A 56,047-nucleotide genomic window follows, 5' to 3' on the forward strand; every position below is an offset into this window, starting at 1 on the left:
CCTGCCGTCGGCCGACAGGCCCACCGCGTAGGCGTTGTAGAGCACCCGCTCGAACACGTCGAGGTACTTCGCGCCGCCCGTGGCCAGGAACATCCGCCAGGCCCACTGCATGACGGCGATCGCCGCGCAGGTCTCGCTGTAGGCGCGCTCGGACGGCAGCTCGTACCGGTCGCCGATCGCCTCGTCGGAGTGGCGGCTGCCGAGCCCGCCCGTGACGTACAGCTTCGTCGCCACCATGTCGTCCCAGAGCCGCTCCAGCGCCTCGAACAGCGACCGGTCGCCCGTCTCCAGGAACACGTCGGCGGCGCCGGCCGCCAGGTACGCCATCCGCACCGCGTGCCCCGTCACCGACGGCAGCTCGCGGAAGGGCACGTGGTCCTGGAAGTAGTCGCCGGCGAAGATGCTGTGCTTGAGCTGCCCCGAGCCGCGCCGGTCCACGAACGCCGCCGCCAGGTCGAGGTAGGCGCGCAGCCCCGTCTCCCGGTACAGCTCGACCAGCGCCATCTCCACCTCGGGATGGCCGCACACCCCCTCGTCCGCGAACCGCTGCACCACCAGGTCCGCGAACCGCTCCGCCACCCGCAGCAACCGCTCGTCGCCCATCCTGCGCGCCGCCGCGACGGCGGCCTGGATGAGGTGCCCCAGGTTGTACAGCTCGTGCCCCCACGCCAGGTCCTCCCACGGCTTCTTGGCCGCCGCCGGGTCCTGGAAGAAGGAGTTGAGGTAGCCGTCCCCGGCCTGGACCCGCTCCAGGAGGCCGACGACCTCCTCGAAGAACTCCCGTACGGGCTCCCCGGCGCGGCCGTCGCCCAGCTCGTAGGCCAGCCCCTCCAGGGTCTTGTACAGGTCGGTGTCCAGGAACGGGTAGCGGCCCCGGTACGGCGCCGGGTCCTGCTCCAGGAGCCGGCTCAGGTTGGCGACGTTGCCCGCCGCGCGCAGCTGCTCGATGGTGTGCGGGATCGTGGCCGTGCCGTTGCGGCGCTGCCAGTGGTGCAGCAGACCACCGGTGATCCGCACCCCGGCCAGCGGCCGCACGGCCCCGGCGGACGTGCGCACGGCCCCGGACAGCGGCTTGACCTGCTTAGACGTCATGAACCTTCCCAGTAATGTGTGGCATTGCACTGAACCATAGGTGTCCGGGAGGTGAGTTGCCAAGGGTTGCGGGGGTGACGAAAAGAGAAAGTAACCCGTCCGGAATCTGGGACGAGCGGTCGCGGCTGGCTACAGTGGCGCGGTGCGACGCGTATCCGTGGTGGGGAACTCGGGCTCCGGAAAGTCCACGCTGGCCGCCGCTCTGGCGGCCCGGCTCGGCGTGCCCTGGCTGGAGCTCGACTCGGTCTTCCACATGGAGGGCTGGACGCCGAGGCCGAAGGAGGAGTTCCGGGCCGAGGTCGACAAGTTCACCGCCGCCGACGGGTGGGTGGTCGACGGCAACTACTCCGCCGCCCGGGACCTGGTGTGGGCGCGGGCCGACACCGTCGTCTGGTTCGACCTGCCCCGGCACACCGTGCTGCGCCGGCTGCTGCCCCGGACGCTGCGGCGGATGGCGACCGGGGCCGAGCTGTGGAACGGCAACAAGGAGTCGTTCCGGTTCCTGTTCTCCAAGGACGAGTCGATCATCCGGTGGGCGTGGACGCAGCACGCCGTCTACCGGGAGCGGTACCGCCGGGCCGCCGCCGATCCGGCGTACGCGCACCTGACGTTCGTCCGCATCGCTTCACAGAGGGACGCCGACGACCTGCTCGGTGGGCTCTAGGACTGCTCTAGGACTGCTCGGGGGCGAGGCCGCTGCGCCGGGCCAGCACCTTGGTGCCCGGGCCGTAGGCGGCGCCGGGGCCGGGGAGCGCCGTCGCGGTCTCGGCGGTCACCGGATCGCCGCAGGACGAGCAGCAGACCCGCGGCGTGAACTCCGTGCCGCAGGAGTCGTGCACCAGGCGCACCGGCGGGCCGCCCGCCGGCGTGGCCCACTTGTCGCCCCAGGCCATCAGCGCCATCAGCACGGGCACCAGCTCGCGGCCGGCCTCGCTGAGGTGGTACTCGTACCGCGGCGGCCGCTCCTGGTACGCCCGGCGCTCCACGATGCCGTCGGCCACCAGCGCCTGGAGGCGGCGGGTGAGCAGGTTGCGGGCGATGCCGAGGTTCTCCGCGATGTCGTCGAAGCGGTGCAGGCCGAGGTAGAGGTCGCGCACGATCAGCGGGGTCCACCACTCGCCGACGCGCTCCAGCGACTGCCCGATCGAGCAGTGCATCTCCGCGAAGCTGGTCCGTTGCATGACCTCAGTGTAGAGGGTTGCTTCATTAAACTCACAGCCGTACGGTGTGATCAGGCAGGTTTAATGAAAGGACTGACTCATGCCGTTCGTGGAACTGTTCGTCCCCAAGGGCTCGCTCGACCAGGAGCACCGCGAGAAGATCGGCGGGCGCCTGGTGTCGGAGGTGATGATCGCCGAGGGCGCCCCCGACAACGAGGCCGCCCGGTCCATCTCCTGGCTCGTGGTCAACGAGATCGACGCCTGGTTCGTGGGCGGCCGGCCACTGCCCGCCGGGGAGAAGCCGAAATACGTGGTGAGAGTCGGGGTGCCGGCCGGGTCGATGAACGACGACAAGCGCCGCGACATCGTCCGGCGGGTCACCCGCGTGCTCGCCGACGCCGACACCGATCCCGAACGGTTCGCCCAGCCCGGCACCGCGTGGGTGCACATCAACGAGATCCCCGAGGGCAACTGGGGCGCGGGCGGGCAGATCGTCCGCATCGAGGACATCGTAACGCTCGTGGCCGGCGCCTAGCCCTCAGCGCTCGATGAGCGTGACCTCCAGGGAGTAGTGCGAGGCCCGGTAGACGTGGGAGCCGTGCTCGACGGCCCGCCCCTGGTCGTCGTAGGTGGTGCGGATCATCGTCAGCAGCGGCGCCCCCGCCGCTCCTCCAGCAGCCGGGCCTCGGCCTGGGTGGCGGCCCTGGCGCCGATGCGCTGGTTGGCGACGCGCATGCGGACCCCGGCGCCCCGCAGCAGCTCGTACAGGCCCCGGCCCTCCAGGTCGGCGGCCGTGAGCTGGGCCAGCCCCAGCGGGAGCCAGTTGTGCAGGACCGCCAGCGGCTCCCCGGCCGCGAAGCGGACGCGCTCCAGGTAGAGGATCTGCGAGCCCGGCTCCACGCCCAGGATGGGCGCGATCTCCTCCTCCACCGGCCGCGGCTCCAGCGCCAGCACCTGCGTGGCCGGCTCCTGGCCCGACCTGCGCAGGTCGTCGTAGAGGCTCGTCAGCTCCACCGAGCGCTTGACCTGCCCGTGCACGACCTGCGTGCCGACGCCGCGCTTGCGCACCAGCAGTCCCTTGTCCACGAGGTACTGGATGGCCTGGCGGATCGTGGGCCGCGACAGGCCCAGCTTGTCGGCCAGCAGGATCTCGTTGTCCAGCCGCGAGCCGGGGGCCAGGTCGCCGCGGCGGATCGCCTCCGCGATCTGCTCGGCCACCTGGAAGTAGAGCGGCACGGGACTGGACCGGTCCAGGTCGATGGCCAGGTTCGCGGTCATGCTGATCAGCTTAACCCAGGTCAGAATGTCCAGACAAACGAGCGTCATTCGGGCCGGGCTCGCGCCGGCCGGGCCCCCGCGTACCCGCCCGCGCGGGTCCGTGGATGATGTCCGGATGACCGACCGAGCACGACTGCCCGCCGGGCTCATCGCGCCGACCCTCGGCAGCTTCGGGATCGGCCTGACCGAGTTCGTGATCGCCGGGCTGCTTCCCTGGGCGCCTGGCTCGGCGGGCTGGCCATCAGCGTCGGCCTCGGCTACACCGCGCCGCTGTACGCCGGCGCCGCCCTCGTCCTGGCCGCGCTCGCCGTGATGGCGGTCAGCGCGCGACGAGCGGCGGCAGCTCCGCCAGCGACGTGATGCGGGGAAAACCGTCGGGCGGCGGCCCCGCGGTGAGGCGGTCCAGCCAGATCGAGCGCATCCCCGTGACGGCGGGCCCGGTCACGTCGTTGTCGAGGTCGTCGCCGACCAGCAGCACCTCCTGCGGCGGCAGGCCCAGCGCGGCGGCGGCGCCGGTGTAGCAGGCGGGGGCCGGTTTGAAGTGGCCGCCCAGGACCTCGCCCGTCAGCACCGGCCCCACCAGCCCGGCCAGCCCGATCGCGCGGACCTTCGCCTCCTGCATCGGCAGCGTGCCGTTGGTCAGCACCCCGATCGTGTATCCGCCCAGCTCGGCCAGCGCCCCCGCCGCGTCGGGGAACGCCGCCCAGTGCTCCCGGTACAGCGTGGCGAAGGCGTCGTAGGCGGCGTCGAGGTCGCCCGGCACGGGCAGGGCCAGCTCGTCGCACAGCGCGGCCAGCCGCAGCCGCCGCTGCTCCTGCACCGAGCACCGCCCCTCCTGCCACATCGCCAGGTACGGGGCCTCCAGCGCCGCCCAGATCGCCGCCGCCTCGCCGAGCCGCGGATGGCCGGGGAACCGCCGTGCCACCCAGGCCGTGATGGCCGCGTCGGCCGCGCCGCGGTGGTCGAACAGGGTGCCGTCGAGGTCGAACAGGATGCCCTTGATCCGGTTCACGGGATGGCTCCGCGCCGATGCGGGCCGCTGATCCGGTTCACGGGGCGGCTTCCGCGCCGATGCGGGCCGCCGTCTCCCGGGGCGGGTAGCCGAGCGTCAGGCCGCGCACCGACAGGGCGGCCTGCGCGAACAGCGCCTCGGCGTTCTCGGTGAGCACGTAGTCGAGCGCGGGGGAGCGGGAGCGGTGCGCGTCGAGCGCCTGCGCCTCACGCTCCGCGACGTCCTTCGGCAGCGCCTCGCGGTAGTCGGCGATCAGCGCGTCGAGGTCGAACAGCTGGCCGTACCGCTCCGACGTGCCCGCCACCACCCGCACCAGCTCGCCGTCCAGTTGCGCCCGGTAGACGAGGTTCGTGCCGCCGCTCTTGGCGAACCAGCGCATCACCTCGTCGGCGGGCAGCGTGAACGCGCCGTACGGCTTGCGGCCGTACAGCAGCGCCTCGGCGATCCACCGGTCGCACCACAGCTCGTCGCGGTAGGGCGCCGGGGCGTGCGGGTCGACGGCCAGGCCCTGCGCCAGCACCGGGTTCCACGCCGACACCATGGGGCTGCTGAAGCGGGGCATGCGCGGGCCGCGCCAGTGGCTCAGCGCGTAGCCGTACCAGACGGTCACGACCTCGACCCTGCGCCTGGGCAGGGGACGCTCGTAGGTGCCGTTCATGATCTGGCCCCCGTCGGGGTGCCGCCATGGGCCGGGAGTGAGGCCGAGGTCTGTGGGGGCCGGAGGGGTCCGGTAGTCGGGATGGAGTATCCACGCGTCCGCCACAGTTTCTCTGCCTTTCGGATTGGCGTATGCATGACGTGTCTGACCACTAGAGTGGCCATCGTGCAACACCCGTCACTCGGTTTCAATAGACCAGGTGTAAACGCTGATATTTGTCATCGATGGTTGTGACAGACGTATGCAGTTAAGCGTTGTCGCGGCCCGGCTCTCCGCTCTGCGCGCCGCGGCCAGGCTGTCGATGAAGTCCGCGGCCGACGCCGCGGGGCTCAACACCTCCACGATCTTCCGCATCGAGCACGGGCTCGTGGCGCCGCGCGAGGCCACCGTGCGCACCCTCCTGGAGCTGTACGGGCAGGGCGAGCACACGGCCCGGCTGCTGTCGCTGCTGCGGGAGGAGCGGGTGCCCGGCTGGTACGACGCTCCCGGCGTGCCGCTGGCGCTGTCGGCGTTCCTGGAGATGGAGGACCAGGCGCAGATCATCTACACCTACTGCCCGCTGCAGATCCCGGCGCTGCTGCAGACCTCGGCCTACGCCCTGTCGGCCGCGCTGGCCGCGCTGCCCGCCGGGGCCACCTACGAGCAGGCCGCCGGCGCCGCCGACCTGGTGGCGGTGCGGCAGCGGGTGCTCGACCGGCACCAGGGGCCGCACCTGTGGGCGGTGCTCGACCGGGCGGCGCTGACCGATCCGCCGCTGGGACGGCCGGAGGACCGGCTCGCCCAGCTCGACGCGCTCGCCAAGGCGGCCAGGCAACCGCATCTGGCCGTGCAGGTGGCCCGGCCGGTCAGCGAGAGCGGCTACCTCTACCAGGGGCCGCCGTTCACGCTGCTGCGCTTCCCCGAGCGGGACCGGCCCGACGCGCTGGTGCTGCACCTGCTGCACGCGCCGGTCGTCATCGAGGACCGGCGGCGGGTCGAGGAGCACCAGCAGGCGTTCGCGCGGCTGTCGTTGTCGGCGCTGCCGGTGGAGTCCACCCCCGACGCGCTGAACGAAATCCGCACCACCCTGCCGTGCTGAGGTGCCACCGTCAGTGCCGCCGTCAGTGCCGCCGGTCAGTGCCGCCGTCGGTGTCGCCGGCGGGTCACCTTGCCCTGCTGACCCCGCCCCCGTCAGTGTTGCTGGCGGAACTCGCCGGCGCGGCGCACGTGGTCGATCATGATGCGTTCGGCCGTGTCGGCGTCGCCCGACTCCAGGGCGGCCAGGATGCCCTCGTGCGCCTCCAGCTGGGCCTTGACCTGCGTCTCGTCGAGCCACAGTGACGCCTCGGCGGGCACGGGGAAGCTGTTGCGCACCGACCTGGCGTGCGCGCCCAGGAAGGCGGGGCCGCCGATGTCGACGATGCGCAGGTGGAAGCGCCTGCTCTGCTCGCCGAGCCGGTCGTGCCTGCCCCGTGCGGCGTCGTCGGCCATGGAGGCGTGCAGCTCGCGCAGCTCGGCCAGCTCGGACGCGGTGATGCGGGCCGCCGCCAGCCGCGCCCCCAGCCCCTCGACGACCGCGCGCACCCCGTAGTACTCGGCCAGCGCCTCGTCGCCCAGGTCCACCACGGTCGCGCCGTGGTGGGCCTCGTAGCTGATCAGCCGGTCCTTCTCCAGCCGGCGCAGCGCCTCGCGCACGGGCGTGACCGACACCCCCAGGCGCTTGGCCACCTCCCCGGCCCGCAACGCCGTCCCGCCGGGGATCCGGCCGGTGCGGATCTCCTCCAGCAGCACGCTGTAGACGTAGTCGGCCTTGCTCATGGGCGGCCGGGGCTCGGTGGATGACATGTGCTCAAGTGTCTCGCAGAACGGGCTCGTCCTTGACCTATGACATATTTCTTATAAGTTACACACTTATGACGAGCCTCGAGGACCTCAAGGTCATCGACGCGGCGACGCTGTTCGCCGGTCCCTCCGCCGCCATGATGCTGGGCGACTTCGGCGCCGACGTGATCAAGATCGAGCACCCCCGCCGGGGCGACCCCTCGCGCGGGCACGGCGCCGCCGGCCTGTGGTGGAAGACACTGTCGCGCAACAAGCGCGCCGCCGCCGTGGACCTGTCGCACGCCGAGGGGCAGGAGATCCTGCGCCGCCTCGCCGAGCGGTCCGACGTGCTGATCGAGAACTTCCGCCCCGGCACCCTCGAACGCTGGAACCTCGACCCGCAGGACCTCCTGAAGCTCAACCCCCGCCTGATCGTGGCCAGGATGACCGGCTTCGGGCAGTTCGGGCCCATGGCCAAGCGGCCCGGCTTCGGCACCCTGGCCGAGGCCATGAGCGGGTTCGCCGCCATGACCGGGCAGCCCGACGGGCCGCCCACGCTGCCGCCGCTCGCCCTGGCCGACGGCATCGCGGGCCTGGCCATGTCGTACGCGATCATGGTCGCCCTGCACGCCCGCGAGCGGACCGGACGCGGCCAGGTCATCGACATGGCGATCATCGAGCCCATCCTCGGCCTGCTCGGCCCGCAGATGAGCGGCTACAAGGCCCTCGGCATCGTCCAGCAGCGCACCGGCAACCGCTCCAGCAGCAACGCGCCGCGCAACACCTACCGCACCCGCGACGGCCGCTGGCTGGCCATCTCCACCAGCGCCCAGCCCATCGCCGAGCGCGTCGTCACCCTCGTCGGGCGGCCCGACCTCGTCGAGCAGCCGTGGTTCGCCAGCGGGCACGGCCGCGTCCAGCACGTGGACGAGCTGGACGAGGCCGTCGCCTCCTGGATCGCCGAACGCGACGCCGACGAGGTCATCGCCAGGTTCGAGGAGGTGCAGGCCGCCGTCGCGCCCATCTACGACGTCACCGACATCGCCGAGGACCCCCAGTACGCGGCCCTGAACACGTTCGTGGAGGTGCCGGACGACGAGTTCGGCACGCTCACCATGCAGAACGTCCTGTTTCGCCTGTCCGAGACGCCCGGCGGGATCCGCTGGACGGGCCGTCCCCTCGGCCGCGACACCGACGACGTGCTCGGCGAGCTCGGCTACCCCGCCGAACGGATCACCGCCCTGCGCGCGGACGGGGTGATCGCGTGACCGCGCTGCCGCCCGTGACCTGGCTGTACGTGCCGGGGGACCGGCCCGAGCGGTTCGGCAAGGCCGTGGCGTCCGGCGCCGACGTGGTCATCATCGACCTGGAGGACGCGGTCGCGCCCGCCAGGAAGGACGCGGCCAGGGAGAACGCGGTCGCCTACCTGCGCGACCGCCAAGCCACCTCTGGTCCTCAGACGCCCGCGCGGGCCGACGCCGCGGCCCCTCACATGCCCGTGCGGGCCGGCGCCCCGGCCCCTCAGGTACACGTGCGGGTCAACGACCCGGCCACCGGGCGCGGGCGGGACGACCTGGCCGCCGTCGGGGAGCTCGCCGACGCCGTACGGCTGCCGAAGGTCGAGTCGGCGGCCGTGCTCGACGCGCTCACCGGCGCGCCCGCGTACGCGCTGCTGGAGTCCGCGGCCGGGATCGTCGCGGCCAGGGAGATCGCCGCCCACCCGCGCGTGGCCGGGGTGGCGCTCGGCGAGCAGGACCTCGCGGCCGAGCTGGCCATCACCGACGAGCAGGCCATGAACCACCTCAGGCTCCAGGTCGTCCTCGCCGCCGCCGCGGCCGGGCTGCCGCCGGTGCCCATGTCCGTCTACCCCGACGTGAAGGACGAGGCGGGGCTGCTGGCCTCGTGCCTGGCCGGGCGCGCGATCGGGCTGTTCGGACGGACCGCGATCCACCCGCGCCAGATCCCCGTCATCAGGCGCGCCTTCCGCCCGACCCAGGAGGAGGCCGCCAGGGCCGCCGAGGTCGTCGCGGCGGCCGAGCGGGCCGAGCGGGCGGGCGTCGGCGCGGTCGCGCTGCCCGACGGCCGGTTTGTGGACGCCCCCATCGTGGCCAGGGCCCGCCGCACGGTGGAGCTGGCCCGCCGCCTCGCCGACCCGCCATCCCAGCCCGCGCCCGGCTCCGCCGACCCGCCATCCCAGCCCGCGCCCGGCTCCGCCGGCCCGCCCTGACCCGCGCCCGGCTCTGCCGGGGCCAAGCCGCACACCCCCAGCACAACCCCCCATTGGAGGTCACTTCGCCATGGGAATCGCCGTATGGGCGCTCATCGCCTACATCGCCATCATCGTCGTCTGGAACGGCGTGCTGAAACGCAACATCGGTGAGGCGATGCTCATCGGTTTCGCCGGAGTGTGCCTCTTCGGCGGCACGAGCTTCTTCGAGCTGGCGTGGGCGGGCATCGCCGACGCCATGGCGGAGGAGGTCGTCTTCGCCGCCCTGGCGTTCGTCTTCATGGGCTACCTGCTCACCAGGCTGGGCCTGATCCAGGAGCAGGTCACCGTACTGAACTCGATCTTCGGCCGGCTGCGCGGCGGCGCCGGCTACGTCTCGACCTCCGCCGCCGCGCTGCTCGGCGGCCCCTCCGGGTCGGGCTCCGGCATCTCCGCGTCCGTCGGCTCCGTCACCATCCCGTGGATGATCCGCTCGAACTGGCGGCCCGACCTGGCCGCCTCGCTGGTGGCGGGCAACGCCGGGCTGGGCATCTCGATCCCGCCCAGCTCGTCGATGTTCCTGCTGCTCGGCTCGGCCGCCGTCGCGCCCGTGCTGAGCGCCGACCAGCTCTTCGTGCCCGCCCTCATCGGCGGGTTGTGGACGGTGGCCTACCGGTTCGTCGTGGTGTTCCTGTGGGTGCGCCGGCACGGCATCGCCGCCACCGACGCGGCCGACCTCGTGCCGCTGCGCGCGGCGCTGCGGGCCGGGTGGACGTCGCTGCTGGTGTACGCGGGCATCCTCGTCCCGGTGCTGATGACGCTGGACTTCGGGGTGGCGCTGATGGAGTCGCGGGTCGGCGAGGCGGCCGGCGACATCAGCATCATCGTGTGGATCCCGGTGCTGACCGTGCTGGCCACGTTCGCCGTGGCGTGGAAGCGGCTGCCGCGCACCGGCCGCGCGTGGAGCGAGCTGCTCGGCGAGATGGCCCCCAGGTACGCCGTCATCGGCGCGACCTTGTTCTTCGCCTTCGCCGCCGCGGCCAGCCTAGGCGAGCTGGGCCTGGTGGACCAGCTCACCGCGATCCTGCGGGGGCTGGACGCGCCCGCCGTCGTCATCGCCACCATCGTCGGCCTGCTGCTGGTGATCATCGCCGCGCCGCTGACCGGCACCGCGACGATCGCCGCCGTCGGCGGGGTGGCCTTCAGCGCGCTGACCGCGGCCGGGGTCGCCCCGGCGGCCGCCGCCACCGCCATCATGATCTTCGCCTCGACCGAGGGGGCGTCACCGCCGGGAGCGGCCCCGATCTACATCGCCAGCGGCATCGCCCAGGTGGACCCGGCCAGGACGTTCGGGCGGCTGATCCTGTGGTTCGTCATCCCGACCCTGGTCATCGGCGTGCTGGTCGCGACCGGCGTGCTGCCGATCTGAGAGGAGATCCCGACATGAAGAGCCTGATCATGGTCCTGTTCAAGATCGGCCTGGTGCTGTTCCTCGCGCTCGGCGTCGCCGTCGTGCTGGTGCAGGCCGCCGGCCTCGTCGCGGGCAGCCCCGGCCTGGTCTCGGGCGCGGTGTCGGCGCTCGGCCTGGCGATGACCGTGTCGGCCGGGGTGACCGGGCTGCTCGGCTTCGTGATGTCGTACCTGTTCCACTGGAAGACGGGCGAGGACTGACCGCGCTTCAGTCTCGCGGTCGCCAGCGGGCGGCGAGCTCCTCGTCGCGTGGCTCGGGGCCGGGCAGGTCACGGCGGGCCGGGGGGACGCGCAGGGCGTCCATCATCAGCGTCAGATAGCGGTGGCGGAGCTGCGCGACCCGTTCCTCGTCGCCCAGCTTGATCGAGGCGAGCTGCTCGAAGAGCAGCGCGATGTCGGCCGTCGTCACGTCGGGCCGCAGCACGCCCGCCGCGATCGCCCGGGCGTGCACCTCGGTGGCCAGGGACGAGGCCCTGGCCGCGAGCTTGCCCAGCTCCTCCGTCGGCGTGAACGTGCCCGCCAGCTTGATCGTCAGCGAGCTGGAGTCGGCGTCCACGATGCCGCGCAGGTAGCTCGCGAACGCCTCCCACGGGTCGCCGTCGTCGGCCAGCGACCGCTCGCTGACCTCGATGTAGAGCCGCAGCCCGTCACCGCACAGCTTCTGCAGCAGCGCCTCCTTGCTGGGGTAGCGCCGGTAGAGCGCGCTGATCCCGACGCCCGCCTTCTCGGCCACGGCCGCGATGGGGGCGCCGGGCTCGGCGGTGAAGACGGCCCGCGCCGCCTGGAGGATCAGCTCGTCGTTGCGTGCGGCCTGTGCCTTGCGGCCGCTCATGGGTGCGCTGCTCATCCTCCCAGTGTAAGGGAACGTAGGGTTCCGTTCTACTGTGCCGTGCCGAATGGCTCTCCTCCATGATCGACGGCTCGATCCCTCCTGCGGTTTCGGACACGCCGTCGCTGGGCAATCGACCGGTCCGCCGCGTACGCTGCGCAGGGTCACGCGCCCTGCCGCCGATCACGCTCGCGGGAGGCGGCACCGCGAGCCCCAGGGAGGGGACATGACGCAGCAGGAAGGGCAGCGCACCGTGCGGGTGCTGCTCTCGCCCGCGAACATCTGGCGGGTGGGCTTCGCCGTCGTCGCGGTCGTCGCCGTGGTGCTCTTCGCGCGGTTCGTGCTGGCCGATGCGGGCGGGCTGATCGTCGTGGTGGTGATGGCCTGGTTCGTCTCGCTGGCCATGGAGCCCGCCGTCGGCCGGTTAGCCAGGCACATGCGGCGCGGCGCGGCGGCGCTGCTGGTGATGGCGGCGTTCCTGATCGTCTCGGGGATCTTCCTGTTCCTGTTCGGGAGCCTGCTGGCGGAGCAGGTCGCCATCCTGGTGCGGGAGCTGCCCGACATCCTCACCGGAGCCGTCGCCTGGGTGAACGGGCGGTTCGGGACCAACTACCACGTCGGCGACATCCTCACCTCGCTCAACCTCACCCCGCAACAAGCCGCCCAGTATGCCCAGGACGTGCTCGGCAACGTCCTCGGCCTGCTCGGCACCCTCACCGGCGCGATCGTCAACCTGTTCACGCTGCTCCTGCTGATCTTCTACCTGTCCGCCGACGGCCCCCGGCTGCGGCTGTGGCTCGCCCGGCTCCTGCCCGCGAACGTCCAGCGCGTCTTCCTCACCGTCTGGGACGTCTCCCTCGTCAAGACCGGCGGGTACGTCTGGGCCCGCCTCATCCTGGCCGCCGTCAACGCCACCGCCTCGGCCGTGGTGTTCCTGGTGATCGGCATGCCGTCCTGGCTCGCGCTCGGCCTGTGGACCGGGCTGATCGCGCAGTTCGTGCCCACCATCGGCACCTACATCTCCGTCGTGCTGCCCGTGGTGGTCGGCCTCGTCTCGCCGCGGCCGTGGATCGGGCTCGTCGCGCTCGGCTGGGGCGTGCTCTACCAGCAGGTGGAGAACCTGACGCTGGAGCCCCGGATCAGCGGCAGGTCGGTGGACATGCATCCCGGGGTGGCGTTCGCGGCGGTGATCCTGGGGGCGTCGCTGTTCGGGGCGGTGGGCGCGCTGCTGGCCGTGCCGGTGGTGGCCATGCTGCTGTCGATGATCGACACGTTCGTCACCCGGCAGGAGCTGGTCGACCCCGTCCCCACCAGCCAGCAGGCCGCCGTCCCGCCACCCGAACCGGCCCCTGAACCCAAGCCTGAACCGGTCCCCGAGCCTGAGGTCGAGCGCGGGCGGGGCGCGCCCGGCTGAGCGCGCGCCCGGGCGCCCGCTTCAACCGCGCCGGAACAGCCCGGACAGCACCCCATCACCTGGCCCGTCCGGTAGAACAGGCGCGGCGGCACGTGCGGCAGCAGCGCCGAGTGCCGCGAGTTGAGCAGCGCGATCATCTCCCTGGGCGGCCGGTCGATGTAGCGCGGGACGTTCTCGTACCATCGCGAGCTGCGCCGCGCCGCCCGCTGGGCGGGCCGGATCGCGGCCATGCGCTCGCGCTCGTACCGGGTCAGGGCCGCCTCCAGGTCCGAGTCGGCGTGCAGCGCGTCCACCAGGTACGCGGCGTCGCCCAGCGCCAGCGCGGTGCCGGCGCCGATCGAGTAGTGGGTGGTGTGCGCCGAGTCGCCCAGCAGGACGAGGTTCCCCCGGTGCCAGGTGCGGTTGGTCAGCGTGCGGAAGTGCAGCCAGTGCGCGGCGCCGCCCGCCTGCGTGCGGCCGATCAGGGGACGCCCGTCCAGCACCTCCGCGAACAGCTTCTCCAGGTGCGCCAGGCCGTCGGCCTCGTTCGCCACGTCGAGCCCCAGCGCGCGCCACGTGCCTGGCGCGCACTCCACGATGAACGTGCTGTGCTCCTCGCTGTACGGGTAGCCGTAGCACCAGATCCAGCCGTGCTCGGTCTCGACGAAGGCGAAGGTGAAGGAGTCGAAGACCTTGGTGGTGCCGAGCCAGACGTACGGGTTGGCCCCGACGGCCATCTCGGAGCCGAAGTGCTCGGCGTGCCGCTCGCGCAGCCGGCTGTTGACGCCGTCGCCGGCCACGACGAGGTCGGCGTCGGCCACCTCCTCCGCGCCGGAGATCTCGTGCTCGTACTCGACGCGCACGCCGAGGGATTCCGCCCGGTCGGACAGGATGCCGAGCAGCCGCCGCCGGCTGATGCCGTACCCCTTGTCGCCGTGCCCGACCGTCACCGTGGCGCGCTCGTGCAGGTGCACGACCCAGCTGTCCCAGCGGGCCGAGGTGGCGCTGATCTCGCGGGCCGACTCGGGGTCGACGTCGTGCAGGTAGCCGAACAGCTCGTCCCAGTACGTCACGCCCCAGCCGTACGTCGAGCCGGCCGGGTTGCGCTCGTACACGGTGATGTCGTGGGCCGGGTCCACCCGTTTCATCAGGATCGAGAAGTACAGGCTGGCGGGCCCGCCGCCGACGCACGCGACCTTCACAAGAGCTCCCCGCTATACGAAAAGTGAGCAATATATAACGGAGAGTAGCAGTCGGTGGTGTTGTGTCGGCGGAGGGTCACCGCCGTGTCGGCTAATGCCGGGCGAGGCGCTGGAGCTGGCCCTGGTGCACGTCGCTCACCCACTCCCAGCCGGGCCTGGCCGACGGGCCGATCCGCGGGTCGTCGGGGGTGCGGCCCTCGCGCAGGGCGAGCACGTACGCGCGGTCCCGGTCGATCCGCGCGCGCACCTCATCGGCGCCGCCGGGCGAGCCGTGACCGGGGACGACGACCTCGACGCCGCCCGCCACGCCCTCCAGCAGCCGCAGCGCGTCGAGGTAGTCCCCGATCGGGTCGGCGGCGCCGTTCAGGTCGAGCATCGGCACCAGGACGTCCGACAACATGTCGCCGGCGACGAGCACCCCGCTTTCCTCGATGAGCAGCGCCGCGTGGCCGGGGGCGTGCGCCCGGTGCTCGATGATCCGGGCGCGCGGGCCGTCCCACGGCACCTGCGCCGCGCCGGCCGGCAGGGCCGTGACGAGGCCGAGCAGGTCCAGCGGGACCTGCCCCGCGATCTCCGTCTCCAGCAGGTGCTCGGCGACGAGGTCCTTCGCCTCCGGGCCGGAGAGCTGATCCCGGACGGTGGCCGCGCAGCTCGCTGTGCCGTAACGCGGGGCCGGGCCGAGGCGGGGGTGCCAGAGCAGGTGATCCCAGTCGGGATGCGTCGAGAATCCCGCCGTCACGCTGTGGCCCGCGCCGGCCAGGTCGTCCGCCAGGCAGGTCAGCTCGTGCTCCTGGATGCCGGGGTCGACGAGCAGCACGCCGGAGCGGCCGTGCACGACGACGGTGTTGCTCTGGACGAACGCGCTCTGGTGGACCAGCACGCCCTCCGCGACCTGCGCCAGCATGGGGTTCCTTCCGCTTGGTGGTGCGTCACCGCTCTGCCGCGACCGTAGTGACCGGCGCCACCGGCCGCAAGGGAGAGGCCGGAGCGCCGGGTCAGGGGGGTCACCCTGGCGCGGACCGGTCGGCACAGGTCGGCGGGCCGCAGCCCGTCCGCGCGCCGCCACAGCGCGGGATCGACGCGGTCCGCCTGCCGGACGTGCTCCACCACGTCCAGCCCGTGCCGCTGCCGCGTGGCCGGATGGTCCACCTCGATCACCCACGCGGGCGGCGGACGCCATGAGCGCGGTCTGGCACTGATGACGGCCATGGGCCGGGGCGGCCGAACCGCCGGGCGGTGGCGTGCGTACCTCAGCACATGCGGACGAAGACGGCGATCGTGGTGCTGCTCGGGCTCGGGATGCTGCTGGCGACCGGCTGTGCCGCGGCGGCCGGGACGGAGAAGGCGTACGCGCAGGCGGACGTCACCTTCAACCAGGAGATGATCACGCATCACCAGCAGACCATCCAGCTCGCCGAGGCCGCCGACGGCCGGGCGGGCAGCTCGTACGTGCGTGACCTGGCCGCCAGGCTCGTCCCGGAGGAGCGGGCGGACATCGCCATGATGGAGTCCTGGCTGCGCTCCTGGAGCGAGCCGGTGCCGATGGAGCCGGACGCCGGCGTCGGGGCCGGCCTGCCCCGCGGGGACGGGTTCGACCGGGCGTGGCTGACGGCCCTGTCGGAGCACCTGCACCACGGCGTGATGATGGCCGAGAGCGTGCGCAAGTCCGGGCGGCACGGGCCCACGCTGGAGCTGGCCGGGAAGATCATCCAGGTGCAGAACGCGGAGCTGAAGGAGATCGGCGAGCGGCTGGCCTGACGGCGGCAGGCGCCGCCCGGGGCGCTCCGTGCCCCGGGCGGCGCGCATGCACGCTCGTGTCGGAACGGGCGGCGCGCATGCAGTCACGTGCCGGAACGGGCGGCGCGCATGCACGCACGTGTCGGATCGGGTGCCTCGCATGCACGCCCGCAGTGGATCAGGCGGGCCGCATGCGAGGCGGTGCGGGGTCCTGAGGCGGTTTCAGCCGGTGGGGCGGTGCACCTCCAGGCGTACCCTGGCCAGCCAGGCGCCCCAGCCGTCCTCGGGGCGGCTGTCCGCGAGGCGGAGGTAGAACGTGCGCCCCTCGCCCAGGTCCACGGTGCGGGGCTGCCGGTTGGACAGGTCGCGGACGTTCGCGTCCTCGCGCAGCACCGTCCGCCAGGTCCGGTTGTCGGGGGAGACCTGGACGAGGAACTGGTTGCCGACGTCCAGCGTCACCGAGGCGCCGCTCGTCCCGGCCGGCAGCTCGAAGCGGTAGATCGCCTGGCGGTCGCCGTCGGTGAAGCGGGCGCGCCCGTCGTGGACCTCGCCGTCGAGCTGCGAGCCGCCCTCGTCGAACAGCCACGGCTCCTCGGCGGGAGTGCCGGGCGTGAACTCCACGACGTCGCCGACCACGGTGACCGTCACCCGCCCGAGCGTCGTGCCCAGGCCGGAGACCGCCGCCAGCCGTACGGGATGGCTGCCGGAAGCCGCCGTCGCCGGCACCGTCACCCGGAACGGCACCACCTGCGACGCGCCCGCCACGAGCGGCCCGAACGCGGCGGAGGCCGGCTCGACGGCCCAGCCCTGCGGCCCGGCCGCCGTGAGCTGCCCCGAGGCCGGGCGGCGTGCGGCGTCGCCGGTCGCGTGGTTGGTCACGGTCACCGGAACCGTCACGGTCTCCCCGGGCGCCGCGAACGCCCCCGCCGCGTCGAGGACCAGCGGCGACGTCTCCGGCGGGGCGGGCGCGAGCAGCTCGATCTCCGCCAGCGACGCCTGTGACGCCGAGGGCCCCGCCGACGCCGAAGACCCCGCCGACGCCGGTGACGCTGACGACCCCGCTGACGCCGAGCCTGGTGACGCCGGCGAGCCGGTGCCCGTGAACGTGAGCCGGTAGTGCGCGTACGCGCCCGGCTTCGCCACCTTGAACGGCCGCGTCTGCAGCCGCCACGCGAAGCTCTCGCCGGCCCGCTCGTCGAGCACCCGCCACGACACGCCGTCAGCGGAGCCCTCCAGCACCCATCCGGCCGGGTCCTGGCCTTCCTGCGCGCCGGACGTGAGCGTGTAGAAGGTCACGCGCCGTTCGGCGGGCAGGTCGTAGCGCACCCATGCGGGCAACGCCGCCCGGGTGGCCGAGGTGTCGTCGAACAGCGCGGCCACGTCGGCGCCGTCCGGCCCGGACGCCGTGCCCCGGCCGGGGCCGGTGACGTCGCGCAGCGGCGCGGGGACGCGGGAGTCGCGGGTGAGGGAGGGCGGCGCGGCGTCCTCGCCGGTGCCCCACCGCGACGGCTTCGGCCCCATCTCGAAGACCAGCTCGCCGCCCTTGGCGAGCAGGTCGTGCGGCAGGTACGTCTTGTCGTACGGCCGCCCATCCACCTTGAGCCCCTGCACGTAGACGTTGCGCGGGCTGTTGCCCGGCGCCCTGATGACGAGCTTCCTGCCGTTCTCCAGCCGCACCGTCACCTTCTCGAACAGCGGCGAGCCGATCGCGTAGTACGGGCTGCCCATCTGCAGCGGGTAGAAGCCGAGCGCGCCGAACACCTGCCAGGCCGACATCTCCCCGTTGTCCTCGTCGCCGGGGTAGCCCTGGCCGATCTCGCTGCCGAGGTACAGCCGCGACAGCGCCTCGCGCACCTTGGCCTGCGTCTTCCACGGCTGTCCCGCGTAGTCGTACATGTAGGCGATGTGGTGGGAGGGCTGGTTGCTGTGCCCGTACTGGCCCATGCGCACGTCCCTGGCCTCGCGCATTTCGTGGATGAGGCCGCCGTACGAGCCCGGGAACCCGGCCGTCTCCTGGTCGGCGAAGAACGCGTCGAGTTTGCCGGCCAGCTTGTCGCGGCCGCCGTACAGGTTGGCCAGGCCGCGCCCGTCGTGCGGGACGTGGAAGGCCATGTTCCAGCCGTTCGTCTCGGTGTAATCGAACCCCCACACCCGCGGGTCGTAGGCGCCGGGTTTGCGGCGGAACGACCCGTCGGCGTTCCTGCCCTGGAAGAAGCCCACGGCCGGGTCGAACAGGTGCACGTAGTTCAGCGCGCGGTCGCGGAAGTACTCGTGCTCCTCCAGGTAGCGGGCCCGGGCCGGGCCGGTGGCGCGGGCGGCCAGGACCTTGGCCAGGTTCGCGATGCCGAAGTCGTTGATGTAGCCGTCCATCGCCCACGACATGGCCTCGCCGGTGGACTGGATGCTCGTGTACCCGAGGAAGGCGGAGGTGGCCAGGCCCTTGCGGCCGACGTTCTGGCTGGGCGGGACGACGGTGGCGTTCTTGAGCGCGGCGGCGTAGGCGGCCTCGGCGTCGAACCCCGTCACGCCCTTCAGGTAGGCGTCGGCGAAGGCCACGTCGGAGCTGGTGCCCACCATGAGGTCGGCGTACCCCGGCGACGACCAGCGCGCGATCCAGCCGCCGTCCCGGTACTGCTGCACGAACCCGGCCGCCAGCTCGCCCGCCGTTTCGGGGGTGAGCAGCGCGTACGCGGGCCACGTCGTCCGGTAGGTGTCCCAGAAGCCGTTGTTGACGTACACCTTGCCGTCCGCCACCCGCGCGCCCGTCTCGGTGGGAGTGCTGGCCGGGGTGCTGGTGGCCGACTGGACGGCGTGCCGGTACACGGGCGCGTCGGCGGTGCCGGTGTTCTCGAAGCCGGAGTTCGGATACAGGAACAGCCGGTACAGGTTGGAGTAGAGCGTGACGAGCTGGTCCTGGCTCGCCCCCTCGACCTCGATGACGCCCAGCTTGGCGTCCCAGGCGCGCCGCGCCCGCTCGCTGACCGACTCCAGCGTGTCGCTGGCGGCGATCTCCAGCTCCAGGTTCTTCCTCGCCTGCGCGACGCTGATCAGCGAGGACGCGATGCGCATGCTCACCGTACGCGTGGGGCCCGCGTCGAAGGCGAGGTAGCCGAGCACGTTGTCGCGGCCCTGCCCGGCCAGCTTGCCGCCGCCGGTGACCGGGCGGTCGAAGACGGCGTAGAAGAACATCCGGGTGGCGCCCGTGGACAGGTCGCTGCGCACGTCGGAGTAGCCGGTGACGACCCCGGCGGCGACGTCGAGCGTCAGGCCGCCACGGTTGTCGACGTTGTCGAAGATCAGCTTCGCCTCGGAGCCGGGGAAGGTGAAGCGGGCCAGCGCCGCGTGGTCCGACGGGGCGATCTCGGTCGTGATCCCGTTGTCGAACGTGACCGCGTACAGGTGCGGGCGCGCCACCTCGCGCTCGTGCCGGAACGGCAGCGCCCGGGCGGTGCGCGACGGGTCCGGGACGCCCTCGGCCGCCGACGGCATGAACTGGAAGGTCTGCCGGTCGCCCATCCACGGGCTCGTCTCGTGGCTGGCGGTGAACGCCTGGATCTCGGGCAGGTTCGCGGCGTTGTTGGCGCGGTGGTACTCGTACAGCCAGCTCGTCGAGCCCGCGTTCGTCATCGGCGTCCAGAAATTGAAGCCGTGTGGGAGCGCGGTGGCCGGGAAGTTGTTGCCCCGGGAGAAACCGCCGGTGGAGTGCGTCCCCCGCGTGGTCACCACGTGGTCGGACGGGTGGCGGCTCTGGTGGTGCGCGGGGCGCGCCTCGTACGGCTGCCGCCTGCGCTCCGAGACGATCCTGATGTCGTCCACCCAGCCCCGGAACCCGGCCATCCCCGCCGGGCTGTCGTAGGCCACCAGGACGCGGACGATCCGCTTGCCCCTGGCGACCCGGCCCAGCTCGGCGCGCTTGAAGTTCCACTGGTCGGCGTACAGGGTCTTGGACTCGCCCTGCTCCCTCGGCGCCAGCCGGACGCCGTGCTGGTCCACGGCCTTCAGGTCGCTGAGGTAGGTGCCGTCGTCGAAGGCGAGGTCCACCGAGACGTACGTGCTGGGGTAGCGCAGGTCGCCGGCGGTGAGCTCGGGGAAGACGAGGTACGACAGCTCCGTGCCGGCCGTCACCGGCACGTCCACCTCGAACACCTTGTTGAGCGAGCGGCCGCCGCCGGCGGAGGTGGTGCCGCCCGCGTACCTCAAGGCGCGCAGCCCGGTGAAGCCGGCGTGCGGCCTGGAGGTGAACCCGCGCGTCGGGCCCGCACCCACCTCGGTGCGCATGGGGATGGGCGGCCTGGGGCCGCTGCTGCCGTCCGACAGCTCCCACTCGGCGAGCTGCAGGGTGGAGCCGCCGCCGATGCGGGTGACGGCCAGCCGGTAGCGGGCGTAGGCCGTGGTGTTGGCGAAGCGGTACTCCTTGCGCTGGTGGCGGGCGGTGAACGTCTCGCCGGTGCGGGTGTCGAGCGTGGTCCACGCCCGGCCGTCCTGGGAGCCCTGCAGCTCCCAGTCGCGCGGGTCGCGCTCGGGCGCGTCGCCGGCGGAGGTCAGCGCGTAGTGCGTGACCGCGACGGGCTCGGACAGGTCGTACTGGGCCCAGCCGGTGGCGGCGAACACCAGCCACTTGGTGGTGGCGTCGGTGTCGGCCAGGTTCTCCGCCACCTCGCCCGCGGCCGCGTACTCGCCGCTGGCCCGCACCTGGACGATCCTGTCGACGATGCCGCCCTCGATGCCGCCGGGCAGGGTGCCGGTGATGTTCCTGGACTTCTCGGCCGTGTTGGTCCACGTCGGCTGCGGGTCGCCGTCCTCGAAGGAGGTGGCGAACGCGGCGCCTTCGGCCCTGGCCAGGCTCTGACCGTCGCGGGCGGCCCGGCGCGCCTCGGCGGCGGGCGGGGCCGGCTCGGCGGCGGCCGGGTCGGGCGGCGGGCTGGAGGACGGGCCGGGGGCGGGGGTGCCCGAAGGGCCTGGGTTCGGAATGGGATCAGGACCTTTCCGTGCGGTGAGCGCGGCGGTGGCGGGCGCCGCCAGCGCGAGGGTGAGGAGGGGAGCTAAGACTGCTGTCAGGACGGATCGCTTCATCGGGGACCTTTCCGCAGGTCAGCACGGCAGTGGGACTTGATCTGACAACGTTGTCAACCCCGATCTGGTACGAAAGTTTCAAACGGGAGCCGCCGTGTCAAGACAGCGCTGTCATGTAGCGCTTCGGCGATTCGCTCCGATATGCGGGTACTCGCCCTGGCCTGCGCAGGGGAGGTCTCATGGCCGATGGCGGGCTGCTGCTGGCCGTGCCCGGTGCCCGCGCCCTCCTGATCGGCACCGGCCGCCACGCGCCCGGCTCCCGCCTGCCCGACCTGCCCGCCGTCGCCGCCACCCTCGCCGACCTGCGCCGCTGCCTCGTCGACCGGGCCGGCCTCGACCCCGCCGCCGTCACGTCCCTCATCGACCCGGCCGGCCCGGCGCAGGTCGCCGAGGCGCTGTTCCGGGCCGCCAGGGACGCCGAGGACGTCCTGCTCGTCCACTACGCCGGGCACGGCGTGGTCGCCGCCGACGGCGAGCTGTACCTGGCCACCGCCGCCACCGCGGACGTCAACGACGGCCCCGCCGAGTACCAGGCGCTGCCCTACAAGACGATCACCAACGCGCTGGCCGCCTGCCGCGCCGCCCGCGTCCTGCTCGTCCTGGACTGCTGCTACTCCGGCCGCGCCGGCGCCGTCTCCCGCGCCATGGACGAGGTCTTCGACACCAGCCGCCACGGCCTCTACATCCTGGCCGCCGCCGGCCGCGACGAGCAGGCGTGGTCGCCGCCCGGCCGCCGCCACACCGCCTTCACCGGCGACCTGATCACGCTGCTGGACGAGGGCGACCCCACCGCCCCCGCCCACCTCACCCTGCGGGACTGCCGCTCCTCCCTCGCCAGGACGCTGACCGCCGCAGGGCTGCCCCGCCCCCGGCACATCGCGGTCGACTTCGACGAGCACGTCCGCCTGTGCCCCAACCCCGCCGCCAAGGCCGGCCCGGCCTCCGACGACTCCTTCAGCCCCTACCGGGGGCTCGCCTCGTTCGGCCCCGACGACGCCGGCTACTTCTTCGGGCGCGCCGACCTCATCCGCACGCTGGTCAACCGGGTCGCCGAGCTCGCCGCCCGGCCGGGACCGCTGATCGTGACGGGCGCGTCGGGGGCCGGCAAGTCGTCCCTGCTGCGCGCCGGCCTCATGCCCGCCCTGGCCACCTCCCGCACCCGCACCAAGCTCCTGCACCCCGGCGCCGACCCGGTCGGGGAGCTGCTCAGGGCGTTCGCCGCACCCGGCTCCCGCCGGTCGCTGGAGGAGGACCCGGCCGCGCTGCGTAGCCTGCTGCCCGGCGACGACGCAGGCGGGTCACCGGTCATCATCGTGGACCAGTTCGAGGAGGTTTTCACCGCCTGCCGCGACGAGACGCAGCGGCGCACGTTCATCAGGGCCCTGCACGCGAGCGGCGCCGTCGTCGTCATCGGCGTCCGGGCCGACTTCTTCGGCCACTGCGCCCGCCACGCGGAGCTGCACGCCGCCCTGGAGCACCCCGTCGTCGTCGGCCCCATGACCCCCGACCAGCTCCGGCAGGCCATCGAGGGCCCGCGGCCGCCGCCGGGCTGGAGCTGGAGCCGGGCCTGGTCCCCCTGCTCCTGCGCGAGCTCGGCTCGGAGATCGCCGTGGTCGAGTCGGCCGGCATCCTGCCGCTGCTCTCCCACGCCCTGCTCGCCACCTGGCAGAACCGGGACGGCCGCCGCCTCACCCTGGCCGGCTACCACGAGACCGGCGGCATCGCCGGCGCGCTCGCCCGCACCGCCGACGCCACCCTGTCCCACATCGTGCTGCCCGGCCAGGACATGGCCCGCCGGCTGCTGCCCCGCCTCGTCCGCCTCGGCGAGGACTCCCTGCACACCCGCCGCAAGGTCCCCGAAGCCGAGCTGCTGCCACCGGCGGACTCGGCGGCCGACCACGCCAGAGCCCGCGAGGTCCTGGACCGGTTCGTCGACGCCCGCCTCGTCACCGTGGACGAGGACGGCGTCCAGCTCGCCCACGAAGCCCTCATCCGCGGCTGGCCGCAGCTCCAGGAATGGGTCGAGGCCGACCGCGCCACCCTGCTGCTGCGCCAGCAGCTCACCGACGACGCCCGCGTCTGGGACGCCCACGGCGGCGACCCCTCCTACCTCTACCAGGGCACCCGCCTGACCGCCGTCGAGCAGGCCAGGGAGACCTGGCGCGCCAACCCCGGCCGCTACCCGCCCCTCGGGGACGTCCCCACCCGCTTCCTGGAGGCCAGCCAGCGCGCCGCCGCCCGCGCCGCCCGGCTGCGGCGGCTGTCACTGGCCTCGCTCGTCGTGATCCTGCTCGTCTCCCTGGCCGGCGGCGTCGCCGCCCTGGTCGCCGCCCGCAACGCGGCCGTCGACCGGGACCGGTCGCTGTCCCGCGAGCTCGCCGCCCAGAGCATCAGCGCGGGCAGCACCGACACGCGGCTGTCCCAGGCACTGGCCGTCAAGGCGTGGCACACGGCGCCGACGGCGGAGGCCGGGCAGAGCGTGCAGAACGCCCTGACCAACCCCCTGCGCACGGTGCTCACCGGTCACGAAGGAGAGGTGCAGGGCCTGCTCGTCAGCGCGGACGGCAGGACGGTCGTGGCGACGACGGAGGACGACTTCAAGAAGCAGCAGGTGTGGCTCTGGCGGGAGGACGCCCCTGGCCAGCCACGCCGGGTGGCGGAGGACCCGCGCGAATCGGCGGACCTGAGCGCCCTCATGAGCGCCGACGGCAGAACCGTCGTGATCTCGTCGATCGTCGACGAGGACCTGGACCGGCCATCGGTCCCGCAGGTGTGGCGGGACACGACGCCGTCCGCGTCCAAGCCGCTGACGGACTGCCCGGGATCCTTCGGGCTCGCACTGAGCGCCGACGGTCAGGTGCTGGTCGCCGGCGTGCAACGGGCCGGGCGCATCAGGGAGCTGTGGCTCTGCCGGACCACATCGTCCGGGCCGCCCCGCAAGCTCACGGGATACCGGGACCTGGCCGGCGAGGTGCACCTGAGCTCGGACGGCGGCACGATCGCGGTCACGACCTCGCAGGACAAGGACTACACCGCTCAGGTGTGGATCTGGAGCGCCGATGAGCCGGATCACCCTCGGCCGCTCATCCCCGGGCACGTGAGTGTGAACGCTCTCGCGATGAGCACGGACGGGAACACCATCGTGACCGTCACCGTCGCCCCGGGACACGACGCCAAGGACTCGAACGACGACGAGCAGACGATCCGGATCTGGGAGGGGGCCGAGAGGCGGCCCCAGCTGCTCGGCACCAGCGTGAGCTCCTGGGGATTGGTCACGATGAGTGACGACGGCGCGACCGTCGCCGACGCGAACTCGTTGCGGGTCTGGACCACCGCGACGCCGGACGAGCCGATCACGTTGCACCAGCCATCGGTGCAGAACGGCGGCTTCGACTCGGTGCAGGTGGCCGGTACCACCTTCCTCGGCGTCACCGAAGGCCAGGCGTGGATCTGGGATCTCACCCGGCCTCGCCTGCTGCCCCGCCGCCTTCCGGACGGCCAGGAACGGGCCGGATACTTGATGATGTCCAGAGACGGCAGGACCCTGGCGGGAGCGCTCGACGACGGGCGCATCGCCCTGTGGAGCCTGGCGGCCCTGTCGTACACCGGACGCGTGCTGACCAGCCCGGCCCAGTTGTCCTCACTGGTCGTGAGCGATGACGGCAGCGCCATGGCCGCCTCCGCGGCCGGCCGCGCGTGGGTGTGGCGCCACGGGGAGTCCCCGTCACCCAGAGAGCTGACCGGCCACCGCGGCTTGATCGTGTCGGTGGCACTGAGCGCCGACGGCATGACGGTCATCGCGGCCACGACGTCCGCGAGGGTGCCACGCTCGACGTTGTGGTCCTGGTCGGCAGCGGCCCCGTCAGCCGCGCGACAGCTGACCGATCTGGCGGGAACCGTCCTACGCATCGCCGCCAGCGCCGACGGCAAGGCGGTGGCCTGCCTCGTGCAAAGGCAGCAGTGGTGGATGTCCGAGCTGAGGGTGTGGAGGGATGGCAGGACCACCGTGAACCTGCGGGTTTCCGGCGCCCTCGGCAGCTCGCGCCTGTACATCAGCGCCGACGGCGCGATCGTGGCGGCGCTCGCCGCCGACACCAGCGGCAACGAGCTGGGCGACGCGTTCCTCGCCTGGGAGGTCGAGGAACCGCGCAAGCCGCGGCGCGTGCGCGGCCCGGTGGATGTGACGCGACCGAGATTCCCGATGACCGCGGACGGCCGGGTGCTGACGTGGGATGCCGATGACCAGGCGATCCTGCTGCGGCCCGTAGCGGGCACGCGGCCACCCGTCCGGTTGACGGGGCACCAGGGGCGGGTGGACCAGCTCGACGTCAGCGCGGACGGCAGGACCGCGGTCGCGACCACGGACAACGGCGCTCACACCTGGCTGTGGAACACCGCCGACCCCGGCCGGCCGCGCCGCCTGACCGGCCAGGCGGGCCATGTGCGGATGCTCCGGCTGAGCGCGGGTGGACGCGGCGTCGAGGCGGTGACCACGGCGGAGGAGTCCGACCGGCAGGTGTGGCACTGGGACGTCGCGGCGCCGGACCGTCCCAGGGCGTTGACCGGCCATCAGGGGCCGATCGGGCTCATCGACGTCAGCACCGGCGGCGACACCGTCATCAGTGCCGGCGTGGCCGCCAACACCGGCAGCGAGGACAGGGCCGTCTGGCTGTGGCGGACCTCCGACCCCGGCCGGCCCGCCAGGCTGTTCGGCGGTTACTACGGGATCATCGGCAACCTGGAGCTGACGTCGGACGGCAGGTTCGCGGTGGGCCGTGGCCAGGAGGGCACCGTCTGGCGGTGGGACGTCACCAGCCCGTCCGAGCCCAGCCGGCCCCTCACCGGCCACCGCCTGCCCATCGGTGACATCGCGATGAGCGCGAACGGCCGGTTGCTGGCCGGCGCCGACGTCAAGGGCACCGTGTGGGCCTGGGACGCCACCTCACTCTCCACCCCCGGCCGGGCCCTGCGCGGCGGGGCGCCGATCGCCGGGGTCGCGGTCAGCGCCGACGGCCGCACCCTGGTCGGCCACGACGCTCACGGCGTCGTCTGGGCGTGGGACGCCCACCGGCTCGACCGGCCCGCAGCCGAGCTCGTCCGGGCCCCCGACAAGATCAGGGACCTGGCGCTCGGCGGGGACGGCAAGGTGCTGGCGGCGGCCACGTACTCGTCGGGCGTGCTGGTGTGGGACCTGGACCGCGGCGGGCCGCCGCGCTCGTTCACCGGACTCAAGGGCGCCATCCGCAGGGTGGCGCTCAGCGCCGACGGGCTGACTCTCGTGGGCGGCGGCTCAGGCGGGGAGGTGTGGACGTGGGACCTGCGGGCCTCCGACCAGCTCGGCCACCTGCTCGCGGGCCACCGCAGCGAGGTGTACGGCGTGGCGCTCAGCGCCGACGGCTCGACGATCGCCAGCATCGACTCGGAGGGATACGCGCGCGTCTGGTCCGCGGCGGCCCAGGGACAGGCCGGCCCCCAGTTGGGCGGCCTCGCCACGGAGGCGTCGGACATCGCCCTCGATGGCCGTGGCAGGACGCTGCTCGCGCTGGACAGCAGCGGCAACGTGCAGGTGTGGCAGTGGGCGGCCCCTCCCGCGCCGGCGCCGGCGTGCGAGCGGCTGGCCGCTCGCCTGCACGGCACCCCGGAATGGGGCCGCCACCTCGGCGGCCTCTCGGTCCGCGAGGCCTGCCGCCTCTGAGCTGAAGGCGACAGGCCCGCATCGGTTTTCCGGAAGGGCGGCTCAGTCCGGGTAGGGGCGGTTGAAGCGGGGCGGGACGAACGGGATGTACCGGGGCGCCGGGTCGGCGCCCAGGGCCGCCGCCCGGGCGTTCATCGCCGGGGCGGACGTCGCCGGCCAGCGGCCCGTGCGCAGCCGGTCGAGCATCGTGTTCAGCGCCGCCTGCTGCTCCGCCGGGGAGAAGTCGCAGTGGCCGACGGTCTCGGTGTACGTCTGGCGCAGCAGGGCGCCCGCCCCGGCCCGGCGCGCCTTGTCCTCGTACGACTGCTGCTGGGCGACCGTGGAGATCTGGTCGCCGGTGCCGGACAGGGTCAGGACGGGGATCCGGAGGCGGCCGTCCAGGACGATGCCGCGCGAGAAGCGTTCGACGGCGGCCGGGTCCGCCGCGATGCGGGGTGCGGCGGCCAGCGTCCGGAGGTCGGCCGCGAGGTGCAGGCCCGCCGCCTCGTACAACTCGCGGACGGCGCGCCGCAGGGCGGGGTCGGCCTGGCGGAGCTGCTCGGCGTAGTCGACGCCGGTGTTCCAGGACGGGTTCCCGCCGGCCACCGCCATGAGCTGGCGGCGGCTGCTCATGGCCTGCCCGACGTAGGGGAGGGGCCCGCCGGCGAGTGCCAGGTAGGCGCCCTGCTCCAGCGCGCCGGCGTCCCGGCCGTCCGGCGGCGGGGGCGCGGACCCGTCCGGGTTGCGGCCCCAGGCGGGCAGCTGGCCGATCGCGGCGGCCAGGGCGATCCGTGCCCGGCCCTCGGGCGTCCGCTGCGCGGCGGCGAGGGCGTCGATCCACGCCTTCCTGGCCCGCTCGACGTCCTGCGGGATGTCGATGACGGGCAGGCCCGGCGCGATCAGGCGTTCGAGCACGAAGAGCGTGTCGAGCTTCTGGTTCCACTGGGCGACGGACCCGCTCAGTCCCCCGCACATCGGGACGGCCGCGTCGAAGGTGCCGGGGTGGACCTGGGCGACGCCCGCGGCGACGAAGCCGCCCATGGAGGTGCCGGACGCGATCGCCGTTCGGGCCCGGCCGTAGGCGTGCTCGAAACGGGCCAGCGCCTCGGCCTGGTTGTCGATGGCGGCGCGGATGTTCCAGCCGGTGACCGCCCGGCTCGTCCCGCCGCGGGCCACGCCGGCGGCCAGCAACCGCGCGGTCAGGGCCTCGTCCCGGCCCTGGCCGGCGAAGTCGAGGGCGACCACGACGGTGCCGTTCCACGCGGCGGGCACGACGAACTCGTACGGCGTGCCGTCGTCGAGGGTGCCGCTGACGCAGGTGGGGCGGGCGGGGGAGTCCGGCAGGCACGGCGTACCCCCGGACGGCGGCACGGCGGCGGCGGATGCGCCTCCCGCGGCGGTGGCCACCGCGAGGGCCAGGCACGCGATCACGGCGTGGCGGATCACAGGGACAGTCCCTTCGACTCGACCGTCCAGCCGTCCTCGCCGCACAGCCCGCAGTCCGGGCCGACGAAGCGCGCCCCGGCGGCCCGGTCCCCGCGCAGGACGTAGTCGAACCAGTCCGCGGCCACCTGCCAGCCCTCGATGGCCTCGAGACCCGCGATCAGGCCGACGTGACCGGCCGCCGCGTCGGAGGCCAGGACGGCGGGGACGCCCAGCAGGGCGTAGTTCTCCATGCTGTTCTGGTAGGCGACGTCGTCGGGGCCGCCGTTGACCAGCAGCGTCGGCGTGTGCAGGGCGGCGAGGCGGTCGCGGCCGTAGCCGCCGAAGCTCGGCTCGGGGAAGTACCCGGTGTTGAAGCCGGCGACCGCGTCCACGATCGGGTCGGTCCCGGCGGCCAGGGCCTCGATCCCGCCGCAGCTGTGGCCGAGCACGCCGACGCGCGTCGGGTCCACCCGCCCGTCGAACTGCTTGCGGGCCTGCTTCGACCCGGTGGCCCAGCGGGCCGCCGCCAGAAGCGCCTCGGGGTGCGCCGTCGTCCGGTCAGGGGTGCTGGGGACGGGGAAGTCGGCGACGCCGCCGTTGGCGATGACGATGTACCCCTGGGAGGCCAGGCCGGTGAGGAACGCGATCCCTTCGAGGTTGCTCGTCGCGCAGGCGCCGTTCCCGTGGACGATCACCGGCAGGCTGCCCTTGCGCAGCGCCTTGAGGTCGGCCGGGCGGTAGACGGTGTGCCCGGGCAGCCCGTCGGCGGCCTCCCTGACCGTGGCCAGCACGGTACGGGCCGGGGCGCCGGTCGCGGCCGGCCCTAAGGGTGCGGCGGTCGCGGTCCCGGAGGCCGTGAGGACGACCGCTGCCACGGTCGCCGCGAGCAGGGCCCGCAGGGTCTTGAAGCGGGTGGACATGGGGTTCTGCCTCCACGTTGTCGGGTGGTTTCAGGAACGGGGGACGAGGCGCAGCGGTGCCGAGCGGGGCCCGAATTCGAGCCAGTTGAACATCTCCACCTCCCCGCCCGGCTCGACGCGGGAGGTGCCGGCGAGCAGCTCGCCCAGCGCGGCCGCCAGCTCCAGCCGCGCCATCGCCGCGCCGGGGCAGCGGTGCGCGCCCCGGCCGAACGCGAGGTGCCGGTTGGGCCGCCGCTCCAGGTCGAGCCGGTCGGCGTCGGCGAACACGGCCTCGTCCCTGTTCGCCGACGGGAAGATCATCGTGATGGCCTCGCCGGCCCGCACCGTCCGGCCGCCGAGCTCGACGTCGCGGGTGGCGGTGCGGGCGAACACCCGGTAAGGGGCGTACAGCCGGAGCAGCTCCTCGACCGCGGCCGGCAGCAGCGCGGGGTCGGCGCGCAGCCGGTTTTGGAGATCGGGGTCGCGCGAGAGGTGGACGGCGGCGCTGCCCAGCACGGCGTGCGGCGCGCCGATCCCGGCCACGACGGTCTGCCGGACGGTGGCCACGACCAGCTCGTACGGGATCGGCCGGGCCGGGTCGCGCGACGCCCGCAGCAGGCTGGACACCAGGTCCTCGTCCGGGTCGCGAGGGCGGGCCCGGCGCTCCTCGACGATGGCCAGGGCGATCGCGTACAGCTCGTCGCTGGCCTTCATGACCCGCGCCCGGTCCATCTCCTGAATGGCGAAGCTGTACTCGACGCCGATCCTGCGGATCTCCAGCACCTGCTCGACCGGCAGGCCGAGGAAGAGCGCGAAGCACTGCGCCGCGTACGGCAGCGCGAACTCCCGCGCGTAGTCGCCGCCGCCGCGCGCCAGCAGCGGCTCCAGCAGCTCGCGCGCCGCCGCCGCGAAGGCCGGTTCGAGGCGGCGCACCACGGCGCGGCGCAGCACCCGGTCCATGGGGGCGCGGTAGACGCCGTGCTCGGGCGGGTCGAAGTGCAGCGGCGGCCGGCGCTGGGCGCGCGGCACGTGCGGGACGACGTTCTGCACGGCCGTGCTGAACGTGCCGCTGTCGCGGGCCACCCGCACCACGTCGGCGTAGCGGGTGGCGGCCCAGAAGCCGCCGAAGGCGTCGCTCCACGGCACCGGGCAGCGCCGCCGCAGGTCGGCGTAGACCTCGTGGGAGCTGTCGAAGGTCTCGGGCGCGGTGGGGTCCCAGTCGGAGGCGCGTCCGGTCTCGGAGGAGGTCATGATGCGGTCCCTTCGTCACAGCAGGTGCCGGCGGGCGATCCGGGCGAGCGTCTCGATGGCGTACACGACGACGGCGATGGCGATGACGATCGCGGCGGTGGTGTCGTACCGGAGCGTGGCGATCGACTCCTGCATGAGGTAGCCGACGCCGCCCGCGCCGGCGATGCCGAGCACGACCGACTCGCGCAGCGCCAGGTCGGCCACGAACAGGCCGTTGCCGGTGAACGACGGCACGAACCGCGGCCACGTCCCGGCGGTGAACGCCTGCCACGGGCGGGCGCCGGCCGCGGTCAGCGCCTTGTACGGGAGCGGGTCGAGCTGTTCGAGCGAGTCGGCGAACAGCTTGGCGGCCAGCGCCGTGGAGGAGATCCACAGCGCCAGGAAGCCGGCGAACGGCCCGAGGCCCAGCGCGGCCACGAACAGCAGCGCGTACACCAGGTCGGGGACGCCCCGCACGACCACCAGCAGCACCCGGACCACGGCGGACAAGGGCCGCCAGGGGGTGGTGCCGGCGGCGGTGAGCAGGGCGAGGGCCAGCCCGCACGCGGCGCCCGCCGCGGCGGCGCCCAGCGCCATGAGCAGGCTCTCCAGCACCGCCATGAGCAGGTCGCCGGTGAACGCGGGCGGCCACAGGCCGGCGAGGAGGTCCCGCAGGTTCGGCCAGGCGCCGGCCAGCCGGCCCGGGTCGGGGCTCAGCGCCGCCAGCGACACCAGGAAGACCGCCGTGACGGTGACCGCGCCGGCCGCCCGCAGCACCCGCCGTCGGTCCCAGCCGACGTCGTACGGGGTACGCCCGGCGGGCAGCGCGGCCGTGCCCGTCGCGCCGCCCGCCCGGGTGCGGCGGCGGAGCGTGCCCCCGGCGGCGCGGCCGGCTCGGGTGCGGCGGCGAGGCGTGTCCCGGCGGCGCGGCCGGCGCCGGTGCGGCGGCGCAGCGCCACCGACAGCAGCTCCAGCAGCAGCACCAGGACGACGATCACGCAGATGATCCCGGCAGCCCGGTGGTAGTTGAGGCTGCCCAGCGCCGTCTGCAACGCCACGCCGATGCCGCCCGCACCGACGACGCCGAGCACGGCCGACGCCCGGATGTTGATGTCCAGGCGGTACAGCACGATGGCGGTCAGCGCGGGGAGCACGCGCGGCAGGACGGCGGAGACGGCCACCTGCGCCTCGCCGGCCCCGCAGGCGCGGGCCGCCTCGGCGGGGGCGGGGTCGGCCTCCTCGACGGCGTCGGCCAGCAGCTTGGCGATCATGCCGACGGAGTGCACGGCGACGGCCAGCGCACCGGCCGGCGGGCCCAGGCCGAAGATCCGGACGAACAGGATGGCGAACGCCAGCGTCGGCACGGCCCTGGTCAGCACGACGACCGTCCGTGCGACCGGCCGCAGCCAGCGGGGGCCGCGGTGGGTGCGGGCGGCGACGAAGGCCAGCGGCACCGACGCCAGCGCCGCCAGGCCGGTGCCGGCCACCGCGATGAGCAGCGTCTCGGCGACCATCCTGGCCACGTCGGCGGCGCCGGGCAGGTCCGGCGGCCACATGCGGGCCAGCAGCCGCGCGGTGTCGTCCAGCCCGGCCGCCAGGGAGGCGGCGGACAGGCCGATCCACCAGAACGCCAGCCACGTGACGGCCACGGCCGCGACCAGCAGCGCCGCCGCGACGACGGCACGGCTGCTCACCGGCGGCCGCGCCGAGACCGGCGCCGCCGCGCGCCTGACGGGGGCGGCGCTAACCATCGCGAGCCTCCACCTGACCGTCACGGGCCTCCGCGTGGCCAACGCAGGCCCCTGCCTGGCCGTCACGGACGTCCGCCTGGCCATCGCGGTCCTCCGCCTGGCCGGCGCGGGTCTCCCCAGGGTCGTAGATGGCCCGCAGCCGGTCGGCGGTGAGGTCGGCGGCGGGCTCGTCGAGCACCAGCCGGCCGCCGCGCAGCGCCACGACCCGGTCGGCGGTGGCGAGGGCGAGCTCGATCTGGTGCAGGCTGCACACGACGGAGATGCCGTCCTCGGCGCTGATGCGTTTGAGCGTGTCGAGCACCAGCACGCTCGCGGCCGGGTCGAGCGAGGCGACCGGCTCGTCGGCGAGGATCAGCTCGGGGCCCTGCAGCAGGGTACGGGCCACCGCGACCCGCTGCTGCTGCCCGCCGGACAGCGTGTCGCAGCGCTGGAACCGCAGCTCCGCCAGCCCGACCCGGTCGAGCTGCTCCACGGCGCGGGCGCGCACTGCGCGCGGGTAGCTCATCACGCCGTACCGGGGCAGCCGCAGGCTCGCCAGCGACCCCATGAGCACGTTCTCCAGCGCGGTCAGCCGCCCGACGAGCCCGAACTGCTGGAAGACGAAGCCGACCCTGGCGCGCAGGGCGCGCAGCCGGCCGCGGGAGCAGGCGGCGGGGTTCTCGCCGAGCGTGCGGACGGTGCCGCTGTCGGGCAGGTGCATGCCGTTGACGAGCCGCAGCAGCGTGGACTTGCCGGCGCCGGAGGGCCCGGCCAGGGCGACGAACTGCCCCTGCGGGACGTCCAGGGAGATGCCGTCGAGCACGGTGGTGCCGTGGAAGCCCTTGCCGACCTCCGACAGGCTCAGCACGGGTTCGCCGTCGATTCGCTCAGCCACCGGACGTGCACACCTCGGCCTTGGTGACCTCGCAGATGCGCGCGATCGGCTGGTAGGTGGCGTCGGTGGCCTTGACGAACGTCCAGGCGGTGGAGGTGCCGAGGGTGCAGGCCGGGGCGCCGGCGTACTGGCCCCAGGTCTTCGGGCCCTTGATCTCGCTGCCCTTGCACAACCCCGCGGAGGCGGCGCCGGCGGCGGTCAGGCCGGTCACGGCTTTGGAGATCTTGTCGCGGACGTCCTGCGGCAGCCACGTGCCGACGACGATCGGCGGGCCGGGGATGAGCGGCGAGGTCCACACCTTGTCGACCTGCCCCGGCTTGAGCAGGCCGCGGGCGGGCAGCAGCTGGTCGACGAACACGTCGCCGACGAAGGCGAGGTCGCAGTCGCCGGCCAGCAGCGAGGCCACCGCCGTGTCGTGCCCGTGGGTGAAGACCGTCTTGACGTCCTTGTCCACGTCGACGCCGGCCTCCCGGAGGGAGGCGAGGGGCTGCAGGTAGCCGGTGGTGGAGCCGGGGTCGGTGAAGCAGACGTCCTTGCCGGCGGCGTCCTTGAGCGAGGTGATGCTGCGGTCGTCGCCGCGGGTCACCCCGTAGGCGTACGCGCCGGGCTCGCCTCCGGGGGCGGCCAGCGGGACGGCGACGGGCTCGACGGCGGCGCGGGTGCGGGCCAGGTAGTAGCTGAAGGCCCCGTAGACGGCGATGTCCACCCGCTTGGCGACCTGCGCCTCGACGACGGCGGCGTTGCTGGTGACGGCCTGGAACCGGACGGGGACGCCGAGCTCCTTGGTCAGTGCGGAGACGATCGGGGCGAACGACGCCTCCAGGTTGTCGCTCTGCTCCGACGGGATGGCGGCGAAGACCAGCTCGCCGGGCCGGCCACCGCCGGCGGCCGCGCCGCGGGCGCTTCCCGGGCCGGCACCGCAGGCGGTCAGAAGTGCGAGCGCGGCACCCGCCGCGACGACGCCCAGAGCTGATTGTCGGAACATCGGGGCTCCTCACATGCAGGTGGTCGGGCCAAGGTAAACAGGCCCGCGAGCATTGTCAACAGTTCTGTGACGACCGTAGGATTAGTGTCTAGCGTTAAGGACGGCCCCTGGAGGCGGACATCAACCACCGTTCAGTGATCAAACGGGCGGCCCGGGGCGTAGTGGCGCTCTCGACCGCGGCCCTCACCCTCACCCCCACCCCGGCTCTGGGTGAGGACGGCCCCATCAGCGTCACGGGCGTGCACCCGAGCGGCGCCACCTACGCGATCGAGGTGCCGCGCGGCTGGAACGGCACCGTCCTGTCGTTCAGCCCCGGCTACGGTCAGGGCGCCGGCCCGCAGCACCTGCCCGCCGACCTCGGCGGCGACGCCACCGCGCGGAGCTGGCTGCTGGCCCACGGGTACGCCCTGGCCGGCACCCGCCCCTACGGTGACGGCTGGGCCGTAGAGGAGACCCTGCGGGACTCCGCCGACACGCTCGCCGCGTTCGCCAAGGTCGCCGGGAAACCCGCCGTCACCCTGGCCTGGGGCGGCTCGATGGGCGGGGCCATCGCGGCCGGCCTGGCCGAGCGCCGGCCCGACCTGATCGACGGCGCGCTGCCGTACTGCGCGTCGGTCGCCGGGCCCGTGGCGATGCTCAACCAGTCGCTCGACGCGGCCTTCGCGTTCAAGACGCTGCTCGCCCCCGGCGACGACGCGGTGAAGCTGGTGCGGCTGGGCTCGGCCGAGGAGGAGGCGCGCAGCGTCGCGGCCGCCCGCGCCGTCCTCGACGCCGCCCAGCGCGACCCGGCAGGTCAGGCGCGCATCGCGCTGGCGGCCTCCTTCGCCCAGGTCTCCACCTGGTCGGTGCCCGGCACGCCCGAGCCGGGGGCGCGCGACTGGGCGGGGCAGCAGGCGCAGGAGTACGCGGCGTTCATGGCGACCGTCTTCTCTCCCCGCTACCCCCTGGAGCGGCGGGCGGGCGGCAACTTCTCCTGGAACACGGGCGTGGACTACCGCCGCGAGCTGCGCGAGTCCGGCCGGTTGCAGCAGGTGCGCGCCCTCTACGACCGTGCCGGGCTGGATCTCGACGCCGACCTCGCGGCCCTGGCGGCGGCCCCGCGGGTCTCCGCCGACCCCGGCGCGGTCGCGTACATGGAGAGCTACTTCACCCCGCGCGGCGCGCTCGGCGTGCCCGTCCTGACGGTGCACGAGCGCGGCGACAACTACCCCACCGTCACCCAGGCCCGCGCCTACGCCGACGTGGTCCGGCGCGCGGGCAACGGCGCGCTGCTGCGCCAGGCGTTCGTCGACCGGCCCGGCCACTGCCGCTACACCGCGGCCGAGCTGGTCGCCGCGGTGCGGACGTTGAGGAGCCGGGTGCTCACCGGCCACTGGACGGGCACGGACGCCCACCGGCTCAACGAGCTGGCCGCGCGGGACCCGGCCCTGGGCACCGCCGAGTTCGTCCCTTACACCCCCGGCCGTTTCCTGCGCCCGCACGTGCCTCGGTGAAGCGGGCCGTAGGATGCACGCACGGTGATCCGGAAGGGCCGAGCCGGCTGAGGAGTCTGACGATGAGGGACGCCACGTGACCGCGTCACCCGAGCCCGGCTCGCTGCCCAGGGCCAGGCAGGGGGCCGAGCCGCAGCGGCTGCTGACCACGCTCCTGGGCGACTACTGGTTCTGGCGGCAGGAGCACATCCCGTCGGCGGCGCTGGTGCGGCTGCTGGAGGAGTTCGGCATCACCGAGGTCAGCGCCCGCGCCGCCCTGCGGCGGCTCACCTCGCGGGGGCTGCTGACCAGCTCCCGCAACGGCCGCACCACGGCGTACGGGCTGCCGCCGCGCGCGAACGACGTGATCGTGGCGCACATGCGCCGGCTGCTGACGTTCGGCGCCGTCACCCCGAGCTGGGACGGTGAGTGGACGGTCGTCATGTTCTCCGTGCCCGAGGAGCAGCGCGAGACCCGGCGGGCGCTGCGCGACGGGCTGCGCCTGCTGCACTTCGGCATGATCTTCGACGCGGTGTGGGTGTCCCCGCACGACCGGACGGACGACGTCGTCGAGCTGGCGCGCAGGGTGGGCGTGCGCGGGGTGGCGGTGTTCCGCGCCCGCAAGGTCGCCGACGACGACCTGGAGCCGGTGCTCGACCGCGCCTTCGACCTCGACACCCTGCGCGAACGCTACGAGCGGTTCATCGACACCCACCGGCCGGTCGCCGAGCGGCTGGCGACGGCCGCCCCGAGCCCGGGGGAGGCGCTGCGGCTGCGTACGGCGATCATGACGGACTGGCGGGTGTTCCCCACGCTCGACCCCGGCCTGCCCGCCGAGCTGCTGCCCGACGGCTGGCCGCGCGACGAGGCCAGGCGGTTGTGCGTGCGGATCTACGACTCGCTCGGGAAACCGGCGGAGCGGCGGTTCAGGGAGATCCTCGCCGCGTTCGACCCCGAGCTGGCCCGGCTGGCCGCGCACCACACGTTCGCGCAGGTGTCCGCCCTGGAGTCGCCGGCGACGCGGCGGCACACGAGCTTCGACGAGACGACCGACCGCGACCGCCTCGACGTCCTCGACCGCAGCACCGGGAGCCGCCGGCACGGTGGATAGGAGCCATCGCAAAGCATGACATCTTGATGGCGAGCGCAACCGTAAGCGTTGTCAATATACTCGGGTTGTGAATGATCGCGAGCTGTTCGAAGCAGGGGACGTCGACTTTCCGCGCTTCCAGGTGGGCGCGCCCCCGCAGCACCTGATTACCACGCTGCTCGGGGACTACTGGATCAGCCGGCCCGAGCAGCTCCCGTCCGCGGCCCTGGTGCGGCTGGCCGAGGAGTTCGGGGTCTCCGCCGTGGCGGCCCGGGCCGCGCTCAGCCGCCTGACCAGGCGAGAGCTGCTGGTCTCCTCCAAGGCGGGGCGGCGCACCTACTACCGGCTCACGGACCGGGCCGCCGCCGTGCTGCAGGAGGGGCGGCAGCGGATCATGTCCTTCGGCCTGGAGCCGGGCGCGTGGGACGGGCGGTGGGTGATGGCCGCGTTCTCCATCTCCGAGGAGCAGCGCGACCTGCGGCACGCGCTGCGCGCGCGGCTGCGCTGGCTCGGCTTCGCCCCGCTCTACGACGGGCTGTGGGTCTCGCCGCGGGCCGACGCCGACGGCGCGGCGGCGGTGCTCACCGAGCTGGAGATCCCCATGGCCACGGTCTTCCGCGCCGAGGCCCTGGACCTGGCGGGCATGCGCGCCCCGCAGGAGGCGTGGGACTTCGACCAGCTCCGGCGCACCTATGAAGGGTTCGCCGCGCAGTACGCGCCGCTCCTGGAACGGGTGCGCAGGGGGGTGGTCGGCGCGTCGGAGGCGCTGGTGGCCCGCACGGGGATCATGGACACCTGGCGGACGTTCCCCAACCACGACCCCGACCTGCCGGCGGAGCTGCTGCCCGCCGACTGGCCGCGCGCCGCCGCCCGGGACCTGTTCGTGGAGATCTACGACACCCTCGGGCCGCTCGCGGAGTTCCGCGTCAAGCAGATCGTCGCCGCGTTCGACCCCGCGCTGGCCGAGCTGGTCGCCCACCACCGGACCAGCTCCATCCTCGCCCTCACCTGACCCTCCTTCCGCCCGCCCGCGCCGCACAGCCGCCTCTTGACAGGTGTGCACCCTTAGGTGTGACACTTACTCCAACGACCGCAAAACTAACTGCAGTATGAGCCGGTCGTGGAAGGATCACCATGAGACTGCCCAGGACCATCCTCGCGGGCACGGCGGCCTTGACTCTCCTCAGCGCCGCGGCTTGCGGCGGAGGCGGCGGTGACGCGCAGCGGCCGGCCGGTGCGACGGCTCTGTACGACGCCCTACCCGACAGCATCAAGGAGACGGGCGTCATCCGATTTGCCGGGGATTCCCACCCGCCCTACCGGATCGTCGCCAACGACGGCAAGACCGTCACGGGCATCGACAAGGAGCTGCAGGACGCCCTCGGCAAGGTGCTGGGAGTCCGCACCGAGATCTCCATCGTCAACGGCCTGCCCGCCGCGCTGTCCGGCATGCTCGCCTCCCGCTACGACGCCTTCAACGGGCCGGTCAAGGACAGCGCCGAGCGCGAGAAGCAGTTCGACGCGATCGTCTGGATGGTCACCCGGACCTCGTACCTCATCCCCAAGGCCGGGTCGGCAGCCATCAAGAGCTCCGGCGACCTGTGCGGCAAGCGCGTCGCCGGCACCGCCGGCAGCATCGTGGAGGACCAGGCCAAGCGCCTGACCGAATGGTGCACCAAACACGGCAAGCCCGGCATCGACTTCATGGGCCTGGCCGACACGAACGGCACCATCCTCGCCGCCAAGTCCGGCCGCGCCGACGCCGCCGGCATGACCGAGAGCGCCGCCCTCGACGTGCTGGGCAAGGAGAAGGACGCCTTCACCTACGTCACCCAGACCGACGAGCAGGGCGCCGGCGTCGACCAGCTCGCGATGCTCGTGCCCAAGTCCAGCGGCCTCGGCCCGGTCATGCTCGACGCGTTCAAGAAGATCTTCGAGAACGGCGAGTACAAGAAGATCATGGACAAGTACGGGCTCCAGAACGTGGCGGTCCCGGAGCCCAAGATGAACACCGCGGCGACACCATGAGCACGGCGTCCCAAGCCGTCGACGTCGCCACCGCCCGGCCCCGCGTCCGCCCCCTGCGATGGGTGGCCGGAGCCGTGCTGCTCGTGCTCGCCGCGCAGTTCGCCTGGTTCCTCGTCACCAACCCGCGCTTCGCCTGGCCGGTGGTCGGCACGTACCTGTTCGACCCGAACATCCTGCGCGGCCTCGGCATGTCGCTGCTGCTCACCGTCATCGGGATGGTGCTCGGCAGCGTCCTCGGGGTGCTGCTCGCGGCGGGCCGGCTGAGCGGCTTCACGCCGGTGGCCTGGGCCTGCGGCGTCTACGTCGCGGTCTTCCGCGGCGTGCCGCCCCTCGTCCAGCTCATCTTCTGGTTCAACCTCGGGTACCTGCTGCCGCGGATCTCGCTCGGCGTGCCCTTCGGGCCGACCTTCGTCTCCTGGCCGACGAACTCCGTGATCAGCTCCCTGACCGCCGCGATCATCGGGCTCACCCTGCACGAGGCCGCGTACATGGCCGAGATCGTCAGGGCCGGCATCCTCGCCGTGGACGGCGGGCAGCGCGACGCGGCCCGCGCCATGGGGTTCACGGCCGGGCAGAGCTTCGTCAAGGTCGTGCTCCCGCAGGCGATGCGGGTGATCGTCCCGCCCACCGGCAGCCAGTTCATCAGCCTGCTCAAGGGCACCTCGCTGGTCAGCGTGATCGCGATGGCCGACCTGCTCTACTCCGTGCAGGTCATCTACAACAGGACCTACGAGATCGTGCCGCTGCTGATCGTCGCCTGCGCCTGGTACCTGGCGGTGGTCACCGTCCTGTCGCTCGGGCAGCGGCGCCTGGAGCGGCACTTCGGGAAGGGGCAGCGGTGAGCGGCACGCCGGTCCTGCGGATCCAGGACGTGCGCAAGCGGTTCGGCGACCACCAGGCGCTCGACGGGGTGAGCCTCGACGTGCACGAGGGCGAGGTCGTCACCGTCATCGGGCCGTCCGGGTCGGGCAAGTCCACCCTGGTCCGCTGCGTCCACCAGCTCGAGAGCATCGACGGCGGGGCCATGTACCTCGACGGGGAGCTGCTCGGCTACGAGCTGCGCGGCGGCCACCTCCGTCCCCTGCCGGACCGGCGCGTGGCCGCCCAGCGCGGCCGCATGGGCATGGTCTTCCAGCAGTTCAACCTGTTCCCGCACTGGAACGTGCTGCGCAACGTCGTCGAGGCGCAGGTCGCGGTGCACGGCCGCAAACCGGAGGAGGCGCGCGAGCAGGCGCTGCGGCTGCTGGAGCGGGTGGGCCTCGCCGGACGGGCGGACGCCCACCCCCGGATGCTCTCCGGCGGCCAACAGCAGCGCGTCGCCATCGCCAGAGCGCTGGCCACGCACCCGAGGATCATGCTGTTCGACGAGCCCACCAGCGCCCTGGACCCCGAGCTGGTGGACGAGGTGCTGCGCGTCGTGCTCGACCTGGCGCGCGGCGGCATGACCATGATCATCGTGACGCACGAGATGAGCTTCGCCCGCGAGGTGGCCGATCGCTGCGTCTTCATGGAGGCGGGCCGCGTCGTCGAGACCGGCACCCCCGAGGAGATCTTCGACAACCCCGTCTCGCCCCGCCTGCGCGCCTTCCTGTCCCGCTTCTCGGGGCGCGCTGCTTCTGACGAGCATGCGCCCGGATCCGGGCGCATGGCACAGACCCCCGACGAGCGTGTGCTCGAGGAGGAGACCACCTCTTGAGTTCCACGGTGATGGCCGTCGGCGACCTCGTCGTCGACGAGCCCGACCCCGCGTCCTTCTTCGACCCGGCCCGCGAGACGCTGAGCAGGGGCGATGTGGTGATCGGCCACATCGAGGTGCCCCACAGCACGTCCACCGCCCAGGTCAGCACCGACGTCCCCGCGCCGCCCGCCGACCCCGCCGCGCTCACCGCGGTCGCCGCCGCCGGCTTCCACGTGGTGACGCTCGCGGGCAACCACGTCTACGACGCCGGCGACCAGGGGGTGGCCGACACGATCAGGTACGCCTCCGAGGCCGGCCTGGTCACCGCGGGCGCCGGCCTGACGCTCGGCGAGGCCCGCCGCCCCGCCGTCGTGGAGCACGACGGGCTGCGGATCGGCGTGCTCAGCTACAACTGCGTCGGCCCGCGCGAGTCGTGGGCGACCAGCCGCAAGCCGGGCTGCGCCTACATCAAGGTGCTCACCCACTACGAGCTCGACCACGCCAGCCCCGGCGGGCCGCCCGCCGTCTACACCTTCGCCGACCCCGCCTCCCTGGAGCGGATGGCCGCCGACGTGGCCGCCCTGGCCGCCGAGGCCGACGTCGTGCTGGTGTCGCTGCACAAGGGCGTCGGGCACACACCCGCCGCGCTGGCCATGTACGAGCGGCCCGTCGCCCACGCCGCCGTGGACGCGGGCGCGCACGCCGTGTTCGCCCACCACGCCCACATCATGCGCGGCATCGAGATGTACCGCGGCAGGCCCATCTACCACGGGCTGGGCAACTTCGTGACCGTCACCCACGCCCTGACGCCCGCGACGGGCGACGAGGGAGAGCGGGCCGCGTGGGCGCGCCGAAGAGTCGAGCTGTACGGCTTCGCCCCCGACCCCGGCATGCCGCACTACCCCTTCCACCCCGAGAGCAGGAACACCGCGATCGCGCTCTGCCGCTTCGACTGCGACGGCTTGGTCTCGGCCGGCCTCGTGCCTTGCTGGATCGACGGCGCCGGCCGCCCGGTCCCCCTCGGGAACGACGACGAGGGGCGGCGGGTCGTGGCGTACATCGAGGACATCACGCGGCGGGCGGGCCTGACGACGGAGTTCCGCTGGGAAGGGGACGAGGTGGTGCTGCGTGGCTGAACGCCCGCTCGCCGGCCGTACGGTGATCGATCTGACCACCGCGCTGTCCGGCCCGTACGCGACCCTGCTGCTGGCCGGGCTCGGCGCCCGCGTCATCAAGGTGGAGAACCCGCTGACCGGCGGCGACAGCTCCCGCAACAACGCCCCCTACCTCGGCGCGAACGGCCTGACCCTGGCCCGCGACGGGGACGACGACATGTCCGTGTCGATGCTCCTGCGAGGCCGCAACAAGCAGAGCGTCACGCTCAACCTCAAGCACCCCAAGGCCCGCGACCTCCTCGCCGGGCTGGTCCGGGTGTCGGACGTGATGATCGACAACTACAGCGCCGGCGTCATGGCCCGGCTCGGCATCGGCCACGACTGGGCGAGCGCCATCAACCCGCGCATCGTGTGCACGTCGATCAGCGGGTTCGGCGCGCAGGGCGGCCCCGGCTCCGGCAAGGCCATGGACACCATCATCCAGGCGCTCAGCGGCGTGATGATGACCGCGGGCGCGCCCGGCGAGCCGCCCGTCCGCTTCGGGCTCCCGGTGGGCGACCTGGTCGCGCCGCTGTACGCGGTGATCGGCACGCTCGCCGCCGTCCTGCGGGCCGACGCGACCGGCCACGGCCAGCACGTGGACGTGTCCATGCTGGGGGCGCTCACCTCACTGGTCGCGTGCGAGCCGTTCGACGCCTACGAGAAGCTGGGCCTGCCCATGCGCACGGGGACGACCGTGCCCAGGCTGGCGCCGTTCGGCACGTTCCCCGCTGCCGACGGCTGGTTCGCGCTGTGCGGTCCCACCGACGCCTTCGCCCGCGGCCTGTTCGAGGCGATGGGACGCGGCGACCTGGCCGCCGACCCGCGCTTCGCCACCCGGGACGCGCGCGTGGCCAACGCCGGGGAGCTGCACGAGCTCCTGGGCGCCTGGGCCGCCGACCGGCCGCTCGCCGCGATCCTCGACCTGCTCGCCCGGCACGGCGTGCCCGCCGCCGAGGTGCGCGGGCCGGGCGACGCCGTCCGCGACCCGCTCGTCCTGGAACGCGAGGAGGTCGTCCCCCTGGAGCACCCGCGCCACGGCCGCCCCGCCGACCTGTACGGGACCGGCGTGCCGATCCGCTTCTCCGACTCCGAGGCGGCGCTCGACCGGCCGGCGCCCGGCCTCGGCGAGCACAACGCCGAGATCTACGGCGGGCTGCTCGGCCACTCCGACGACGAGCTCAAGGCCCTGGCCGCCGAAGGGGTGATCTGACATGCCCGAGGCGCTGGCCGCGCTGTCGGCGCTTGAGGAGGCGTACGCGCAGCGTGGCGCACCTGCTCAAGCTCCGGCTCAAGGCCCGGCTCAAGGCCCGGCTCGAGCCCCGGCCGGTGACACGGCGGTCGGTCATGTTCCGGTCGTCGGCTACGTCGGGGCGGACGTGCCGGTCGAGCTGCTGACCGCCGCCGGAGCCCGCGCGTTCCGCCTCACGGGCGACCCGGACGCCGGCTCCGGGACCGGCGACCGGTACCTCGGGCTCGGGGTGGACCCGGCGGCCCGTTCGGTGCTGACCAGGCTGCTCGCCGGGTCCTACGGCCACCTGGACCGCGTCGTGGTCTCGCACGACTGCGAGGCGTCGCTGCGGCTGTTCTACGCGCTGCGCGAGCTGCGCCGGGTGGAGCCCGGCACGGCGCTGCCGGAGGCGTACCTGGTGGACCTCCTGCACCTGCCGCACCGCACCACCGCCCGCTACAACCGGCGCAGGATCGGCGAGTTCGCCGCCAGGCTCGAAGCCTGGACCGGCCGCCCCCTCGACCTTCCCCGGGCGGTGGCGGCGCACGACGAGCGGCGCCGGCTGCTGGCCGCCGCCGCCGAGCTGCGCAGGGCCGTGCCCGCCCGCCTCACGGGCCGGCAGTTCCTCGCCGTCCTCAACGCGCCCCTGCCGGTGGACGAGCACGTCGCGCTGCTGCGCCGGCTGCTGGACGAGGCCGACCGCCTCCAGGAGCACCCCGGCCGGCGCGTCTTCCTGAGCGGCAGCGACCACGACACGCCGCACGTGTACGAGGCCGTCGAGTCGGAGGGCTACGTGATCGTCGGCGAGGACCACTCGTTCGGCGACCTGTCCGTGACCGACCCGATCGGCACAGGCGGCCCCGGCGCGAGCGGCCTCGGCACGGGCAGCCTCGGAGCCGGCCTCGATGTGCTGGCCGAGCACTACCACCGCAGCGGCCCGACCGCCCACCGCGCGACGGCGGGGGAGCGCGCAGCGCACGCCGCCGCGGCCGTGAAGCGCTGCCGGGCCGAGCTGTTCGTCGCGTATTCCAGGGCCGGTGACGAGGCCCCGGCCTGGGACTTCCCCGCGCAGCGCGCGGCGCTGGACGTCCCGGCTGTGCTGCTGGAGCGCCAGGAGTACGGGCGCGCCGACCTGACCGCACTGAAGGACCTGACATGCGCAGTGTGAAGTCGCTCGCCACCGCCGCCGAGGCGGGCCGCCACCAGCGGGAGTGGTTCGCCGACCTGCGCGCGCGGGTCGCCGCAGGCGAGCCGTTCGCGCTGCTGAACGCGGACGTCCCGCACGAGATCTTCCGCACCATGGACATCCCGTACGCCGTGAGCCAGTGGTGGGCGTCCCTGGTCACCGCCAAGCAGCGCTCGGGCCACTACCTGGGGCTGGTACGGCAGCGCGGCTACCCGGACTACTCGGAGCAGTACAACTCGGTCACCCTGGGCTCCGCGTTCGACCCGGAGCCGGAGGCGGGCCCGTGGGGCGGCCTGCCCCGGCCGGACATCATCGTCGGCGACGCCTCCGGCGACGTCACCCGCAAGATCTTCGACATCTGGGGCCAGGAGCCCGGCGTCACCTTCTACCCGCTGGAGAGCGGCGCGGAGAACGAGGTGCCCGCCAACTGGTGGGAGCTCATGCCGCACCGCTGGGAGGAGGCCGTCGGCCCGGCCCGGCTGGACCTGCTCACCGCGGAGCTGGAGAACCTCGTCAGGTTCCTGGAGACGACCACCGGCAGGCGGTTCAGTGAGTCCCGCTTCCGGGAGGTGATGGCGCTGGTCAACGAGCAGGAGGAGTGGAACAGGAAGACGCGCGACCTCATCGCCCGCACCCGGCCCGCGCCGCTGAGCGTCGTCGACAGCATCCCCAGCGTCATGCTGCCGCAGTGGCACCGCGGCACCGAGTGGGCCAGGGACCTCGCCCGGCGCTTCTACGAGGAGGTGCGCGACCGCGTGGACGCGGGTCACGCCGCGTGCCCGGGGGAGCGGGCCCGGCTGATGTGGATCGGCCGCGGCCTCTGGTACGACATGGGCTTCTACCAGCGCTTCCAGGAGGAGTACGGCGCGGTGTTCGTCTGGTCGATGTACCTGGCCATCGCCGCCGACGGGTACGTCCGCTACGGCGACGACCCCATGAGGGCGCTGGCCGCGCGCTTCGCCGCCTTCAGCGACCAGCTCTACACGCCGCCGTGGTCGAGCGAGTGGTACGTGAAGGAGGCCCGCCTGCACGGCATCGACGGCGTCGTCCACCTCGTCTCGGACGACCCCCGGGGCAGCTACTTCACGGCCAGGGCGCTGGAGTCGGCCGGGTTCCCGGTGATCGAGATCCACGCCGACAACGTCGACACCCGCACGTTCGACGACGACATCACCGGACGGGTCGGCCGGTGGCTGGAGGACGTCGTGCTGCCCCGCCGCGCCTCTTCAGGGTCGCCGTCAGCCTGAAGAGGGCATCGCGCGGCGGACGGCCTTGCCGGGCAGGGCGTCATGCGGCGGGCGGGAGGACGACGACCTTGCCGGAAAGGGTGCCGGCGGCGGCCCTGGCGTGGACGGCCGGCAGGTCGGCCAGCGGCACCCGCTCGGCGACGTCGACGCGCAGCTCGCCGCCGTCGACCAGCGCCACCAGCCGCGCCAGCTGCTCGGCGTCGCTGCGGACGTACAGGTCGATGCCGCGCACGCCGCGCTCCTCGTCGGCGGGCGCGGGCATCCACACGGTCGTGTTGACGAGGACCCCGCCGGAACGGACGAGGGTGACCAGCCCGGCCAGCTCGGCGGGGTCGATCGGGGCGAGGTTGAGCACGACGTCGACCGGCTCGCTGACGGCCTCGATCACGCGGGTGGTGGTGTGGTCGACGACCTCGTCGGCGCCGGCGGACTTGACCGCGTCGCCGCTGCGCGGCCCCGCCGTGGCGATCACGTGGGCGCCGGCGCGCCGGGCGAGCTGCACGGCGTAGCGGCCGACCGCCCCGCCCGCGCCGTTGATCAGCACGCGCTGCCCGGCGGTGAGCCGGGCGTGGTCGAACAGCGCCTGCCACGCGGTCAGGCCCACCACGGGCAGCGCGGCGCTGTCGGGCAGGGGGATGCTGGTGGGCGCCGCCGCCAGGATCCCGGCCGGCGCGAGGACGTACTCCGCCGCCGCGCCCGTCCCGTTCATCGGCAGGAAGCCGATCACCCGGTCACCGGCCTCGAAGCCGGTCACGCCCGCGCCGAGCGCGTCGACCGTGCCGGCGACGTCGAGGCCGGGGGTGTGCGGCAGCGTCACCGGGATGGGGCCGCGCATGAAGCCGCCGCGGATGTTGCCGTCGACGCCGTTGAACGACGTGCCCGCGACGCGGATCCGGACCTGACCGGCGCCGGGGACGGGCTGCTCCACGTCCTCGTAACGCAGGACGTCGGGGGCGCCGTACTCGTGGAAACGCACTGCCTTCATGGGGGAGCTCGCTCTCGCTCGGAGCCATTTGCTTCGAATCCGAAGCAACTGACAGCCACGCTAGCACCGCTTCGAATTCGAAGCAAACTATTCGGAGGCGGTCCGATCGTGGGCGGCCTGGGCGGCCAGGATGTCGCCCGCGTGATCGCGCACCCAGTCGAACAGCGGCTGGAGCGACCTGGTGACGCCCTCGCCGAGGCCGGTCAGGGCGTAGCTGACCTGCGGCGGCCTCGACGGCTTGACCGTCCGGCGGACGAAACCGTCCCGGACGAGCGTGCGCAGCGTCTGCGACAACATCTTCTCGCTGACACCCTCGACCCTCGCCCGCAACTCGTGGAAACGCTGGGGGCCGTCACCGAGGGCCGTCAGCACGAGCACCGCCCAGCGCCCCGAGACGTGATCGAGCACCATGCGTGCCGGGCAGTCCTTGTGAAACGCGTCACTCACCCGCCGCCCACCTCTTCCACGACCTGACCGCCGACCCGGCGGTAGGGGACTAACCCAGAGGTACGTCCTTACTTTTCGTTAGCTCCGACCCTAGTGTCGGCGCCCATGGAACGCATCGCCCTCATCACCGGCGCCGGCCGCGGCATCGGCGCCGCGACGGCCCGGGAGCTGGCCCGCCGCGGCTTCCACGCCATCGTCAACTACCGCACCGACACCGCGGCCGCCGCCTCCGTCGTCAAGAGCATCGAGGCCGCCGGCGGCACGGCGCGGGCCGTACGCGCCGACGTGCGCGACCCCGGCGACGTGGCCGGCCTCGTCGGCGCCTGCCCCCGGGTGGACGCCCTCGTCTGCAACGCCAACATCAGCCCGCCGTTCGCCCCGCTCGCCGAGCTGTCCTGGACGGACTTCGCCGGCAAGGTCACCGGCGAGCTGGCCGCCGTCTTCCACGTCACCCAGCGCGTCCTCCCGCTCCTGCGCGAGCGGCGGGGCGGCCGGATCGTGTACGTCTCCAGCGTCAGCGCCGGCCTCGCCCGCCCCGTCGCGATCGCGCACGGCACCGCCAAGGCCGCGCTCGACTCCTTCGCCCGGCACGTCGCCGCCGAGGCGGGCGCGTGGGGCACCACCGTGAACGTCGTGGCGCCCGGCGCCGTCCGCACCGAGGGCAGCGCGGCGATGCGCACCCCCGAGGCGGAGCGCTCGCTGGCAGAACGCTCGGTGCTCGGCCGGATGACCGAGCCCGAGGACGTGGCCGCGGTGATCGGCGCGCTCGTGGACGGCGGCTTCGGCGCGGTGACCGGCGCCCACATCCCGGTCGACGCCGGCGCCCGGCTCATCCCGTGAGGCATCTGCGGATGCCGCTGAGTGACGGTCGGCGCCCTCACGCTCCGTTCTTGCGGCGGCGAGGCGCCGCCGAGCGCGGCGGCGCCGAGCGCATGTGCGTCCGCACCGGCTCCAGCAGGCCGGCGAGAGCCACGACGTCGTCGTGCGACAGCGGCTCGAAGAGCAGGCCGCTGACCACCTCGATGTGGCCGGGCAACACCTTCTCCAGCAGCGCGCGCCCCGCCTCGGTGATGGTGACCGTGACGCTCCGCTCGTCGTCCGCGGAGGGGGCGCGCGTGACCAGGCCCGCCTTCTCCAGCAGACCCGCCTGGTACGTCAGCCCGCTGCGGCTGTAGACGACACCGTCGGCCAGATCGGTCATGCGGTGGCTGCCCGTCGGCGAGTCGCCGAGCCGGGCGAGGAGCTGAAACTGGACGTAGCTGAGATCACCGGCCTCGCGCAGCTGCTGCTCCACCGCGTGCCGCAGCAGGCTCGTCACCTCGATGAGCGAGAAGTAGGCGCCGAGCTGCACCGGATCGAGCGACGGCGGTGAATCAGACATGGCAGGAGTCTAGGCCGGTGCCGCCTCGCTGGGCGCCCGGGCGGTCGGCGTGGATCACACATTCGTGCGATGTACGGTAGATCGTCACCCGGCAGGGTGGGCCCCCACGCGACAAGCACAGGACGGACCATGGACGAACAGCAGATCCTCCAGCGCATCCACGCCCTCGTGGACGAGGAGCACGACCTGCTCTCCCGGCGCGAGTCCGCCGGCCCCGAGCAGCACGCCCGCATCACCCACCTGGAGGAGACCCTCGACCAGTGCTGGGACCTGCTGCGCCGCCGCCGCGCCCGCCGGTCGGCCGGGCTGGACCCCGACGACGCCCAGGTCGCGCCGGTCTCCCAGGTCGAGGGCTACCTGCAGTGACCACCCCGCGCTGAGGAGGAGCAGAACGATGCCGCGCACCTGGTTGACCGACCGGTTCGGGCTGGACGTGCCGCTGGTCGGGGCGCCGATGGCGGGCGTCGCCGACGGGCGGCTGGCCGCCGCCGTGTCCGCGGCGGGCGCGCTCGGCATGTTCGGCGTGCCCGCCGCCGCGCCGGCCCCGTGGATCACCGAGCAGGCCGCCGTCGCCGCCGCGGGCGGGCGCCCGTACGGCATCGGGCTCATGGCGTGGGCGCTGGCCGGCAACCCCGCCCAGCTCGACGCCGTCCTCGAAGCCCGGCCCGCGCTCGTCTCGGTGAGCTTCGGAGACTTCGCCCCGTACGTCGAGCCGCTGCGGCGCGCCGGCATCACCGTCGCCGTGCAGGCGGGCACCACCCGCGAGGCCAAGGAGGCCGAGCGGGCCGGCGCCGACGTGGTGGTGGCCAGGGGCGGCGAGGGCGGCGGTCACGGCCGCGACGAGGTGGCCACGCTGCCGCTGCTGCAGAGCGTGCTGGAGGAGGTGCGGGTGCCGGTCCTTGCCGCCGGCGGCATCGCCACGGCCAGGGGCCTGGCCGCCGTGCTGGCCGCCGGCGCGCAGGGCGGCTGGGCCGGCACCGCGTTCCTCGGCTGCGCCGAGACCACGCTGCCCGCGGCCGCCCGGGCGCGGGTGCTGGCCGCCGACGAGACTGGCACCGCCTACGGGCGCGTCTTCGACGTCGCGCAGCGGCTCGCGTGGCCGCCGGAGTTCGGCGGGCGCGGCCTGCGGAACGCGTTCTTCGAGCGGTGGCACGGGCGGGAGGACGAACTGGCCGGCGACGAGACGGCGCAGGCGGAGCTGGAGACGGCCCGCGCCTCCGGCGACTTCGACACCGCGTACGTCTACGCGGGTCAGGCGGTGGGCATGGTGCGGGGCGCGGTGACGGACGCGGTGACCGGCGCGGTGACCGGCGCGGGGGAGCGGTTGCCCACGGCCGCCGACGTGGTGCAGGGTTTCGCCGCCGCCGACGCGCTGCTCCGCCGCTTCTCCGACGACCGCTGACCCCGGCCGACCCACCGCGCCGACCCACCGCGCCGACCCACCGCGCCGACCCACCGCGCCGACCCACCGCGCCGACCCACCGCGCCGACCCACCGCGCCGACCCACCGCGCCGACCCACCGCGCCGACCCACCGCGCCGGCGCGAGGCCGGGGGCGGGCCGGACCCGTGGCGGGCGCGTCGTTAGGATCCGGGTGTGTCGCGTTTCGAGGTGACGACGCTCGTCCCGGCGCCGCCGCCGGTCGTCTTCGACGTGTCCCTGTCGGTGGACGTGCACACGACCTCGTTCGGTCACACGGGCGAGCGGGCGGTGGCGGGCGTCACGTCCGGGATGCTCGCCCTGGGCGACCGGGTGACGTGGCGGGCCCGCCACTTCGGCATCACCTGGCACCTGACCTCGGTCATCAGCGTCTGCGAACGCCCCTCGTTCTTCGTGGACGAGCAGGTGACGGGCCCGTTCCGGCGGTGGCACCACGCGCACACGTTCGAGGCGGCGCACGACGGCGCCGCCACGCTGATGACGGACGTCGTCGACTTCGCCGCCCCCGTGCCCCCGCTGGGCACGCTCGCCGACCTCCTGGTGCTGAAGCGCTACCTGAGGAGGCTCATCCTCCTGCGCAACGCCCACATCCAGGCGGTCGCCGCCGCGCCGGACCAGCGCTGAGGCGCCGGCCCCCGCAACTTCATTCGGCGGGACAGACGGTGCCCGGCGCGGGCAGCCGCAGCTCGGTCAGGTACGTGGTGGCGTGCGCGATGGGGCACTTCCTGCCCGACAGGTAGAGCACGTGCCCCGGCCCGTCGTACCCGACGGTGACCGACCCCGGCACCATGCGGATGAACCGTTCGGTCCAGGAGAAGTCGCCTTCGAGGGCGCCGGCCCCGAGCATCGGCGGCAGCCCGCGCACCTCCAGCGGGCGCGGCGGGTTGGCGACCGGCTCGGTCCAGCCGATGCAGCCCACCTGGTCGAACGCGGCCCCGGGGAAGCTCGGCGCGGCCTCGCGGATGTCGCGGCGGTACTGCCGAAGCTGCGCCCAGCCGGTGTAGCCGCGCCCGTCGCCGCAGCTCATCGCCAGTATCGCCGGGGTGGCCCACGCCCGAGTGTTGCCCAGGGCGAAGTCGGCGAACCCCGACCCGTCGCCCTGCCGCGCCCTGTCCGTCCATTCGGCCAGCGTCAGCCAGCGCGCATGATCGGGGCCGGGGTCGGGGACGAAGCCGAAGTTGCGCAGGTGCCAGCCGGTCAGCTCGCCCTCGCCGAACTGCTGCGACGTGACCGGGATGGGCTCGCGGTCGGCGGCGCGGGTGAGCCGGCGCCAGACGTCGGCGGCGTCCTCGCCGTGCAGCGCGCACGCGGGCGTCGCCGCGCACCAGCGGCCGAACCGCTCCAGCGCCTGCTCCGAGCCCACGCGCGTCACGAGGTTCACCATGGGCCAGCCCTCGGTCTGGTTGACCACCCCGTCCAGGTACATGGCCCTGATCCGCTGCGGGAACAGCCTGATGTACGCGGCGGCGACGACCCCGCCGTAGGAGTTGGCCATGAGGCTCAGCCGCTCCTCGCCGAGCGCCCGGCGGACGGCCTCCATGTCCCTGGCGATGGACAGCCCGTCCAGGTGGGCGAACAGGCCGGTCGTGTCGTCGGCGCGGCACGCCGCGAACGCCTTCGCCATGGCCGCCGCCACGGCCTCGTAGTCGCGGCGGTCGCGCGGGTCGCGCAGCGCCACGCCGGGCTCCCAGCAGGACGGGGCGGCGGTCTTCCCCCAGACGTTGCTGCGCGGCCGGTAGGCGACGAGGTCGAAGCGCCGGCGCAGCTCGGTCAGGTGGGGAGCGGCCAGCTTGAGGTCCTCGATGCCGTCGCTGCCGGGGCCGCCGGGGACGCCGAGCACGCTGCCCACGCGGGCGGCCGGCTCGCTCGCCCGCAGCCTGGCCAGCTCCAGCCTGACCTGCTTGCCGCGCGGCCTCGACCAGTCCACCGGCACGTCGATCGCCCCGCACTCCATGCCGGCGGGCACCCCCTCCCCGCCGCACGCCCGCCACACGACCCCCGCCGCGCCCTGAGCCGCGAGCGTCTGGGAACCGAGCCCTTGAGCCGCCCCCGCCGGAGCCGCCCCCGCCCGTGGCTCTTGAGCCGCCGCCGGAGCCGCCCACGCCCCGGCTCTTGAGCCGCCGCAGGGGCCGGGCTCAGCCCCATCAGGGCCGCCATCACCAGCGCGCCCGCCAAGCTCACCGACCTTCGTAACATGTCGTGACTCCTCTCCTCGGAAGCGATCACCAGAGCCACCCTCACCCGCGCCACCGCCGCCGCACCACGCGGAGAACCGCCGTACCGGAGGGGGACAACCCCGGGGGGTTCACCGGGTGGTCCTCCCCGAGTCGGTGCGTCAGCCTGGACCGTGAGGAGAGGGGAGCGGACAGGTGCGGATCTGGCGCGAGCTCGGCTACACGGTGACGGTGCCCTTGATGGCCGCACTCGGCCTGGCCCATCTGCTGGTCGTGCTGGTGGGCGTGCTGGCCTCGACGTACGTGGTGGGCCTGCCGCTGCTGGCGGGGTGCGTGGTGGCCGCCAGGAGGCTCAGCGCGGCCAACCGGGCGCTGGCGCGGACGCTGGCGGGCACGGACGTGCCGGCCCCCGCCCCGTACCGGCCGGGCAGGGGCCTGCTGGGCCGGCTCGGCGCGGCGCTGGGCGACGTGGCCGGCTGGCGGGCGATCATCCACGCCGTGGTCCGCCTGCCCGCGGCGGCGCTGGCGTTCGCGGCGGCGGCCGGGACGTGGGGGCTCGGCCTGGTGCTGCTGGCGTGCCCGCTGTGGTGGCAGGTCCCCGGCGTGCCGGGCCCGAGCGGCTGGGCGGGCGCGCTGCTGCTGGCGGTGACGGGCGCGGGGCTGCTGTTCCTGGCGCCGTGGGCGGTGCACGCCGCGTTGCTGCCGGAGCGGATGCTGGTGCGCACGCTGCTCGGCCCGGCCCCCTCCCAGGCGCGCATCCGTACGCTGGAGGAGACCAGAGCGCTGGCCGTGGAGGACGCCGCCGCCGCGCTGCGCCGGGTGGAGCGGGACCTGCACGACGGCACGGCCGCCCGGCTGACCGCGCTGGCCATGGCGCTCAGCATGGCGAAGGAGGAGCTCGACGCGGCGGCGGGCGGCGACCTGGAGCGGCTGGATCACGCCCGCGCCCTGGTCGACGGCGCCCACCGCGGCGCGAAGGAGACCCTGTCGGAGCTGACGGACCTGATCCGCGGCATCCACCCGCCCGCCCTCGACAAGGGCCTGGAGGTGGCCCTGGCCACGCTCGCCGCCCGCAGCCCGCTGCCGGTGGACCTCGACGCGGAGCTGTCCGCCCGCCCGTCGCCGGCCGTCGAGACCATCGCGTTCTTCTGCACCGCCGAGCTGCTCGCGAACGTGGCCAAGCACAGCGGCGCCAGGCAGGCCGCGATCAGGCTGCGCGCGGAGGACGGGCGGCTGCGCCTGCGGGTGTGGGACGACGGCGAGGGCGGCGCCGTGGTGGCGGACGGCGCCCCGGTCGGCGGCGGGCCGGTGGGTCGGGGCTGCGCGGCCTGGTCGACCGCGTCCGGGTGGTGGACGGGGAGCTCGCCGTCCACAGCCCCGCCGGAGGCCCTACGGTGGTCTGTGTCGATCTGCCCCTGCGTGCGTGAACGGACGGCCCATGCGCATCGTGATCGCCGAGGACGCCGTGGTGCTCCGCGACGGCCTGTGCCTGCTGCTCGGCTCGCGCGGCCACGAGGTGGCGGCCGCCGTGGGCGACGGTGACGCGCTGGTGGCGGCCGTGGCCGAGCATCGTCCCGACGTGGCGGTGGTGGACGTGCGCATGCCGCCCTCCCGTACCGACGAGGGGCTGCGCGCGGCGATCAGGATCCGCCGCGACCATCCGGACCTGGGGCTGCTGGTGTTCTCGCAGTACATCGAGACCCACTACGCCGCACGGCTGCTCGCCGGCGGCGCCCGGGGGATCGGCTACCTGCTCAAGGAGCGCGTGACCGACGTCAAGGACTTCCTGGCGGCCATCGAGCGGATCGCGGCGGGGGAGACCGTGCTCGACCCCGAGGTCGTCACGCAGATCATGGGGGCGAGCCGGCGCGGCGACGCGCTGGCGCTGCTGACGCCGCGCGAGCGCGAGGTGCTGGCGATGATGGCGCAGGGCCGCTCCAACAGCGCGATCGCCGAGACCCTGTTCCTGTCGTACGGGTCGGTGGAGAAGCACGTCACGCAGATCTTCACCAAGCTCGGCCTGGCCCCGTCCGACAACGACCACCGCCGCGTCCTGGCCGTCCTGCGCTACCTCCAGGGCTGACCGCGCGAGCTCGACCGCGAGCTCACGACAGGGCGGCGGCGACGCGCTCGCGCAGTGTGTCCTCCTGCTCGGCGCCGGTGCACAGCGTCACCGTCAGCCCGTCGTGGGCGGCGTCGGCGAGCACGGTCAGCAGCGTGGCCAGCTGCTCGGGCGGCTCGCCGGCCAGCAGCTCCTCGGCGTGCTCGACGACGAGCGTGACGGCTCCGATGTCGCGCAGGCAGTCGGTGAGCGCGTCCCAGTTGCGGCCGAAGTAGCCGGGGAAGCTCAGGGCCCGCGCCACCTCGTCGAAGAAGGCGGCGCGGGTCCGGCACGCCCGCCCGTCCACGACCCGGCCGGTGGTCACGGTGAGCCACGAGGGCAGCGAACGCGGGGCAGACATCATGAACGTTTCCCTCAGAGGCGGTAGAAGTCGGTGTAGTGGTTGGGCGAGAACCAGGCGGCGCCGGTGCTGCGGTTGACGACGATCCGGTACGCGTCGCGCGCGGCTCCCTGGGCGCGGGAGTACACGTCGTACTCGTAGTAGGTCGCGTTGACCGGCAGCTGCCCCTCGCGGTTGTAGTGGCGTCCGCCGGTGTAGTTGTAGCGGCCGTCGGGCCATGAGTACCAGCCGGCGGTGGTCGGGTAGCCCTTGGAGGCCCAGATCTGGCGGGCCGAGCGGGCGTCGGCGCAGCGGGAGATGGTGCACGAGCTGTAGACGGCGGCGTCGGCGGGGGCGACTCCGGCCAGCCCGACGAGGGAGGCGAGGGCGGACAGGACGACGGCGAGCCGTACCGGCCAGGACGGGCGGGGGCGCGGTGGTGCGGGCACGGTGCCTCCTTGCGGAAGGGGGGTGACGAACATGGTCATGATCTCCGCTCGTGTCCTGTCAGGAAAGGCGGCGTCCCCCAAGAGAGGGTGAACAGTTCGTGGAGGGATGCTCGCGTGTTGACCATGTGGGCGTGTGCCCACTATGGTGGGCGTATGCCCACTACACCTGCTCAGCAACCGCATCAGGCCAGGAAGATGGCGGAGTCGTTCGGCGTCGACTCCGAGCGTTACGACCGCACCCGGCCCACGTACCCCCAGGCGATGGTGGACCGGATCCTGGCCGCCAGCCCCGGCCGCGACCTGCTCGACGTCGGGTCCGGCACCGGCATCGCCGCCCGGCAGTTCCAGCAGGCCGGCTGCACGGTCCTCGCGGTCGAGCCCGACGAGCGCATGGCCGCCTTCGCCCGGCGCACCGGCGTCGAGACGGAGGTCGCCAGGTTCGAGGAGTGGGACGCGGCCGGCCGCACGTTCGACGCCGCCGTCGCCGCGACCGCCTGGCACTGGATCGACCCCGACAAGGGAGCCGCGAAGGCGGCCGAGGTGCTGCGCCCCCGCGGCCTGCTGGCGGCCTGCTGGCACGTCTTCGAGACCCCGCCCAGCCTGATGCGGGCGCACAACGACGCGCTCAAGCGGGTGCTGCCCGACTCGCCGTTCGCCGACCGCCCGGCCACCATGTCCGCCATGGACGGCTACCGGCCGATGTTCACCAGCGCCGCCGACGGGATCCGCCGGTCGGGCCGGTTCGGCGAGCCCGAGGAGTGGACGTTCGCCTGGGAGCGCGTCTACACCCGCGACGAATGGCTCGACCAGCTCCCCACCTCGGGCGTCCTCACCCAGCTCGCCCCCGACCAGCTCCAGGAGGTGCTCGCGGCGGCCGGCGCCGCCGTCGATGCGATCGGCGGCTCGTTCACGATGAGCTACACGACGGTCGTGGTCGCCGCCGTCCGTACCGCCTGATCACGACAGCACGACCGGCAGCGCGCGATGCCCGTTCGAGATGAACGACTCCAGCGGCAGCAGGTCGTCGGGCCGCGCCGCCAGCGTCAGGCCGGGGAAGCGGCCGAAGAGCGCGGGCAGCGCGATCGTGGCCTCCAGCGTGGCCAGCGGGGCGCCGAGGCAGCGGTGCACGCCGTACCCGAAGGCCAGGTGCTCCTTGGAGGGGCGGGTGACGTCGAACGTGCCCGCGTCGCGGCCGTGCACCAGCGGGTCGCGTCCGGCGGCGCCGTAGCAGCCGAGGATCGGCTCGCCAGCGGGCAGCACGAGGCCGCCGCCGAGGTCGATGTCCTCGACGGTGAAGCGCAGCGGCAGGTTCGCGATCGGCCCCTGGTTGCGCAGCGTCTCCTCGACGACGTCCTCCCAGCTCACCCGCCCCGCCTGGACGAGCGCGAGCTGGCCGGGATGGGTGAGCAGCGCGAAGATCGCGTTGTCGATGAGGTTGACCGTGGTCTCGTGCCCCGCGCTCAGGAACAGGATCAGCGTGTCGACCAGCTCGTGCTCCTCCAGCGGCGCGTCGTGCTCGTCGCGGGCGGCGATCAGGGCCGACGACAGGTCGTCGCCCGGGTGCGCCCGCTTGTCGGCGACGAGCCCGCGCAGCACCTCTTGCAGGTGCGCCAGCACCTCGGCCGTCTCCGCGGCGGGCCGCCCGACCTGGAAGAAGGAGTCGGCGCAGCGGCGCACCTCCTCGCGGGTGGCCTCGTCGGCGACGCCGAACAGCTCGCAGATCACCTGGATCGGCAGCGGGTACGCGTAGCGCTCGCGCAGGTCCGTCACCGTCGCCGGCGGCACGTCGGCCAGCTCGTCGAGCAGCTCCGCGGTGATCGCCTCGATGCGCGGCCGCAGCGCCGCGGTGCGGCGGACGGTGAACGCGCTGGAGACCAGGCCGCGCAGCCGCCGGTG

At 73.7% G+C, this 56,047-nt stretch carries 50 protein-coding genes and 3 pseudogenes (2 of these 53 only partly in view); 29 read left to right on the top strand and 24 right to left on the bottom strand.

Annotated elements, in window-relative coordinates; all coding sequences use genetic code 11:
* A protein-coding gene (locus tag KIS93_RS51730) for a glycoside hydrolase family 127 protein (RefSeq protein WP_080037289.1) crosses the window boundary here: on the bottom strand, positions 1-1,092 show its 5' portion. Its footprint begins 831 nt before the window's first position; 1,092 of the gene's 1,923 nt are visible here — the first part of the coding sequence; it begins with the start codon at positions 1,090-1,092; its stop codon lies off the left edge, out of view.
* A gap of 142 nt (positions 1,093-1,234) precedes the next feature.
* Between KIS93_RS51730 and KIS93_RS51735 the strand changes: the two genes are divergently transcribed.
* The gene (locus KIS93_RS51735) at positions 1,235-1,756 is read left to right on the top strand and encodes a P-loop NTPase family protein (RefSeq protein ID WP_186404939.1); all 522 of its coding nucleotides are present in this window, start codon (positions 1,235-1,237) and stop codon (positions 1,754-1,756) included.
* Positions 1,757-1,763: 7 nt separating this feature from the next.
* Here the strand turns inward: KIS93_RS51735 and KIS93_RS51740 are convergent, their stop codons facing one another.
* Entirely contained in the window at positions 1,764-2,273 is a 510-nt protein-coding gene (locus tag KIS93_RS51740) for a winged helix-turn-helix transcriptional regulator (RefSeq protein ID WP_186404940.1), read from the bottom strand.
* 79 nt (positions 2,274-2,352) lie between these two features.
* Between KIS93_RS51740 and KIS93_RS51745 the strand changes: the two genes are divergently transcribed.
* Positions 2,353-2,787 carry a tautomerase family protein gene (locus tag KIS93_RS51745; protein ID WP_080037292.1) on the top strand — a complete coding sequence of 145 codons (435 nt, stop codon included), beginning with the start codon at positions 2,353-2,355 and terminating at the stop codon, positions 2,785-2,787.
* A 3-nt stretch (positions 2,788-2,790) separates the two neighbouring features.
* Here KIS93_RS51745 and KIS93_RS51750 read toward each other — a convergent pair.
* Positions 2,791-3,530, bottom strand: a pseudogene (locus tag KIS93_RS51750) (GntR family transcriptional regulator).
* Between the two features lie 115 nt (positions 3,531-3,645).
* Here KIS93_RS51750 and KIS93_RS51755 point away from each other — a divergent pair.
* On the top strand, positions 3,646-3,843 hold the full coding sequence (locus KIS93_RS51755; protein WP_155126634.1) for a hypothetical protein: 198 nt from the start codon (positions 3,646-3,648) through the stop codon (positions 3,841-3,843).
* 6 nt (positions 3,844-3,849) lie between these two features.
* Here KIS93_RS51755 and KIS93_RS51760 read toward each other — a convergent pair whose 3' ends face one another.
* Positions 3,850-4,542 carry an HAD family hydrolase gene (locus KIS93_RS51760; protein ID WP_080037302.1) on the bottom strand — a complete coding sequence of 231 codons (693 nt, stop codon included), beginning with the start codon at positions 4,540-4,542 and terminating at the stop codon, positions 3,850-3,852.
* 37 nt (positions 4,543-4,579) lie between these two features.
* A complete protein-coding gene (locus tag KIS93_RS51765) occupies positions 4,580-5,200 on the bottom strand; it encodes a hypothetical protein (RefSeq protein WP_080037303.1) in 621 nt (206 codons plus the stop codon).
* Between the two features lie 241 nt (positions 5,201-5,441).
* Here KIS93_RS51765 and KIS93_RS51770 point away from each other — a divergent pair, with 241 nt between their 5' ends.
* Positions 5,442-6,278: a DUF5753 domain-containing protein gene (locus KIS93_RS51770; RefSeq protein ID WP_080037308.1), complete on the top strand. Its 837-nt coding sequence runs from the start codon at positions 5,442-5,444 to the stop codon at positions 6,276-6,278.
* Between the two features lie 92 nt (positions 6,279-6,370).
* Here the strand turns inward: KIS93_RS51770 and KIS93_RS51775 are convergent, their stop codons facing one another.
* Complete coding sequence (locus KIS93_RS51775; protein WP_230466029.1) at positions 6,371-7,024, bottom strand: GntR family transcriptional regulator; 654 nt, start codon at positions 7,022-7,024, stop codon at positions 6,371-6,373.
* Positions 7,025-7,092: 68 nt separating this feature from the next.
* Between KIS93_RS51775 and KIS93_RS51780 the strand changes: the two genes are divergently transcribed.
* The 4 genes from KIS93_RS51780 to KIS93_RS51795 all read left to right on the top strand — a co-directional run bounded on the left by KIS93_RS51780 (position 7,093) and on the right by KIS93_RS51795 (position 10,877).
* On the top strand, positions 7,093-8,268 hold the full coding sequence (locus KIS93_RS51780) for a CaiB/BaiF CoA transferase family protein (protein ID WP_080037312.1): 1,176 nt from the start codon (positions 7,093-7,095) through the stop codon (positions 8,266-8,268).
* Positions 8,265-9,227 (top strand): HpcH/HpaI aldolase/citrate lyase family protein, encoded by a 963-nt coding sequence (locus tag KIS93_RS51785; RefSeq protein ID WP_080037313.1) that lies wholly within the window; start codon positions 8,265-8,267, stop codon positions 9,225-9,227. Before KIS93_RS51780 ends, KIS93_RS51785 begins: the two co-directional genes overlap by 4 nt.
* Before the next feature lie 70 nt (positions 9,228-9,297).
* Positions 9,298-10,635 (top strand): TRAP transporter large permease subunit, encoded by a 1,338-nt coding sequence (locus KIS93_RS51790; protein ID WP_080037314.1) that lies wholly within the window; start codon positions 9,298-9,300, stop codon positions 10,633-10,635.
* Between the two features lie 14 nt (positions 10,636-10,649).
* Positions 10,650-10,877, top strand: coding sequence for a hypothetical protein (locus KIS93_RS51795; protein ID WP_080037316.1), 228 nt, complete (start codon positions 10,650-10,652; stop codon positions 10,875-10,877).
* Between the two features lie 7 nt (positions 10,878-10,884).
* Here KIS93_RS51795 and KIS93_RS51800 read toward each other — a convergent pair whose 3' ends face one another.
* Positions 10,885-11,523 (bottom strand): TetR/AcrR family transcriptional regulator, encoded by a 639-nt coding sequence (locus tag KIS93_RS51800; protein WP_230466030.1) that lies wholly within the window; start codon positions 11,521-11,523, stop codon positions 10,885-10,887.
* A 208-nt stretch (positions 11,524-11,731) separates the two neighbouring features.
* On the opposite strand from KIS93_RS51800, the gene KIS93_RS51805 reads away from it, so the two are divergent.
* Positions 11,732-12,919, top strand: coding sequence for an AI-2E family transporter (locus KIS93_RS51805; protein WP_230466031.1), 1,188 nt, complete (start codon positions 11,732-11,734; stop codon positions 12,917-12,919).
* 275 nt (positions 12,920-13,194) lie between these two features.
* Here KIS93_RS51805 and KIS93_RS51810 read toward each other — a convergent pair.
* Together KIS93_RS51810 and KIS93_RS51815 are read right to left on the bottom strand one after the other, a co-directional pair.
* Positions 13,195-14,046 (bottom strand): annotated as a pseudogene (locus KIS93_RS51810) (FAD-dependent monooxygenase); the annotation flags it as partial.
* Between the two features lie 145 nt (positions 14,047-14,191).
* Complete coding sequence (locus KIS93_RS51815) at positions 14,192-15,004, bottom strand: MBL fold metallo-hydrolase (RefSeq protein ID WP_080037319.1); 813 nt, start codon at positions 15,002-15,004, stop codon at positions 14,192-14,194.
* A 353-nt stretch (positions 15,005-15,357) separates the two neighbouring features.
* Between KIS93_RS51815 and KIS93_RS51820 the strand changes: the two genes are divergently transcribed.
* Positions 15,358-15,858, top strand: a complete 501-nt coding sequence (locus KIS93_RS51820; protein ID WP_080037320.1) for a DUF305 domain-containing protein — start codon at positions 15,358-15,360, stop codon at positions 15,856-15,858.
* A gap of 201 nt (positions 15,859-16,059) precedes the next feature.
* Here the strand turns inward: KIS93_RS51820 and KIS93_RS51825 are convergent, their stop codons facing one another.
* Entirely contained in the window at positions 16,060-20,910 is a 4,851-nt protein-coding gene (locus tag KIS93_RS51825) for a GH92 family glycosyl hydrolase (RefSeq protein ID WP_155126639.1), read from the bottom strand.
* Between the two features lie 179 nt (positions 20,911-21,089).
* Between KIS93_RS51825 and KIS93_RS51830 the strand changes: the two are divergent.
* Positions 21,090-22,954: pseudogene (locus KIS93_RS51830) on the top strand (caspase, EACC1-associated type); the annotation flags it as partial.
* Between the two features lie 2,829 nt (positions 22,955-25,783).
* Positions 25,784-26,605 carry a WD40 repeat domain-containing protein gene (locus KIS93_RS68560; protein ID WP_335673939.1) on the top strand — a complete coding sequence of 274 codons (822 nt, stop codon included), beginning with the start codon at positions 25,784-25,786 and terminating at the stop codon, positions 26,603-26,605.
* A gap of 42 nt (positions 26,606-26,647) precedes the next feature.
* Here the strand turns inward: KIS93_RS68560 and KIS93_RS51835 are convergent, their stop codons facing one another.
* Genes KIS93_RS51835 through KIS93_RS51865 form a run of 7 tightly spaced genes read right to left on the bottom strand, consistent with a single transcriptional unit; the run spans position 26,648 to position 33,748 of the window.
* Entirely contained in the window at positions 26,648-28,030 is a 1,383-nt protein-coding gene (locus tag KIS93_RS51835) for an alpha/beta hydrolase family protein (RefSeq protein ID WP_222107965.1), read from the bottom strand.
* Positions 28,027-28,929 carry an alpha/beta hydrolase family protein gene (locus tag KIS93_RS51840; RefSeq protein WP_080037323.1) on the bottom strand — a complete coding sequence of 301 codons (903 nt, stop codon included), beginning with the start codon at positions 28,927-28,929 and terminating at the stop codon, positions 28,027-28,029. The genes KIS93_RS51835 and KIS93_RS51840 overlap by 4 nt, the downstream gene beginning before the upstream one ends.
* A gap of 30 nt (positions 28,930-28,959) precedes the next feature.
* Positions 28,960-30,159, bottom strand: a complete 1,200-nt coding sequence (locus tag KIS93_RS51845) for a cytochrome P450 (RefSeq protein WP_080037324.1) — start codon at positions 30,157-30,159, stop codon at positions 28,960-28,962.
* Between the two features lie 15 nt (positions 30,160-30,174).
* On the bottom strand, positions 30,175-30,915 hold the full coding sequence (locus tag KIS93_RS51850; RefSeq protein ID WP_186404942.1) for a PhnE/PtxC family ABC transporter permease: 741 nt from the start codon (positions 30,913-30,915) through the stop codon (positions 30,175-30,177).
* Positions 30,852-31,889, bottom strand: a complete 1,038-nt coding sequence (gene phnE, locus KIS93_RS51855) for a phosphonate ABC transporter, permease protein PhnE (RefSeq protein WP_186404943.1) — start codon at positions 31,887-31,889, stop codon at positions 30,852-30,854. The genes KIS93_RS51850 and phnE overlap by 64 nt, the downstream gene beginning before the upstream one ends.
* Positions 31,882-32,763 carry a phosphonate ABC transporter ATP-binding protein gene (locus tag KIS93_RS51860; protein ID WP_155126642.1) on the bottom strand — a complete coding sequence of 294 codons (882 nt, stop codon included), beginning with the start codon at positions 32,761-32,763 and terminating at the stop codon, positions 31,882-31,884. Before KIS93_RS51860 ends, phnE begins: the two co-directional genes overlap by 8 nt.
* Positions 32,756-33,748, bottom strand: coding sequence for a phosphate/phosphite/phosphonate ABC transporter substrate-binding protein (locus KIS93_RS51865; protein ID WP_080037328.1), 993 nt, complete (start codon positions 33,746-33,748; stop codon positions 32,756-32,758). Before KIS93_RS51865 ends, KIS93_RS51860 begins: the two co-directional genes overlap by 8 nt.
* A 134-nt stretch (positions 33,749-33,882) precedes the next feature.
* Between KIS93_RS51865 and KIS93_RS51870 the strand changes: the two genes are divergently transcribed.
* The 10 genes from KIS93_RS51870 to KIS93_RS51915 all read left to right on the top strand — a co-directional run bounded on the left by KIS93_RS51870 (position 33,883) and on the right by KIS93_RS51915 (position 44,834).
* A complete protein-coding gene (locus KIS93_RS51870; protein ID WP_155126645.1) occupies positions 33,883-35,241 on the top strand; it encodes an alpha/beta fold hydrolase in 1,359 nt (452 codons plus the stop codon).
* A 76-nt stretch (positions 35,242-35,317) separates the two neighbouring features.
* The gene (locus tag KIS93_RS51875; RefSeq protein ID WP_080037334.1) at positions 35,318-36,331 is read left to right on the top strand and encodes a PaaX family transcriptional regulator; all 1,014 of its coding nucleotides are present in this window, start codon (positions 35,318-35,320) and stop codon (positions 36,329-36,331) included.
* Between the two features lie 67 nt (positions 36,332-36,398).
* Positions 36,399-37,322, top strand: coding sequence for a PaaX family transcriptional regulator (locus KIS93_RS51880; protein ID WP_230466032.1), 924 nt, complete (start codon positions 36,399-36,401; stop codon positions 37,320-37,322).
* Between the two features lie 122 nt (positions 37,323-37,444).
* Complete coding sequence (locus tag KIS93_RS51885) at positions 37,445-38,338, top strand: transporter substrate-binding domain-containing protein (RefSeq protein ID WP_186404944.1); 894 nt, start codon at positions 37,445-37,447, stop codon at positions 38,336-38,338.
* Positions 38,335-39,180: an amino acid ABC transporter permease gene (locus tag KIS93_RS51890; protein WP_080037336.1), complete on the top strand. Its 846-nt coding sequence runs from the start codon at positions 38,335-38,337 to the stop codon at positions 39,178-39,180. Before KIS93_RS51885 ends, KIS93_RS51890 begins: the two co-directional genes overlap by 4 nt.
* Positions 39,177-40,034 (top strand): amino acid ABC transporter ATP-binding protein, encoded by an 858-nt coding sequence (locus KIS93_RS51895; RefSeq protein ID WP_080037338.1) that lies wholly within the window; start codon positions 39,177-39,179, stop codon positions 40,032-40,034. Before KIS93_RS51890 ends, KIS93_RS51895 begins: the two co-directional genes overlap by 4 nt.
* The gene (locus KIS93_RS51900; RefSeq protein WP_230466033.1) at positions 40,031-41,152 is read left to right on the top strand and encodes a CapA family protein; all 1,122 of its coding nucleotides are present in this window, start codon (positions 40,031-40,033) and stop codon (positions 41,150-41,152) included. Before KIS93_RS51895 ends, KIS93_RS51900 begins: the two co-directional genes overlap by 4 nt.
* Entirely contained in the window at positions 41,145-42,383 is a 1,239-nt protein-coding gene (locus KIS93_RS51905) for a CaiB/BaiF CoA transferase family protein (protein WP_080037342.1), read from the top strand. The genes KIS93_RS51900 and KIS93_RS51905 overlap by 8 nt, the downstream gene beginning before the upstream one ends.
* 1 nt (position 42,384) lies before the next feature.
* Positions 42,385-43,569 carry a 2-hydroxyacyl-CoA dehydratase family protein gene (locus KIS93_RS51910; protein WP_080037343.1) on the top strand — a complete coding sequence of 395 codons (1,185 nt, stop codon included), beginning with the start codon at positions 42,385-42,387 and terminating at the stop codon, positions 43,567-43,569.
* Positions 43,557-44,834 carry a 2-hydroxyacyl-CoA dehydratase family protein gene (locus tag KIS93_RS51915; RefSeq protein ID WP_080037345.1) on the top strand — a complete coding sequence of 426 codons (1,278 nt, stop codon included), beginning with the start codon at positions 43,557-43,559 and terminating at the stop codon, positions 44,832-44,834. The genes KIS93_RS51910 and KIS93_RS51915 overlap by 13 nt, the downstream gene beginning before the upstream one ends.
* 40 nt (positions 44,835-44,874) lie before the next feature.
* Here the strand turns inward: KIS93_RS51915 and KIS93_RS51920 are convergent, their stop codons facing one another.
* Together KIS93_RS51920 and KIS93_RS51925 are read right to left on the bottom strand one after the other, a co-directional pair.
* Positions 44,875-45,819: an NADP-dependent oxidoreductase gene (locus KIS93_RS51920; RefSeq protein ID WP_080037347.1), complete on the bottom strand. Its 945-nt coding sequence runs from the start codon at positions 45,817-45,819 to the stop codon at positions 44,875-44,877.
* Positions 45,820-45,906: 87 nt separating this feature from the next.
* On the bottom strand, positions 45,907-46,266 hold the full coding sequence (locus KIS93_RS51925) for a winged helix-turn-helix transcriptional regulator (protein ID WP_230466034.1): 360 nt from the start codon (positions 46,264-46,266) through the stop codon (positions 45,907-45,909).
* 105 nt (positions 46,267-46,371) lie between these two features.
* On the opposite strand from KIS93_RS51925, the gene KIS93_RS51930 reads away from it, so the two are divergent.
* The gene (locus tag KIS93_RS51930; protein WP_080037350.1) at positions 46,372-47,106 is read left to right on the top strand and encodes an SDR family oxidoreductase; all 735 of its coding nucleotides are present in this window, start codon (positions 46,372-46,374) and stop codon (positions 47,104-47,106) included.
* Positions 47,107-47,143: 37 nt separating this feature from the next.
* Here the strand turns inward: KIS93_RS51930 and KIS93_RS51935 are convergent, their stop codons facing one another.
* Complete coding sequence (locus KIS93_RS51935) at positions 47,144-47,647, bottom strand: MarR family winged helix-turn-helix transcriptional regulator (RefSeq protein WP_080037352.1); 504 nt, start codon at positions 47,645-47,647, stop codon at positions 47,144-47,146.
* A gap of 129 nt (positions 47,648-47,776) precedes the next feature.
* Between KIS93_RS51935 and KIS93_RS51940 the strand changes: the two genes are divergently transcribed.
* From KIS93_RS51940 to KIS93_RS51950, 3 genes are all read left to right on the top strand, one after another.
* The gene (locus KIS93_RS51940) at positions 47,777-48,013 is read left to right on the top strand and encodes a DUF2630 family protein (RefSeq protein ID WP_080037354.1); all 237 of its coding nucleotides are present in this window, start codon (positions 47,777-47,779) and stop codon (positions 48,011-48,013) included.
* A 28-nt stretch (positions 48,014-48,041) separates the two neighbouring features.
* A complete protein-coding gene (locus tag KIS93_RS51945) occupies positions 48,042-49,049 on the top strand; it encodes an NAD(P)H-dependent flavin oxidoreductase (protein WP_080037355.1) in 1,008 nt (335 codons plus the stop codon).
* 194 nt (positions 49,050-49,243) lie between these two features.
* Positions 49,244-49,711: an SRPBCC family protein gene (locus tag KIS93_RS51950; RefSeq protein WP_080037356.1), complete on the top strand. Its 468-nt coding sequence runs from the start codon at positions 49,244-49,246 to the stop codon at positions 49,709-49,711.
* A 19-nt stretch (positions 49,712-49,730) separates the two neighbouring features.
* On the opposite strand, the gene KIS93_RS51955 is transcribed toward KIS93_RS51950, so the two are convergent.
* Complete coding sequence (locus tag KIS93_RS51955) at positions 49,731-51,053, bottom strand: alpha/beta fold hydrolase (protein ID WP_080037358.1); 1,323 nt, start codon at positions 51,051-51,053, stop codon at positions 49,731-49,733.
* Positions 51,054-51,456: 403 nt separating this feature from the next.
* Between KIS93_RS51955 and KIS93_RS51960 the strand changes: the two genes are divergently transcribed.
* Positions 51,457-52,803: a sensor histidine kinase gene (locus KIS93_RS51960; RefSeq protein ID WP_186404945.1), complete on the top strand. Its 1,347-nt coding sequence runs from the start codon at positions 51,457-51,459 to the stop codon at positions 52,801-52,803.
* On the top strand, positions 52,700-53,344 hold the full coding sequence (locus KIS93_RS51965) for a LuxR C-terminal-related transcriptional regulator (RefSeq protein ID WP_080037360.1): 645 nt from the start codon (positions 52,700-52,702) through the stop codon (positions 53,342-53,344). Before KIS93_RS51960 ends, KIS93_RS51965 begins: the two co-directional genes overlap by 104 nt.
* Positions 53,345-53,366: 22 nt before the next feature.
* Here KIS93_RS51965 and KIS93_RS51970 read toward each other — a convergent pair whose 3' ends face one another.
* Both KIS93_RS51970 and KIS93_RS51975 read right to left on the bottom strand, forming a co-directional pair.
* Positions 53,367-53,726 (bottom strand): barstar family protein, encoded by a 360-nt coding sequence (locus KIS93_RS51970; RefSeq protein ID WP_080037362.1) that lies wholly within the window; start codon positions 53,724-53,726, stop codon positions 53,367-53,369.
* Positions 53,727-53,737: 11 nt separating this feature from the next.
* Positions 53,738-54,151, bottom strand: coding sequence for a ribonuclease domain-containing protein (locus KIS93_RS51975; protein ID WP_222107966.1), 414 nt, complete (start codon positions 54,149-54,151; stop codon positions 53,738-53,740).
* A 153-nt stretch (positions 54,152-54,304) separates the two neighbouring features.
* On the opposite strand from KIS93_RS51975, the gene KIS93_RS51980 reads away from it, so the two are divergent.
* Complete coding sequence (locus KIS93_RS51980; RefSeq protein WP_080037369.1) at positions 54,305-55,108, top strand: class I SAM-dependent methyltransferase; 804 nt, start codon at positions 54,305-54,307, stop codon at positions 55,106-55,108.
* On the opposite strand, the gene KIS93_RS51985 is transcribed toward KIS93_RS51980, so the two are convergent.
* On the bottom strand, positions 55,109-56,047 hold the 3' portion of the coding sequence (locus tag KIS93_RS51985; RefSeq protein ID WP_080037370.1) for a cytochrome P450 family protein. The gene runs 294 nt beyond the window's last position; only the last 939 of its 1,233 coding nucleotides appear in the window; its start codon lies off the right edge, out of view; its stop codon occupies positions 55,109-55,111. It abuts the gene before it with no gap.

Origin of the sequence: [Actinomadura] parvosata subsp. kistnae, from assembly GCF_900323885.1 — a bacterium.
In the GTDB taxonomy this organism is placed as follows: domain Bacteria; phylum Actinomycetota; class Actinomycetes; order Streptosporangiales; family Streptosporangiaceae; genus Nonomuraea; species Nonomuraea composti.

Coding starts and splice junctions, on each gene's coding strand:
- KIS93_RS51740 (WP_186404940.1), bottom strand. CDS start 2,273: ATGCAACGGACCAGCTTCGCGGAGATGCACTGCTCGATCGGGCAGTCG.
- KIS93_RS51745 (WP_080037292.1), top strand. CDS start 2,353: ATGCCGTTCGTGGAACTGTTCGTCCCCAAGGGCTCGCTCGACCAGGAG.
- KIS93_RS51755 (WP_155126634.1), top strand. CDS start 3,646: ATGACCGACCGAGCACGACTGCCCGCCGGGCTCATCGCGCCGACCCTC.
- KIS93_RS51765 (WP_080037303.1), bottom strand. CDS start 5,200: ATGAACGGCACCTACGAGCGTCCCCTGCCCAGGCGCAGGGTCGAGGTC.
- KIS93_RS51770 (WP_080037308.1), top strand. CDS start 5,442: ATGCAGTTAAGCGTTGTCGCGGCCCGGCTCTCCGCTCTGCGCGCCGCG.
- KIS93_RS51775 (WP_230466029.1), bottom strand. CDS start 7,024: ATGTCATCCACCGAGCCCCGGCCGCCCATGAGCAAGGCCGACTACGTC.
- KIS93_RS51780 (WP_080037312.1), top strand. CDS start 7,093: ATGACGAGCCTCGAGGACCTCAAGGTCATCGACGCGGCGACGCTGTTC.
- KIS93_RS51790 (WP_080037314.1), top strand. CDS start 9,298: ATGGGAATCGCCGTATGGGCGCTCATCGCCTACATCGCCATCATCGTC.
- KIS93_RS51795 (WP_080037316.1), top strand. CDS start 10,650: ATGAAGAGCCTGATCATGGTCCTGTTCAAGATCGGCCTGGTGCTGTTC.
- KIS93_RS51800 (WP_230466030.1), bottom strand. CDS start 11,523: ATGAGCAGCGCACCCATGAGCGGCCGCAAGGCACAGGCCGCACGCAAC.
- KIS93_RS51805 (WP_230466031.1), top strand. CDS start 11,732: ATGACGCAGCAGGAAGGGCAGCGCACCGTGCGGGTGCTGCTCTCGCCC.
- KIS93_RS51815 (WP_080037319.1), bottom strand. CDS start 15,004: ATGCTGGCGCAGGTCGCGGAGGGCGTGCTGGTCCACCAGAGCGCGTTC.
- KIS93_RS51820 (WP_080037320.1), top strand. CDS start 15,358: ATGCGGACGAAGACGGCGATCGTGGTGCTGCTCGGGCTCGGGATGCTG.
- KIS93_RS51825 (WP_155126639.1), bottom strand. CDS start 20,910: ATGAAGCGATCCGTCCTGACAGCAGTCTTAGCTCCCCTCCTCACCCTC.
- KIS93_RS68560 (WP_335673939.1), top strand. CDS start 25,784: ATGAGCGCGAACGGCCGGTTGCTGGCCGGCGCCGACGTCAAGGGCACC.
- KIS93_RS51840 (WP_080037323.1), bottom strand. CDS start 28,929: ATGTCCACCCGCTTCAAGACCCTGCGGGCCCTGCTCGCGGCGACCGTG.
- KIS93_RS51845 (WP_080037324.1), bottom strand. CDS start 30,159: ATGACCTCCTCCGAGACCGGACGCGCCTCCGACTGGGACCCCACCGCG.
- phnE (WP_186404943.1), bottom strand. CDS start 31,889: ATGGTTAGCGCCGCCCCCGTCAGGCGCGCGGCGGCGCCGGTCTCGGCG.
- KIS93_RS51865 (WP_080037328.1), bottom strand. CDS start 33,748: ATGTTCCGACAATCAGCTCTGGGCGTCGTCGCGGCGGGTGCCGCGCTC.
- KIS93_RS51885 (WP_186404944.1), top strand. CDS start 37,445: ATGAGACTGCCCAGGACCATCCTCGCGGGCACGGCGGCCTTGACTCTC.
- KIS93_RS51890 (WP_080037336.1), top strand. CDS start 38,335: ATGAGCACGGCGTCCCAAGCCGTCGACGTCGCCACCGCCCGGCCCCGC.
- KIS93_RS51910 (WP_080037343.1), top strand. CDS start 42,385: ATGCCCGAGGCGCTGGCCGCGCTGTCGGCGCTTGAGGAGGCGTACGCG.
- KIS93_RS51915 (WP_080037345.1), top strand. CDS start 43,557: ATGCGCAGTGTGAAGTCGCTCGCCACCGCCGCCGAGGCGGGCCGCCAC.
- KIS93_RS51920 (WP_080037347.1), bottom strand. CDS start 45,819: ATGAAGGCAGTGCGTTTCCACGAGTACGGCGCCCCCGACGTCCTGCGT.
- KIS93_RS51930 (WP_080037350.1), top strand. CDS start 46,372: ATGGAACGCATCGCCCTCATCACCGGCGCCGGCCGCGGCATCGGCGCC.
- KIS93_RS51935 (WP_080037352.1), bottom strand. CDS start 47,647: ATGTCTGATTCACCGCCGTCGCTCGATCCGGTGCAGCTCGGCGCCTAC.
- KIS93_RS51940 (WP_080037354.1), top strand. CDS start 47,777: ATGGACGAACAGCAGATCCTCCAGCGCATCCACGCCCTCGTGGACGAG.
- KIS93_RS51945 (WP_080037355.1), top strand. CDS start 48,042: ATGCCGCGCACCTGGTTGACCGACCGGTTCGGGCTGGACGTGCCGCTG.
- KIS93_RS51965 (WP_080037360.1), top strand. CDS start 52,700: ATGCGCATCGTGATCGCCGAGGACGCCGTGGTGCTCCGCGACGGCCTG.
- KIS93_RS51970 (WP_080037362.1), bottom strand. CDS start 53,726: ATGATGTCTGCCCCGCGTTCGCTGCCCTCGTGGCTCACCGTGACCACC.
- KIS93_RS51980 (WP_080037369.1), top strand. CDS start 54,305: ATGCCCACTACACCTGCTCAGCAACCGCATCAGGCCAGGAAGATGGCG.